This is a genomic window from Streptomyces sp. NPDC026659 (genome assembly GCF_040638245.1).
Classification (GTDB): Bacteria; Actinomycetota; Actinomycetes; order Streptomycetales; family Streptomycetaceae; genus Streptomyces.
Window position 1 is genome coordinate 23,308 of record NZ_JBEZXY010000003.1, and the last position, 57,671, is coordinate 80,978.

42 protein-coding genes, 9 tRNA genes and 1 other RNA gene (1 of these 52 running past the window's edge) are annotated in these 57,671 nt (G+C 70.1%); 28 read left to right on the forward strand and 24 right to left on the reverse strand.

Annotated elements, in window-relative coordinates; genetic code table 11:
• Positions 1-1,383 (forward strand): hypothetical protein (locus tag AB0E91_RS08960; protein ID WP_361777459.1); only part of this gene is annotated, 1,383 nt, incomplete at its 5' end.
• Between the two features lie 209 nt (positions 1,384-1,592).
• Here the strand turns inward: AB0E91_RS08960 and AB0E91_RS08965 are convergent.
• The 5 genes from AB0E91_RS08965 to AB0E91_RS08985 all read right to left on the reverse strand — a co-directional run bounded on the left by AB0E91_RS08965 (position 1,593) and on the right by AB0E91_RS08985 (position 8,144).
• The gene (locus tag AB0E91_RS08965; protein WP_361777462.1) at positions 1,593-2,009 is read right to left on the reverse strand and encodes a hypothetical protein; all 417 of its coding nucleotides are present in this window, start codon (positions 2,007-2,009) and stop codon (positions 1,593-1,595) included.
• Between the two features lie 1,399 nt (positions 2,010-3,408).
• Positions 3,409-3,481 (reverse strand) — tRNA-Lys (locus AB0E91_RS08970).
• Positions 3,482-3,557: 76 nt separating this feature from the next.
• Positions 3,558-5,072 (reverse strand): amino acid permease, encoded by a 1,515-nt coding sequence (locus AB0E91_RS08975; protein WP_361777465.1) that lies wholly within the window; start codon positions 5,070-5,072, stop codon positions 3,558-3,560.
• Between the two features lie 139 nt (positions 5,073-5,211).
• Positions 5,212-7,395: a DEAD/DEAH box helicase gene (locus AB0E91_RS08980; RefSeq protein WP_361777468.1), complete on the reverse strand. Its 2,184-nt coding sequence runs from the start codon at positions 7,393-7,395 to the stop codon at positions 5,212-5,214.
• A 239-nt stretch (positions 7,396-7,634) separates the two neighbouring features.
• A complete protein-coding gene (locus AB0E91_RS08985) occupies positions 7,635-8,144 on the reverse strand; it encodes a hypothetical protein (protein ID WP_361777471.1) in 510 nt (169 codons plus the stop codon).
• A 131-nt stretch (positions 8,145-8,275) separates the two neighbouring features.
• On the opposite strand from AB0E91_RS08985, the gene AB0E91_RS08990 reads away from it, so the two are divergent.
• The 8 genes from AB0E91_RS08990 (at position 8,276) to AB0E91_RS09025 (ending at position 15,873) form a co-directional block, all read left to right on the forward strand.
• Entirely contained in the window at positions 8,276-8,626 is a 351-nt protein-coding gene (locus tag AB0E91_RS08990; protein ID WP_361117197.1) for a metallopeptidase family protein, read from the forward strand.
• A 115-nt stretch (positions 8,627-8,741) separates the two neighbouring features.
• Entirely contained in the window at positions 8,742-10,223 is a 1,482-nt protein-coding gene (locus tag AB0E91_RS08995; protein ID WP_361777474.1) for a metallophosphoesterase, read from the forward strand.
• 111 nt (positions 10,224-10,334) lie between these two features.
• Positions 10,335-10,407 (forward strand) — tRNA-Glu (locus tag AB0E91_RS09000).
• Positions 10,408-10,641: 234 nt separating this feature from the next.
• Positions 10,642-10,716: transfer RNA gene (locus tag AB0E91_RS09005), tRNA-Asp, on the forward strand.
• 24 nt (positions 10,717-10,740) lie between these two features.
• Positions 10,741-10,814 (forward strand) — tRNA-Phe (locus AB0E91_RS09010).
• A gap of 623 nt (positions 10,815-11,437) precedes the next feature.
• Positions 11,438-15,382, forward strand: a complete 3,945-nt coding sequence (gene hrpA, locus AB0E91_RS09015; protein WP_361777477.1) for an ATP-dependent RNA helicase HrpA — start codon at positions 11,438-11,440, stop codon at positions 15,380-15,382.
• A 95-nt stretch (positions 15,383-15,477) separates the two neighbouring features.
• A tRNA-Asp gene (locus AB0E91_RS09020) sits at positions 15,478-15,552 on the forward strand.
• A gap of 123 nt (positions 15,553-15,675) precedes the next feature.
• Entirely contained in the window at positions 15,676-15,873 is a 198-nt protein-coding gene (locus AB0E91_RS09025) for a DUF6274 family protein (protein WP_361777480.1), read from the forward strand.
• A gap of 454 nt (positions 15,874-16,327) precedes the next feature.
• Here the strand turns inward: AB0E91_RS09025 and bldC are convergent, their stop codons facing one another.
• Together bldC and AB0E91_RS09035 are read right to left on the reverse strand one after the other, a co-directional pair.
• A complete protein-coding gene (gene bldC, locus AB0E91_RS09030; RefSeq protein WP_003949541.1) occupies positions 16,328-16,534 on the reverse strand; it encodes a developmental transcriptional regulator BldC in 207 nt (68 codons plus the stop codon).
• Between the two features lie 557 nt (positions 16,535-17,091).
• Positions 17,092-17,934: a hypothetical protein gene (locus AB0E91_RS09035; protein ID WP_361777483.1), complete on the reverse strand. Its 843-nt coding sequence runs from the start codon at positions 17,932-17,934 to the stop codon at positions 17,092-17,094.
• Between the two features lie 272 nt (positions 17,935-18,206).
• Between AB0E91_RS09035 and AB0E91_RS09040 the strand changes: the two genes are divergently transcribed.
• Both AB0E91_RS09040 and AB0E91_RS09045 read left to right on the forward strand, forming a co-directional pair.
• Complete coding sequence (locus tag AB0E91_RS09040; protein WP_361777486.1) at positions 18,207-19,304, forward strand: Glu/Leu/Phe/Val dehydrogenase dimerization domain-containing protein; 1,098 nt, start codon at positions 18,207-18,209, stop codon at positions 19,302-19,304.
• Between the two features lie 334 nt (positions 19,305-19,638).
• Positions 19,639-19,890, forward strand: coding sequence for a DUF3073 domain-containing protein (locus AB0E91_RS09045; RefSeq protein ID WP_161181528.1), 252 nt, complete (start codon positions 19,639-19,641; stop codon positions 19,888-19,890).
• Positions 19,891-20,021: 131 nt separating this feature from the next.
• On the opposite strand, the gene purM is transcribed toward AB0E91_RS09045, so the two are convergent.
• The 5 genes from purM to AB0E91_RS09070 all read right to left on the reverse strand — a co-directional run bounded on the left by purM (position 20,022) and on the right by AB0E91_RS09070 (position 24,811).
• The gene (purM, locus tag AB0E91_RS09050) at positions 20,022-21,092 is read right to left on the reverse strand and encodes a phosphoribosylformylglycinamidine cyclo-ligase (RefSeq protein WP_361777490.1); all 1,071 of its coding nucleotides are present in this window, start codon (positions 21,090-21,092) and stop codon (positions 20,022-20,024) included.
• Positions 21,093-21,134: 42 nt separating this feature from the next.
• Positions 21,135-22,664 (reverse strand): amidophosphoribosyltransferase, encoded by a 1,530-nt coding sequence (gene purF / locus AB0E91_RS09055; protein WP_361777493.1) that lies wholly within the window; start codon positions 22,662-22,664, stop codon positions 21,135-21,137.
• A 201-nt stretch (positions 22,665-22,865) separates the two neighbouring features.
• Positions 22,866-23,321, reverse strand: coding sequence for an META domain-containing protein (locus tag AB0E91_RS09060; protein ID WP_361777496.1), 456 nt, complete (start codon positions 23,319-23,321; stop codon positions 22,866-22,868).
• A 61-nt stretch (positions 23,322-23,382) separates the two neighbouring features.
• Positions 23,383-24,141: a sterol carrier family protein gene (locus AB0E91_RS09065; RefSeq protein ID WP_361777499.1), complete on the reverse strand. Its 759-nt coding sequence runs from the start codon at positions 24,139-24,141 to the stop codon at positions 23,383-23,385.
• A gap of 10 nt (positions 24,142-24,151) precedes the next feature.
• On the reverse strand, positions 24,152-24,811 hold the full coding sequence (locus AB0E91_RS09070) for a helix-turn-helix domain-containing protein (RefSeq protein WP_361777502.1): 660 nt from the start codon (positions 24,809-24,811) through the stop codon (positions 24,152-24,154).
• Positions 24,812-24,907: 96 nt separating this feature from the next.
• On the opposite strand from AB0E91_RS09070, the gene AB0E91_RS09075 reads away from it, so the two are divergent.
• On the forward strand, positions 24,908-26,380 hold the full coding sequence (locus AB0E91_RS09075; protein ID WP_361777505.1) for an MFS transporter: 1,473 nt from the start codon (positions 24,908-24,910) through the stop codon (positions 26,378-26,380).
• A gap of 60 nt (positions 26,381-26,440) precedes the next feature.
• Here the strand turns inward: AB0E91_RS09075 and purL are convergent, their stop codons facing one another.
• From purL to purS, 3 genes are read right to left on the reverse strand one after another with little or no spacing between them, the layout of a single operon-like run.
• Positions 26,441-28,699: a phosphoribosylformylglycinamidine synthase subunit PurL gene (gene purL, locus AB0E91_RS09080; RefSeq protein ID WP_361777508.1), complete on the reverse strand. Its 2,259-nt coding sequence runs from the start codon at positions 28,697-28,699 to the stop codon at positions 26,441-26,443.
• Positions 28,696-29,376, reverse strand: coding sequence for a phosphoribosylformylglycinamidine synthase subunit PurQ (gene purQ, locus AB0E91_RS09085; RefSeq protein WP_361777511.1), 681 nt, complete (start codon positions 29,374-29,376; stop codon positions 28,696-28,698). The genes purL and purQ overlap by 4 nt, the downstream gene beginning before the upstream one ends.
• Positions 29,373-29,636, reverse strand: coding sequence for a phosphoribosylformylglycinamidine synthase subunit PurS (purS, locus tag AB0E91_RS09090; RefSeq protein WP_361117157.1), 264 nt, complete (start codon positions 29,634-29,636; stop codon positions 29,373-29,375). Before purS ends, purQ begins: the two co-directional genes overlap by 4 nt.
• Before the next feature lie 309 nt (positions 29,637-29,945).
• On the opposite strand from purS, the gene AB0E91_RS09095 reads away from it, so the two are divergent.
• The 8 genes from AB0E91_RS09095 (at position 29,946) to AB0E91_RS09130 (ending at position 34,561) form a co-directional block, all read left to right on the forward strand.
• Positions 29,946-30,263: an Lsr2 family protein gene (locus AB0E91_RS09095; RefSeq protein WP_161181538.1), complete on the forward strand. Its 318-nt coding sequence runs from the start codon at positions 29,946-29,948 to the stop codon at positions 30,261-30,263.
• Between the two features lie 150 nt (positions 30,264-30,413).
• Positions 30,414-30,485: transfer RNA gene (locus tag AB0E91_RS09100), tRNA-Gly, on the forward strand.
• Between the two features lie 79 nt (positions 30,486-30,564).
• Positions 30,565-30,637, forward strand: a tRNA-Gly gene (locus AB0E91_RS09105).
• A gap of 127 nt (positions 30,638-30,764) precedes the next feature.
• Positions 30,765-31,703 (forward strand): ABC transporter ATP-binding protein, encoded by a 939-nt coding sequence (locus tag AB0E91_RS09110; protein WP_361777515.1) that lies wholly within the window; start codon positions 30,765-30,767, stop codon positions 31,701-31,703.
• Positions 31,700-32,512 carry an ABC transporter permease gene (locus AB0E91_RS09115; protein ID WP_361777518.1) on the forward strand — a complete coding sequence of 271 codons (813 nt, stop codon included), beginning with the start codon at positions 31,700-31,702 and terminating at the stop codon, positions 32,510-32,512. The genes AB0E91_RS09110 and AB0E91_RS09115 overlap by 4 nt, the downstream gene beginning before the upstream one ends.
• 61 nt (positions 32,513-32,573) lie before the next feature.
• Positions 32,574-33,851 carry a histidine kinase gene (locus AB0E91_RS09120; RefSeq protein WP_361777521.1) on the forward strand — a complete coding sequence of 426 codons (1,278 nt, stop codon included), beginning with the start codon at positions 32,574-32,576 and terminating at the stop codon, positions 33,849-33,851.
• Positions 33,848-34,462 carry a response regulator transcription factor gene (locus AB0E91_RS09125; protein ID WP_361777524.1) on the forward strand — a complete coding sequence of 205 codons (615 nt, stop codon included), beginning with the start codon at positions 33,848-33,850 and terminating at the stop codon, positions 34,460-34,462. Before AB0E91_RS09120 ends, AB0E91_RS09125 begins: the two co-directional genes overlap by 4 nt.
• Before the next feature lie 23 nt (positions 34,463-34,485).
• A tRNA-Gly gene (locus AB0E91_RS09130) sits at positions 34,486-34,561 on the forward strand.
• 37 nt (positions 34,562-34,598) lie between these two features.
• On the opposite strand, the gene AB0E91_RS09135 is transcribed toward AB0E91_RS09130, so the two are convergent.
• The 6 genes from AB0E91_RS09135 to ffs all read right to left on the reverse strand — a co-directional run bounded on the left by AB0E91_RS09135 (position 34,599) and on the right by ffs (position 43,091).
• Positions 34,599-35,495, reverse strand: coding sequence for a phosphoribosylaminoimidazolesuccinocarboxamide synthase (locus tag AB0E91_RS09135; protein ID WP_361777527.1), 897 nt, complete (start codon positions 35,493-35,495; stop codon positions 34,599-34,601).
• A gap of 72 nt (positions 35,496-35,567) precedes the next feature.
• Entirely contained in the window at positions 35,568-37,070 is a 1,503-nt protein-coding gene (locus AB0E91_RS09140; protein ID WP_361777530.1) for a N,N-dimethylformamidase beta subunit family domain-containing protein, read from the reverse strand.
• Positions 37,071-37,288: 218 nt separating this feature from the next.
• Positions 37,289-39,082: a hypothetical protein gene (locus tag AB0E91_RS09145; RefSeq protein ID WP_361777533.1), complete on the reverse strand. Its 1,794-nt coding sequence runs from the start codon at positions 39,080-39,082 to the stop codon at positions 37,289-37,291.
• A 266-nt stretch (positions 39,083-39,348) separates the two neighbouring features.
• A complete protein-coding gene (gene purD, locus AB0E91_RS09150) occupies positions 39,349-40,599 on the reverse strand; it encodes a phosphoribosylamine--glycine ligase (RefSeq protein WP_361777536.1) in 1,251 nt (416 codons plus the stop codon).
• A 78-nt stretch (positions 40,600-40,677) separates the two neighbouring features.
• Positions 40,678-42,891, reverse strand: a complete 2,214-nt coding sequence (locus AB0E91_RS09155) for a DNA polymerase III subunit gamma and tau (protein ID WP_361777539.1) — start codon at positions 42,889-42,891, stop codon at positions 40,678-40,680.
• Between the two features lie 103 nt (positions 42,892-42,994).
• Positions 42,995-43,091, reverse strand: an RNA gene (gene ffs, locus AB0E91_RS09160) — signal recognition particle sRNA small type.
• A 119-nt stretch (positions 43,092-43,210) separates the two neighbouring features.
• Between ffs and AB0E91_RS09165 the strand changes: the two genes are divergently transcribed.
• The 4 genes from AB0E91_RS09165 to AB0E91_RS09180 all read left to right on the forward strand — a co-directional run bounded on the left by AB0E91_RS09165 (position 43,211) and on the right by AB0E91_RS09180 (position 49,611).
• A tRNA-Ser gene (locus AB0E91_RS09165) sits at positions 43,211-43,298 on the forward strand.
• 378 nt (positions 43,299-43,676) lie between these two features.
• On the forward strand, positions 43,677-45,248 hold the full coding sequence (locus AB0E91_RS09170) for an N-6 DNA methylase (protein ID WP_361777542.1): 1,572 nt from the start codon (positions 43,677-43,679) through the stop codon (positions 45,246-45,248).
• Positions 45,241-46,530, forward strand: a complete 1,290-nt coding sequence (locus AB0E91_RS09175) for a restriction endonuclease subunit S (RefSeq protein WP_361777545.1) — start codon at positions 45,241-45,243, stop codon at positions 46,528-46,530. The genes AB0E91_RS09170 and AB0E91_RS09175 overlap by 8 nt, the downstream gene beginning before the upstream one ends.
• A gap of 3 nt (positions 46,531-46,533) precedes the next feature.
• Positions 46,534-49,611 carry an HsdR family type I site-specific deoxyribonuclease gene (locus AB0E91_RS09180; protein WP_361777548.1) on the forward strand — a complete coding sequence of 1,026 codons (3,078 nt, stop codon included), beginning with the start codon at positions 46,534-46,536 and terminating at the stop codon, positions 49,609-49,611.
• Positions 49,612-49,693: 82 nt separating this feature from the next.
• Here AB0E91_RS09180 and AB0E91_RS09185 read toward each other — a convergent pair whose 3' ends face one another.
• The 3 genes from AB0E91_RS09185 to AB0E91_RS09195 all read right to left on the reverse strand — a co-directional run bounded on the left by AB0E91_RS09185 (position 49,694) and on the right by AB0E91_RS09195 (position 52,455).
• Entirely contained in the window at positions 49,694-51,460 is a 1,767-nt protein-coding gene (locus AB0E91_RS09185; protein ID WP_361777551.1) for a tyrosine-type recombinase/integrase, read from the reverse strand.
• Positions 51,457-51,753 carry a helix-turn-helix domain-containing protein gene (locus tag AB0E91_RS09190; protein ID WP_361777554.1) on the reverse strand — a complete coding sequence of 99 codons (297 nt, stop codon included), beginning with the start codon at positions 51,751-51,753 and terminating at the stop codon, positions 51,457-51,459. Before AB0E91_RS09190 ends, AB0E91_RS09185 begins: the two co-directional genes overlap by 4 nt.
• Before the next feature lie 162 nt (positions 51,754-51,915).
• Complete coding sequence (locus AB0E91_RS09195) at positions 51,916-52,455, reverse strand: helix-turn-helix transcriptional regulator (RefSeq protein WP_361656897.1); 540 nt, start codon at positions 52,453-52,455, stop codon at positions 51,916-51,918.
• A 278-nt stretch (positions 52,456-52,733) separates the two neighbouring features.
• Between AB0E91_RS09195 and AB0E91_RS09200 the strand changes: the two genes are divergently transcribed.
• The 4 genes from AB0E91_RS09200 to AB0E91_RS09215 form a co-directional block, all read left to right on the forward strand.
• Positions 52,734-54,254 carry a DnaB-like helicase N-terminal domain-containing protein gene (locus tag AB0E91_RS09200; RefSeq protein WP_361777558.1) on the forward strand — a complete coding sequence of 507 codons (1,521 nt, stop codon included), beginning with the start codon at positions 52,734-52,736 and terminating at the stop codon, positions 54,252-54,254.
• 439 nt (positions 54,255-54,693) lie between these two features.
• On the forward strand, positions 54,694-55,824 hold the full coding sequence (locus AB0E91_RS09205; protein WP_361777561.1) for a hypothetical protein: 1,131 nt from the start codon (positions 54,694-54,696) through the stop codon (positions 55,822-55,824).
• 224 nt (positions 55,825-56,048) lie between these two features.
• Entirely contained in the window at positions 56,049-56,609 is a 561-nt protein-coding gene (locus AB0E91_RS09210) for a MobC family plasmid mobilization relaxosome protein (protein WP_361777564.1), read from the forward strand.
• On the forward strand, positions 56,606-57,671 hold the 5' portion of the coding sequence (locus tag AB0E91_RS09215) for a relaxase/mobilization nuclease domain-containing protein (protein ID WP_361777567.1). The gene runs 638 nt beyond the window's last position; 1,066 of the gene's 1,704 nt are visible here — the first part of the coding sequence; its start codon is at positions 56,606-56,608; its stop codon lies off the right edge, out of view. The genes AB0E91_RS09210 and AB0E91_RS09215 overlap by 4 nt, the downstream gene beginning before the upstream one ends.

A 57,671-nucleotide genomic window follows, 5' to 3' on the forward strand; every position in this document is an offset into this window, starting at 1 on the left:
GCCCTGGGTCCCGCCCTGGGTGTTGCCAGCACCGCCCTGGGTCCCGCCCTGGGTGTTGCCAGCACCGCCCTGGGTCCCGCCCTGGGTGTTGCCAGCACCGCCCTGGGTCCCGCCCTGGGTGTTGCCAGCGCCGCCCTGGGTTCCGCCCTGGGTGTTGCCAGCGCCGCCACCCTGAGTGCCGCCCTGGGTGTTGCCAGCGCCGCCACCCTGAGTGCCGCCCTGGGTGTTACCGGCACCGCCGCCCTGGGTTCCACCCTGAGTGTTGCCAGCGCCACCCTGGGTCCCGCCCTGGGTGTTGCCCCGGCCGCCACCCTGGGTTCCACCCTGGGTGTTGCCAGCGCCGCCACCCTGGGTCCCACCCTGGGTGTTACCGGCACCGCCCTGGGTGCCGCCCTGGGTGTTACCAGCGCCGCCACCCTGAGTGCCGCCCTGGGTGTTACCGGCACCGCCACCCTGCGTGCCGCCCTGAGTGTTGCCAGCACCGCCACCCTGGGTCCCGCCCTGAGTGTTGCCAGCACCGCCCTGGGTTCCACCCTGAGTGTTACCGGCACCGCCCTGGGTTCCACCCTGAGTGTTACCAGCGCCGCCACCCTGCGTGCCGCCCTGAGTGTTGCCAGCACCGCCACCCTGGGTCCCACCCTGAGTGTTGCCAGCACCGCCCTGGGTTCCACCCTGAGTGTTACCGGCACCGCCCTGGGTCCCGCCCTGAGTGTTACCAGCGCCACCCTGAGTTCCACCCTGAGTGTTACCCCGGCCACCGCCCTGGGTTCCACCCTGAGTGTTGCCAGCGCCGCCCTGGGTGCCGCCCTGGGTGTTACCAGCGCCACCCTGAGTTCCACCCTGGGTGTTACCGGCACCGCCCTGGGTTCCACCCTGGGTGTTACCAGCACCGCCACCCTGGGTCCCGCCCTGGGTGTTACCAGCACCGCCCTGGGTTCCACCCTGAGTGTTGCCAGCACCGCCACCCTGGGTCCCACCCTGAGTGTTCCCGGCACCGCCACCCTGAGTCCCGCCCTGGGTGTTCCCGGTGCCACCGCCCTGGGTTCCACCCTGGGTATTGCCAGCGCCGCCACCCTGCGTGCCGCCCTGAGTGTTACCGGTCCCGCCACCCTGGGTCCCGCCCTGAGTGTTACCGGTCCCGCCACCCTGGGTCCCGCCCTGAGTGTTACCGGTCCCGCCACCCTGAGTTCCACCCTGAGTGTTCCCAGTACCGCCACCCTGCGTGCCGCCCTGGGTGTTGCCCCGGCCGCCACCCTGGGTCCCGCCCTGGGTGTTGCCCCTGACCTTGCAGTTCTTGCGCTGCTTGCACGGCTTCGGCTTCTCTGGCGACAGGTGGTGCGCCTGCGTCGTCGTATCGGAAGGAGTCGATACCGGTGCCGCTGAGGCCGGGCCGCCGATGGTGATGATGCCTCCCACCATGGCCGCCGACGCTATCGCGGTCGCTATTTGCTGCCTCCGAGAGTGCCGCATAACTGTTTTCCTCTCTTCCCTGTCAGGTCGTACCGACTTCGGCGTCTGGTGATGTGTGACGCGCGGCGTTTCCCGTTCCACCGCGGATGTGCTTTGCCGTCAGGTGACAGGCGTCGTGGGGACTACCGGTGCCGTGGCACCACCCTGGGTTCCGCCCTGAGTACTGCCGGTGCCGCCACCCTGAGTCCCGCCCTGGGTGTTCCCAGCACCGCCACCCTGAGTTCCACCCTGGGTATTGCCGGTGCCGCCACCCTGAGTTCCACCCTGGGTATTGCCAGTTCCGCCACCCTGAGTCCCGCCCTGGGTGTTCCCGGTCCCGCCACCCTGGGTCCCACCCTGGGTATTGCCGGTCCCGCCACCCTGAGTTCCACCCTGGGTATTGCCAGTTCCGCCACCCTGAGTTCCACCCTGGGTATTGCCAGTTCCGCCACCCTGAGTTCCACCCTGGGTGTTCCCGGTCCCGCCACCCTGAGTTCCACCCTGGGTGTTCCCGGTCCCGCCACCCTGAGTTCCACCCTGGGTATTGCCAGTTCCGCCACCCTGGGTCCCACCCTGGGTGTTCCCGGTCCCGCCACCCTGAGTTCCACCCTGGGTGTTCCCGGTCCCGCCCTGGGTCCCGCCCTGAGTGTTGCCTGTCCCGCCCTGCGTGCCGCCCTGGGTGTTGCCCTGGCCGCCGATCTGGGTGCCTCCGATCGTGTTGCCGGTGCCGCCGCTGATCGTGTTGTTGACGATGTTGGTCGTGTTGTTGGTGACCTGGTTCACCACGGTGGGCGGCAACCCGAGCCGCTGCGCCTCCGCTTGGGCCGTCTGCCGCCCGATGGCGACCGCCTGGGCCTGAGATGCTCCGCTGCGTACCGCCTGCTGCGCCGCCGCCGTACCCTTCGCGGTCGCCGCGGCCGCCGCGGCGGACTGCGAGGCGTTCCCGCCGGCTTCCGATCCGGAGGACGAACACTGCGTGCCGCCTACGGCGACGGGACCGCCGCCGGTGACGCCGACCTGGACGTTGCCGTTCGCCCCCGCGGAGACGCGAGAAATAGTCTGTCCGCCACGCGTGACGTTGTACGACTGATCCGGGGTGAATCCGCTTCCCTGCACCGTTCCGTTCTGCAGGCTGCATGTTGCCGAGGGAGCCGCGGCAGCCGGATTTGCGGGAAAGGCGAAAACAGCCGCCCCTGCCGACAGCGTCGCGGTTATCGCGGCTGCCACAATTCCTTTTCTCATGGATTTCTCTTCTCCTGCGGGGGTGATTCCGATACTCACCGAACGCATCGGACAGTCGACCCGAACCAGGGAAATGGATGCCGCTCATCGGATTCAGGCACGCCGGACAAGCGGCTCGGTTCCCATGCTGGTCGCACCGGTAGGTCGCGTCAACTCAAGCCACAGGTCAGGAAATAACTGCCCTCGCCGCCGTCACCGGAAATAGCGACACGTCCGCCGAATGCCACCCCGAGGGCCGCACCACTTGACGCATAAAGTAGCGACACCCTTGTGGTCATAAATGGCCACGCCCGACCGGCAACAATTCTTCATCATGGTCGCCCGCGGCTACCAGAATGCCGGTGAAGCCGAAATACCTCGCAATTCGAGCTTCCGGAACACGGACAGGACGCCGGTACCGTCAGCCGTCACGGGCGCGCACTCGGTCACTGCCGCCGGATGAACGCCAACCAGGACGCCCCGCGGCCGCCCCACCCTCGCGACCACCCCGCACGCCCCCGGCAGGACAAACGCCCTCCGCGAGCGGTGCGGCATGAGCAGGGGTCAGCCCGCGGACCCGCCCGGCGTTCACCGCACACCCTCAAGACGATCGACCGCCCGGTCTCATGTCTGACAGACCCTTCGGGCCGGCGGCGGGCCGGCAGCAGATCAGGCATCATCCCGGACAAAAGGGAAAGGACCCCCGCTCAACTCTGCGTCGAGCGGGGGTCCTTCTCGTAGGCCCTGTGGGACTCGAACCCACAACCAATGGATTAAAAGTCCACTGCTCTGCCAATTGAGCTAAGGGCCCAGGCGTTGTTGCCTGTCCGAGCATAGCGGGAGGTGGCCGTGTCTCCGATCGGGTATCGGGGACACGGCCGCGTCGGTCACTCGGGGGACGGGGCCCGGCGGGCGGATCGGTCGGGGTTGAGGAACCAGTGGCGGGCCGAGGCGAGCCACCAGGTCGTCGCGAAGCCGAGGACCACCAGGACGGCGATCGGGGCGTAGTTGAAGGTCTTCCAGGTGACGGGGGAGACCTGGGGGAGCATGAAGAGGACCGTGATCAGGACGACCCAGACGACCGAGACGATGCCGATCGGAACCGACCAACGGCCCAGGTGCCAGGGGCCGCGGGTGAAGGCGTCGCCCTTGCGGACGCGCAGCAGCGTCGGGATGACGTACGCGATGTAGAGGCCGATGACCGCGATGGACGTCACGGCCGCGTACGCCGTCGAGTTGATGAGGTACGGGAGACCCAGGGCGAGGGCGCCGAGGGCCGCCAGCCAGACCGCCGCGACCGGGGTGCGGGTGCGGGGGCTGACCGTGTGCCAGATGTGGGAGAAGGGCAGCGCGCCGTCACGGGAGAAGGCGTAGATCATGCGGCTGTTGGCCGTCACGGAGGCCATGCCGCAGAAGAGCTGGGCGCCGATGACGACCAGGAGGAGGAGCTTGCCGGTCGTGGCGCCGAGGGCGTCGAGGAGGATCTGGGCCGGGGGCGCGCCGGTCGGGGACGCCAGCGCCTTGTCGTACGACTGGATCGCGAAGGTGAAGCCGAGGAGCAGGACGAAGCCCGCGATCCAGGAGGTCCAGATGGAGCGGACGATGCCCTTGGGGCCCGCCGTCGCCGCGTCGTGGGTCTCCTCGGTCATGTGGGCGGAGGCGTCGTAGCCGGTGAAGGTGTACTGCGCCATCAGCAGGCCGAGCAGGACGACGTAGAAGGAGCTGCCCCAGCCGGTCTCGTTGACGAACTTCGTGAAGACGAAGGACGCCGACTGGTGGTGGTCCGGCAGGATCGCCAGCGCGCCGACGATGACGGCCACGCCCACCACGTGCCACCACACGCTGACGCTGTTGAGCAGCGCGACGATGCGGACGCCGAAGGTGTTCAGCAGACCGTGCAGCAGCAGGATCGCGGCGAAGAGCAGGACCGTGCGGCCGGGGGTCACCTCGAAGCCGAACTGGAGGTTCAGCCAGGCGCCGAGGAAGGACGCCGCTCCGAAGTCGATGCCGGCGGTCACCGCGACCTGCCCCAGCACGTTGAACCAGCCCGTGAACCACGCCCACGCGGCCGCCGACCGCTCCGGGGCGAGCCGGTGCGCCCAGAAGTACAGCCCCGCCGAGGTGGGATACGCGGAGCAGATCTCGGCCATCGACAGCCCGACGAACAGGGTCATCAGGCCGACCACCACCCAGCCCCAGGTGATCACCGCCGGGCCGCCGGTCACCATGCCGAAGAGGTACAGCGTGAGACACCCGGACAGTACCGAGATGATCGTGAAGGACACGGCGTAGTTCGAGAACGCCGACATGCGGCGCGCCAGCACCTGTGTGTAGCCGAGCTGGGCGAGCCGCTCCTCGTCGGAGAGGACCGGCTCGCCGCCGATTTTCGTATCGTCTGTCATGCCCCCAGCAATTCCCTGGGGACCGACGTGACATGCGTCACTCGATGGCCGGAAACCGCCGGAAACCATCGGGTAACACGAAGGGCCCGTACGGAGGCGAATCCGTACGGGCCCTTCGTCAGAACGGGCTCACGAGCCGTCAGCCGTTGTGCTTCCAGCGGGGCTTGTCGTCGCGACGGCCGAAGGAGGAGGAGCCGCCACCGCTGTTGCCGCGGTGGTCGTCACGGCGGCCCTGCGGGCGGTCGTGGCCGCCGGAGCGGAAGCCCGGGCGGTCGTCGCGGCGCTCGCGGTTGAACGGGCGGTCGCTGCCCCGGTGGCCGGTGCGCTCGTCGCGGCGGAAGCCGCCACGGTCGTCACGACGCTCGAAGGTGCGGCCACCGCGGTCGTCACGACGCTCGAAGCCACCACGGTCACCACGGTCACCACGGTCGTTGCGGTCGCGGTCGAAGCCACGGCCACCCCGGTCGTCACGACGCTCAAAGCCACGGCCACCACGGTCGTCGCGACGCTCGAACCCACGACCGCCACGGTCGTCACGACGCTCGAAAGTACGGCCACCGCGGTCGTCACGGCGCTCGAAGCCACCACGGTCACCACGGTCGTTGCGGTCGCGGTCGAAGCCACGGCCACCACGGTCGTCACGACGCTCGAACCCACGGCCACCACGGTCGTCACGACGCTCGAACCCACGACCGCCACGGTCGTCACGACGCTCGAAAGTACGGCCACCGCGGTCATCGCGACGGTCACGGTCGAAGGGACGGCGCTCGGTCTCGCGCGCGGCCGGACGCTCTGCCTCGGCGGACGCCTCGGCAACGGCCTGCTCGGCGGACGCCTGGGCCTCGGCGACGGCGGCCTCGGGGTCCTCGCCACGGTCACGGGCGACCCGGGCCACGAGACGGTCGGCCTCTTCGCGCAGCTCGGCGGCGCGGCGCTGGGCGCGCTCCAGCTCCTTGCTGAGCTGGGCGACCTCGCGCTCGGCCTGCTGCGCGGCGTTGCCCGCCGACTCGGCCTGGACCTCGGTCATGGAGCGGGCGCCGGTGATCTCGGCGACCTCCGCGTCGAAGGCGTCGCCGCCCTGGATGATGTGACGCCCGGCGTCGACACCGGCGTCCTCCATCAGGCGGAAGATCTGACGGCGCTGGTGCGGCAGCGACAGGGAGACGACCGTGCCGGTACGGCCCGCGCGGGCGGTACGCCCTGCACGGTGCAGGTAGTCCTTGTGGTCGCCCGCCGGGTCGACGTTCAGGACGAGGTCGATGCCGTCGACGTGGATACCGCGCGCGGCGACGTCGGTGGCGACCAGGACGTTGACGTAACCGTCCTTGAAGTCGGCCAGGGTGCGGGTGCGGGCGCCCTGGGTCATGCCGCCGTGCAGCGCGTCGGCCTTCACGCCGGACTCGCGCAGCTGCTCGGCGACGCGGTCGGCGCCCAGCTGGGTACGGACGAAGATGATCGTGCGGCCCTTGCGGGAGGCGATCGCGGCGGTGACCGGCGCCTTGTCCTTGGGCTTCACGATGAGGATGTGGTGCGACATGGTCGTCACCGCGCCCTGGGCCGCGTCGACCTCGTGCGAGACCGGGTCGACCAGGTAGCGCTTGACCAGCGTGGAGATCTCGTTCTCCATGGTGGCCGAGAAGAGCATGCGCTGGCCGCCAGCCGGGACCTGGTCGAGCAGCTCGGTGACCTCGGGCAGGAAGCCCAGGTCGGACATCTGGTCGGCCTCGTCGAGGACCGCGACCTGCACGTCCTCCAGCGAGCAGGCGCCGCGGTTGATGATGTCGCGCAGACGGCCCGGGGTGGCGACGAGGATGTCGACGCCGCGCTCCAGGGCGTAGATCTGGTTGCCCATCGAGGTACCGCCGCAGACGACCTTCATCTTCAGGCCGAGGACGTCGCCGTAGGGCTGGAGGGCGTCGGCGACCTGCATCGCCAGCTCGCGGGTCGGCGTCATGATGACGGCGCGCGGGCGCTTCTTCTCGGTGCGGCCGCCGGCCAGCGTGGCCAGGGTCGGCAGACCGAAGGAGAGGGTCTTGCCGGAGCCGGTGCGGCCACGGCCGAGGATGTCCTTGCCGGCCAGGGCGTCCGGGATGGTCGCGGCCTGGATCGGGAACGGGGTGGTGACGCCGTTCTGCGCGAGCTTGCGCACGATGCCCTCGGGGAGACCGAGGTCGGCGAAGGTGATCTCGGGGGTGGTGTCGGTGGTGTCGTCGGCCTCGACGGCTTCGACGACAGCGATGACCTCGTTCGTCTCGTCGACGGGGGCGTCCCCGTTCTCGGCGTTCTCGGGCACGACGAACTGATCAGTACTGGACACGGACATGCGAATGCGAAACCTTCCGGAGTGTCTTCGGCACGCGCCCGTCAACTCCGTGTTTCGCTCTACGACCGCCTAGATGCGGTCCGCCACGGCAAAGGAGAGTACGCGCCACACGGCGCGCTCTGCGGTGGCGCCGGGCAAATGGGATCAAACGATCTACCACCATACGCACCCCCCACCCTCGAAGGCAAACCCGCCGGTGGGGGCCGTACGCGGCCCTGGTAAGCCGCGCATGGACGTCCTTACGCCGCCACCGCCACCGCCGGAAGCGGCACCCGTCCGGCCAGTTGCGGCGCCGGGTCCTCGTGCGCCGAGGAGGACGGCTCGGCCGACGGAGGCGTGGTGTCCGGCGGCGGGGGGCTGGAGGCGGGCGGCTCCGGCGGGGCCGAGCTGGCGGGCGGGGTCGGCGGCAGGTTGGTCGGGGCGGGCTCGCCCGGGTGCACGGTCCGGTCCGGCTGCGACGGCGCCGCCGAGCGGTCGTGCTTGCCGGAGGCGCTGGCGGACGCGGAGGCCGGCTCGCCCGGCTTCTTCTTCCCGCCGTGCCCGTGCTTGTCGTCGGCCGCCGCCTCCTCGTGCTCCTGGCCGCCGCCGCCCGCGACCGGGGCGCCGCCCGGCACACCGCCGTGGCGCTGCCCCGCCGAGTGCTGGGGCCGGGCCGGGCCCGCGTCCTCCCCTACGCGCACGCAGCCTGTGGCAGCGGCGGCGGCCAGCACCGTGACGACCAGACGGACGGGTACGTACTTGGGGCGCACGGCGGCCACCTCCGGGACAAGGGACGGAGTCGACCTAACCAACTCCCGCCGCCCGCAAGAGGACACGCCCGTTGTTCGAGCCCGCTCACCCTCACCCCCCGTACGGGCCGTCCGTCCCCGACAATGGCGGTGTGCTGGAGATGACACGCGACAGGTTCGAAGAGCTGGTGAGCGAGGCCCTGGACCGGATCCCGCCGGAACTGACGCGGGTCATGGACAACGTGGCCGTCTTCGTGGAGGACGAGCCGCCCGCCCACGACCCGGAACTGCTCGGCCTCTACGAGGGCACCCCCCTCACCGAGCGCGGGGAGTGGTACGCCGGGGTTCTCCCCGACCGCATCTCGATCTACATGGGCCCGATCCTGCGGTACTGCGCCACGCAGGAGGACGTGGTGGACGAGGTGGCCGTCACGGTCGTCCACGAGGTCGCCCACCACTTCGGCATCGAGGACGCCCGACTGCACGAACTGGGCTGGGGCTGAGCCGGACGCCGGGCCGGAGCCGAGCCGGAGCCGGAGCCGGGCCGAGGCTGAGCCGGTCCGGGGCCCCGCCGGGCACCCCCGCATATCCCGTGGCGCCGCTGGGCATACGGCCCCAATGCCCCGCGTCCCCGCCGCCCTGTCCCGCCGCCGGAACCGGAACCCAGACCGCCGCCCGCCCCTCCCCTTCCTCGGTCTCGTCGCCCGGCCCCGCCCCTGGCTGCGGGCACTCGGCCTCGTCACGGTCGTGCTCACCGGTGCCTGGCTGGGGCTGCTGGCGGTCGGCAACGTCCACGCGCCGGTCGGTCCGATGGACACCACCATGGCGCTACGGCCCTCCCTCAGCGGCGGCACGAAGATCAACGTCTCGCCGCTGGGCGCGCTCACCCTGGACAGCCATGTCGCCCCGCTCCGCCTGGACGTCGACGTGGACCAGCTGGACCCGGTGCGGGCACAGGCCCTGGTGGACCACCCGGAGCGGCTGTCGGGGCTCCAGCAGGAGGTCACCGACGACATCGGGCACGGCACGCTCGACCTCGCGGTGCGCTCCTCGGTCGCCGTCGTCACCGGCGCCACGGTCCTCGGCCTCGCCGTCTACCGCAGGCCCCGCCGCGCACTGGCGGCCGGCGGACTGGCCCTCGCCCTGCTCGCGGCCTCGGGCATCTCCGCCTACGCCACCTGGAACCCCCGCTCGGTGCTGGAGCCCCGCTTCTCCGGGCTGCTGTCCTCGGCGCCGTCCGTGGTCGGCAACGCGCGCAGCATCGTCACCGAGTTCGACGTCTACCAGAAGGAGCTGGCCCGCCTGGTGACGAACGTGACGAAGCTGTACGACGTCGCGTCCACGCTGCCCGCCTACCAGCCCGACCCCTCCACGATCCGCGTGCTGCACGTGTCGGACATCCACCTCAACCCGGCGAGCTGGAAGATCATCGAGTCGCTGGTGACCCAGTACAAGGTGAACGTGATCGTGGACTCCGGCGACACCATGGACCACGGCACGGCGGCGGAGAACGGCTTCCTGGACCCGATCGAGGATCTGGGCGTGCCCTATGTGTGGGTCAGGGGCAACCATGACTCCCTGGCCACCCAGCGCCATCTGGAGCGCATGAAGAACGTGCACGTCCTGGACGAGGGCCGGGCCGAGACGGTCGCCGGGGTGCGGTTCGCGGGCATCGGCGATCCGCAGTTCACGCCCGACCGCTCCCGGCCGACCGGCGGTGACGCGGCCGAGCGCCTTGCGGGGGCACGGCTGGCGTCGGCGCTGCGGGACCAGCGGGCCAAGGGCACACCGGTGGACATCGCGGTCGCCCACGAGCCGTTGGCGGCACAGGAGACGGACGGCACGGTGCCGCTCGTGCTCTGCGGGCATCTGCACACCGAGGGGACGAAGATCCTGCCGCTGGGCACCCGGCTGCGCCGCGAGGGCTCGACCGGTGGCAGCGGGCTGCGGGCGGTCGAGGGGACGTACCCGGCACCGATCGAGGCGTCGATCCTCTACCTGGACCGCGACACCCGCAGGCTCCAGGCGTGGGACGAGATCGGGCTGGGCGGCCTGGGGCGTACGACGGCCGAGGTCAGCCGTCATCTGGTGAAGAAGTGAGAGGCCGGGCCAGCCTCCGACTCCTTGTAAAGCGTTTTGCCGATACCACTGGACATCCCCTATGCTGCTCACGTCCCCGACGCGCTGCGAAGCGCCCACGGCGGGCCGATAGCCCTCATCGTCTAGCGGCCTAGGACGCCGCCCTTTCAAGGCGGTAGCACGGGTTCGAATCCCGTTGGGGGCACAGCAGACTTGTCACGAAACCCGCTCTGATCCAGAGCGGGTTTTCGCGTTCCCGGGCTGCGAACCGGGCCGCTCCCCTCCCCGATGCGGTGCGGGAATCTCGTTTTCAAACCACCCCCGTTGCTCTGATACGCTTCTCCAGCGACGTCAGCCCAGCAGATGCGCACCTCACAGCAGGTGGGAATCACGTTGGGGAGACCCGCAACCGTGTGCGACACTGTCGTACACAGCGCCTGGTCCTGTGGAGCAGTTTGGAGTGCTCGCCACCCTGTCAAGGTGGAGGCCGCGGGTTCAAATCCCGTCAGGACCGCTGAGGTTTCACGTGAAACCTCGTGGCTGGGTAGCTCAGTTGGTACGAGCGATCGCCTGAAAAGCGATAGGTCGCCGGTTCGACCCCGGCCCCAGCCACAACCGCCCTCACCAGGGCCGACACCCCCTCCGGAGTCTCCGGCGGGGGTGTTTTCGTATGCCATGGAGCTGCCGTGGCACGCGGTTGCGGGCTTCCGGCGCGGGGGCCACAGTGAAATACGGCCATTCGTCGGAAATCACCCCGAGGGAGCGCCCATGCCCGTCACGAAAAGACAGCGGACGGCTGTGTTCAGCTCGATGTTCGTAGCCGCAGCCGTCGTTCTCGCTCCAGTGTCCTTCCAGCAGGTCGCCTCGGCGGCCCCCGCCACCGCGCAGACCGGGACGGTGACAAGACTTCCGGTTTCACCCTGGGGCTACCAGGAGGGATTCCGGGACGGATTCAGGTCCGGGTTCCGGGACGGTCAGCGCACATGCCATCGCTGGAACGACGGCCACCGTCAGTTCCCGGTCCGGTCGCTGCTGGACCCGCGCTGGGACTACCAGAACGGCTTCAAGGACGGGTACCGGTCCGGCTTCAGATCCGGACAGCGAAGCTGCTGAGCCAGGACGGTGAAGCCGCCGAGCCAAGGGGACGGGCCTGTGCGCGGGCCCGTCCTCCGCTCGGCGCCGGGGCGGCAAATCATTCGCGCACTGTTTCCCCGAGGTGAGATCCTGGATCGCGTATGTCTACGCATCCCGCCCCCGCCCCGAGCGCCCTCGCCTCCCGACTGACCGAGCTGTCGCTGCGCGACGCGCACCGGCTCGGACGCAGGCTCGAGGGCGCGCGCAAGATCCGTAAGCCGGAGGCCCGCGCCGCCGTCCTCGCCGAGATCGAGGGCGACATCGGCCAGGCCGCCTCCCGCATGGAGGCGCGGCGCTCCCGAGTGCCCGCCGTCACCTATCCCGAGCAGCTGCCGGTCAGCCAGAAGAAGGACGAGATCGCGGCCGCCATCCGCGATCACCAGGTGGTCATCGTGGCCGGCGAGACCGGCTCCGGAAAGACCACGCAGATCCCCAAGATCTGCATGGAGCTGGGCCGTGGTGTGCGCGGCATGATCGGGCACACCCAGCCCCGCCGTATCGCCGCCCGGACCGTGGCCGAGCGCGTCGCCGACGAGCTGAAGACCCCGCTCGGCGAGGCCGTCGGCTGGAAGGTCCGCTTCACCGACCAGGTGAACCCGGACGCCACCTTCGTGAAGCTGATGACGGACGGCATCCTCCTCGCGGAGATCCAGACCGACCGCGAGTTGCGCGCCTACGACACGATCATCATCGACGAGGCCCACGAGCGGTCCCTCAACATCGACTTCCTGCTCGGCTATCTGGCCCAGCTGCTGCCGAGGCGCCCGGACCTCAAGGTCGTCATCACCTCGGCCACCATCGACCCCGAGCGCTTCTCCCGCCACTTCGGCGACGCCCCGATCGTCGAGGTGAGCGGACGGACGTACCCGGTGGAGGTGCGCTACCGGCCGCTGCTGGAGGAGGAATCCTCCGATGCCGACCGCGACCAGATCACCGCGATCACCGACGCCGTCGACGAGCTGATGGCCGAGGGGCAGGGCGACATCCTCGTCTTCCTCTCCGGCGAGCGCGAGATCCGGGACACGGCCGACGCGCTGGAGAAGAAGAAGTACAGATTCACCGAGGTCCTGCCGCTGTACGCGCGCCTCTCGCACGCCGAGCAGCACCGCGTCTTCCAGCCGCACACCGGCCGGCGGATCGTGCTGGCGACCAACGTCGCCGAGACCTCGCTGACCGTCCCGGGCATCAAGTACGTGATCGACCCCGGTTTCGCCCGGATCAGCCGCTACAGCCACCGCACCAAGGTCCAGCGGCTGCCCATCGAGCCGGTCTCGCAGGCCAGCGCCAACCAGCGCAAGGGCCGCTGCGGCCGTACCAGCGACGGCATCTGCATCCGCCTGTACTCCGAGGACGACTTCCTCGCCCGCCCGGAGTTCACGGACGCCGAGATCCTGCGCACCAACCTCGCCTCCGTCATCCTCCAGATGACCGCGGCCGGCCTCGGTGAGATCGAGAAGTTCCCCTTCATCGACCCGCCGGACCACCGCAACATCCGCGACGGCGTCCAGCTCCTCCAGGAACTCGGCGCCCTCGACCCCGCGCAGAAGGACCCGCGCAAGCGGCTCACCGACATGGGCCGCAAGCTCGCCCAGCTGCCCGTCGACCCGCGTCTCGCCCGCATGGTCCTGGAGGCCGCGAAGAACGGCTGTGTCCGCGAGGTCATGGTCATCGCCGCCGCGCTGTCCATCCAGGACCCGCGCGAGCGCCCCGCCGACAAGCAGACCCAGGCCGACCAGCAGCACGCCCGCTTCAAGGACGAGACCAGCGACTTCCTCGCCTACCTCAACATGTGGCGGTACATCCGCGAGCAGCAGAAGGAGCGCGGCTCGTCGGCCTTCCGCCGGATGTGCAAGCAGGAGTACCTGAACTTCCTGCGCATCCGCGAATGGCAGGACATCTACTCGCAGCTGCGCACGGTCGCCAAGCAGATGGACATCCGCATAGGCGAGGAGGACGCCCCCGCCGACCTCATCCATGTCTCCCTGCTCGCGGGCCTCCTCTCCCACGTCGGCATGAAGGACGTGAAGGACGGCAACAAGAACGAGTACCTGGGCGCCCGCAACGCCAAGTTCGCGGTGTTCCCCGGCTCCTCGCTCTTCAAGAAGCAGCCGAAGTTCCTGATGTCGGCCGAACTCGTGGAGACCTCCCGCCTCTGGGCCCGCGTCAACGCGAAGATCGAGCCCGAGTGGGTCGAGCCGCTCGCCGGCCACCTCCTGAAGCGGACGTACAGCGAACCGCACTGGGAGAAGGACCAGGCGGCCGTGATGGCGTACGAGAAGGTGACGCTGTACGGCGTCCCGATCGTCGCCCAGCGCAAGGTGAACTACGGCCGCGTCGACCCCGAGGTGTCCCGCGAGCTCTTCCTCCGCAACGCCCTGGTCGAGGGCGACTGGCGCACCCACCACAAGTTCTTCGCCGACAACCGCAAGCTCCTCGGCGAGGTCGAGGAGCTGGAACACCGCGCCCGGCGCCGGGACATCGTCGTGGACGACGAGACGCTGTTCGACTTCTACGACCAGCGGGTGCCCGAACACGTCGTCTCCGGCGCCCACTTCGACTCCTGGTGGAAGCACAAGCGGCACGAGCAGCCCGACTTCCTGGACTTCGAGCGGGAGATGCTCATCCGGGAGTCGGCGGAGGCGGTCACCAAGGCCGACTACCCCGACACCTGGCACCAGGGGAACCTCAAGTTCCGGGTGACGTACCAGTTCGAGCCGGGTGCGGACGCCGACGGTGTGACCGTGCACATCCCGCTCCAGGTGCTCAACCAGGTCACCGACGAGGGCTTCGACTGGCAGATCCCGGGCCTGCGCGAGGAGGTCGTCACCGAGCTCATCCGCACGCTGCCCAAGCCGATCCGCCGCAACTACGTCCCCGCGCCCAACTACGCCAAGAGGTTCCTGGACCGGGCGGTTCCCCTCCAGGAGCCGCTGACGACCACCATGGCGCGCGAGCTGAAGCGCATGGTCGGCGTGCCCTTCGAGGCCGCGGACTTCGACTGGTCCAAGGTGCCCGACCATCTGAAGGTCACCTTCAGGATCGTGGACGAACGGCGCCGCAGCCTGGCCGAGGGCAAGGACCTGGAGGCGCTGAAGCTCCAGCTGCGCCCGAAGGCCCGCAAGGCCCTCTCGCAGGCCGCCGCGGCCACCGCCTCACGGCAGGGCGGCGAGTCCCTTGAGCGCTCGGGCCTGACCGACTGGACGATCGGCACGCTCACCCGCGTCTTCGAGACCCGGCGGGCCGGACAGCCCGTCAGGGCCTACCCGGCCCTGGTGGACGACGGCGACACGGTCTCCGTACGCCTCTTCGACACCGAGGAGGAGCAGGCCGAGGCCATGTGGAAGGGCACGCGTCGGCTCATCCTGCGCAACATCCCGGTGAACCCGGCCAAGTTCGCCGCCGACAAGCTGACGAACGCCCAGAAGCTGGCGCTCTCGGCCAACCCGCACGGCTCGGTGCAGGCCCTCTTCGACGACTGCGCGATGGCCGCGGCCGACAAGCTGATCGCGGACTTCGGCGGCCCGGTGTGGGACGAGGAGTCGTACCGGAAGCTCTACGACAAGGTGCGCGCGGAGATCGTGGACACCACGGTCCGCGCCGTCGCCCAGACGCAGCAGGTGCTCGCGGCCTGGCAGGCGGCCGAGCGGCGGCTGAAGTCGGTGCGGAGCCCGGTGCTGCTCGCCAATCTGACGGACGTGCGGCAGCAGCTGGACGCCCTGGTGAAGCCCGGCTTCGTGACCTGGGCGGGACTGAAGCGGCTGCCGGACCTGATGCGCTACCTGGTGGCCGCCGACCGGCGGCTGCAGCAGATGCCGACGAACGTCCAGCGGGACACCGCCCGCATGGAGAAGGTCCAGGAGATGCGCGACGAGTACGCGTGGCTCCTGGAGCAGCTGCCGCAGGGGCGCCCGGTGCCCCGGCAGGTGCTCGACATCCGCTGGATGATCGAGGAGCTGCGGGTCAGCTACTTCGCCCACGCGCTGGGCACCGCCCATCCCGTCTCCGACAAGCGGATCGTGAAGGCGATCGACGCCCTGGCACCGTAGCGGATCGTGCGCGGAGGGTGAGTTCGACCGGGACATCCACCCTCGTGTACAGTCCTTCTCGCAGCACAACGCAGCAGCCGAGTGCAGCGAGAGATGGTCCTGTGGAGCAGTTTGGAGTGCTCGCCACCCTGTCAAGGTGGAGGCCGCGGGTTCAAATCCCGTCAGGACCGCAGAAAAGGAAGGGCCCCCGCGAGGGGGCCCTTTCGTCGTTCCCGGCACTCTTGACGGCGCCGGCCGGGCTCGGTACCCAGAAGGCAGGCCGTCTCCCCCCGTGCGGCCCCCGGAGGTGACGGATGGCGGCATCGGCCAGGCATGCGACGCGAGCGCTCCTGAGGGCGCACCTGTCGGCCGCGTCCGCCTATCGGCACGCCACCCGCCACTGTCCCGTCTGCCACCGCCTCCAGCGGCTCGCCATGGACACCGACGCGCACGCCGAGGAACCGGACGAGGAGCCGGACGAGAAGCCCAACACCCGTTCCCACAAGGGCTGATGAGGCGCACGACTCCAATAGCGCACAGGTGTGCCCCGCGACAAGGAGCAGGCCGTGTGGCGGGAGTCACGGCATGATTTTTTGAAAGTGGGGTTCTTACCACTGTCATACAACAGGTCAATTTAATATGTGCAATTGCACCTGCCTCACGGGTCACGCACAGCGCTTCCCACACTCCTCCCCAGACTCCGACACAACCCCGACAAGGCCGCTCACGGAGGATCAGGAAGGGCCACCGGGCAGCGGTCCGACGCCTGTTCGGGGGCACAAAAAAGATCGCGCTGGACCCGGCGGAGTCCAGCGCGATCTACGACGCACCCTGTGCCACTTACTCAAGCAATGGAATCGGCTGGGGCGGGGGGCCTGTTGGGGCAGGTCCCGCGTCGTTCAGAGCCAGGGTTCCGGGCGCCCCGACCAGTTGGGGTTCGGTCGTTCTGCCCGGTTATGGAGTTGTTCAGGCCTCGCTGCGCTGCTGCGGGATGCCCGCGAGCAGGGCGCGGACCTCCGCCTCGCGGTAGCGGCGGTGCCCGCCGAGCGTGCGGATCGACGTGAGCTTGCCGGCCTTCGCCCACCGCGTGACCGTCTTGGGGTCGACACGGAACATGGTGGCGACCTCAGCCGGGGTCAGCAGCGGCTCGGCATCAGGGGTGCGAGCGGTCATGAGCGGCCTCCTCGGGAGAACCGACGTTCTCGGTTCTTTCCTCTAAATTCTGCACCTTGACCCGCGTTGCCCGAAATGGCGGACGCGAGTCGAGTCGGTTATAGGACGAACGGCTTGTCCTCGGCACTACAACTACACCATCTGTCCAGCCGCGTCGGCCAAACCGATGGAATTGCCCTCCCAGGTGTTCATCAGCGACGGAAGCCGATGGACCATGCCATAGCGGACAGTCACGCCGATGTGACGATCAGTCACTTCGGCGATCAGGAGGCACCAGACCCCCCAAAGACGGAGCCCTCCCCGGGCTCCTTGTCCTATTTTGGCACGAGGGGCGGCAAGAGACGCAAGAGCCGCGTAAGTGCCGTCCATCACCCTTGATGGGAAAAGCCCGGATCGGGACCAACATCCCGTCAGATGAGTCAAGTCCCCAGACCGTACGCTGTTCGAGGCTATTTCGACCGTGACCTGCGTCACTTCTCATCTGTTCGGGATGCGCCGTCATCAAGGAGTACGTACGGATTCGGCGATCAGTTCGCCCGTTGTCGCGGATACGGCGATCAGTTCGCCGAACGAAGGTCCCGTACCGCGCGCCAGCGCTGCACGAGCCTGCCGTAGGCCCGCCCCGCGGCCGGGCCGTCGCCCCGGCGCAGCGCGTCGATGCCCGCGGCCACGTCCGCCGCGGAGTGGTCGTCCTCCAGCGCTCCCGCTGGCACCGCGTGCACCAGACCGCCGTAGTCCAGCTCCACCAGTGAGCGGGGGTGGAACTCCTCCAGCCAGCGGCCGACGTCCACCAGGCCGTCGATCAGCGGGCCCTCCTCGACGGCGTCCTTCAGGGTGCGCAGCGCCCGCGCCACGCGCCGCCTGGCCTGCACCATCGGCGTGCGGTAGCGCAGCATCGGGGGCACCTCGCCGGTGCCCTTCCCGAACCGCCGCTCCTCGTCGCCGACGAGCACGAACCAGTTGAGCGGCACCTGCCAGGTCGCGGTGCGGATCCAGGGGCGGGCGTCGGGGTTGCGGGCGAGCCAGCGCTCGTAGTCCAGGGCCGCCTGGCGGCGCACCAGCGGCGGCAGGACGGCGTCCCGCACCGTCGGGGGCAGTTCCTCGTCCAGGGCGGTCAGCGCCTGCCAGCCGCGCAGCCGAGTGCGCCAGGGGCAGACGCAGAGCACGCCGTCCACCTCGGTCACGAAGGCGTCCGCGCTCTCGTGCACCGGCACCGCGACCGGCGGCGTGGGCAGCAGGTCCGCCAGCGAGCGGCGCAGCTCGTCCTGGTACGAGGGACGGTCGCGCCTGCGGGCGTACCGCGCCCAGTGGGTGCGCTCCGGCTCCGGGAAGGCGGCCAGCGGCTCGTACACGCGCAGGTACGCGGCATAGGGGACGACCACGGAGGACACCTTGGGCACGCTCCCTCCCTCCCCCTCGCGCCCGGCTCGAAACCCCCGCCGGGTCCGGCTCGGAACCACTGCGCATCGTGCCACGGCCAGGGGCCCTCGGGGCGCGGAAGAGTGATCCTCCGCGTACCCCGGATACGGGCCGCGAGCAGGCTCTACGCTCAGCCTTGCGGCCCAACGGCCGCGTGGCAGCACCCCGCCACCCGTCCCCACGGCCAAAAGTGTGGGGAAACCCCAGGGGCCGCCCGGCCCCGTCCGCCGCTACACGCACAGGAGTCACCACCGTGACCTACGCAACCGGCGCATCCGCTGACGTCCTGCGGACCCTCTTCCATTCGGACCAGGGCGGCCATGAGCAGGTCGTCCTCTGCCAGGACCGCGCCACCGGCCTGAAGGCCGTCATCGCCCTCCACTCCACCGCCCTCGGCCCGGCCCTGGGCGGCACCCGCTTCCACCCGTACGCCACCGAGGCCGACGCCGTCGCCGACGCCCTCAACCTCGCGCGCGGGATGTCGTACAAAAACGCGATGGCCGGTCTGGACCACGGCGGCGGCAAGGCCGTGATCATCGGCGACCCGGAGCGGGACAAGACCGAGGAGCTGCTGCTCGCCTACGGCCGCATGGTCGCCTCGCTCGGCGGGCGCTACGTGACCGCGTGCGACGTCGGCACCTATGTCGCGGACATGGACGTGGTGGCCCGCACCTGCCGCTGGACCACCGGCCGCTCCCCGGAGAACGGCGGCGCGGGCGACTCCTCCGTGCTCACCGCCTTCGGCGTCTACCAGGGCATGCGCGCCTCCGCCCAGCACGTGTGGGGCGACCCCTCGCTGCGCGGCCGCCGGGTCGGCATCGCGGGCGTCGGCAAGGTGGGCCGCCATCTGGTGGGGCACCTGCGCGCCGAGGGCGCCGAGGTCGTGCTCACGGACGTACGTCCGGACGCGGTGCGCCAGGTCATGGCGGAGCACCCCGAGGGGGTGACGGCGGTGGCGAGCACGGACGAGCTGATCCGCGTCGAGGGCCTCGACATCTACGCCCCCTGCGCGCTGGGCGGCGCCCTGGACGACCGCACGGTGCCCGTGCTGACCGCCAAGGTGGTCTGCGGCGCGGCCAACAACCAGCTCGCGCACCCGGGCGTGGAGAAGGACATCGCCGACCGGGGCATCCTCTACGCGCCGGACTACGTGGTGAACGCGGGCGGGGTGATCCAGGTGGCGGACGAGCTGCACGGGTTCGACTTCGAGCGGTGCCGGGCGAAGGCCGCGAAGATCTTCGACACCACACTGGAAATCTTCGCGACCGCAAAGGCGGACGGCATCCCGCCGGCCGCCGCGGCCGACCGGATCGCCGAGCGGCGCATGGCGGACGCCCGCACGGCACGCTGACCCGGACCGGCCGGTTCACGCCCGTGCGGCCCCCGGGGCGGGTGCCTCTCCGCACGGGCGGGCGGTACCCGCCGGAGGCAACTTGGAGAGAACTCTCACTTCCACCGGCGGGTCGTACCCCGATAAGTGGTTAAAATCGCCGTTGACCAGCGAGGACAGGGCTCCTCGAGGGTCCTGTGCACACGCGCGTGCTGCGGGCGACGTACCGTATGGGCGCGGGCTCAGGTACCGTGGAAGCCCTACGGACCGGCATCTCTGCGGAGAGTCCGTTCCAGATCATGAACGCGTGTCAGACTCTGGGGCCGTTGAGCCCCGTCACCGAGGGGGTCGAGCCATGGGGCGCGGCCGGGCCAAGGCCAAGCAGACAAAGGTCGCCCGCCAGCTGAAGTACAACAGCGGTGGGACTGACCTGTCACGTCTGGCCAGTGAACTGGGCGCATCGACTTCGAGCCAGCCGCCGAACGGCGAGCCGTTCGAGGACGATGAAGATGACGAGGACGACCTCTACTCCCGTTACGCCGACCTCTATGAGGACGACGACGAGGACGAGGACGACGGTCCCTCACAGCACCGTCGCGGCGCTTGACCTTGCACTGAGCATCAAGCCGGTCGGTGGCACTGCCACCGACCGGCTTCTGTGCTGCGTGTGAAACGGTCGCGGCGGGTCTGGGGACCACAGAGGGCGGGCGCCCTGCGGGAGCCCGCCCTACAGGTGTTCTAGCGCGCGTAGTCCCCGGTCAGCTCGGCGCCCGAGGTGCGGCCGTCCCGGTCGGTGATCTCGCCGGCCACCCAGGCGTCCACGCCGCGGTCGGCCAGGGTGGTCAGGGCCGCCTCGACGGACTCGGCGGGCACGACGGCCATCATGCCGACGCCCATGTTCAGGGTCTTCTCCAGCTCCAGGCGCTCGACGTCGCCCGTACGGCCGACCAAGTCGAAGATCGCGCCCGGGGTCCAGCTGGAGCGGTCCACGGTGGCGTGCAGGCCGTCCGGGATCACGCGGGCCAGGTTGGCCGCCAGGCCGCCGCCGGTGATGTGCGAGAAGGCGTGCACCTCGGTCGTGCGGGTGAGCGCGAGGCAGTCCAGCGAGTAGATCTTGGTGGGCACCAGCAGCTCCTCGCCGAGCGTGCGGCCCAGTTCCGCGACCTCCGCCTCCAGGGCGAGCCCGGCCCGCTCCAGCAGGACGTGGCGGACCAGGGAGTACCCGTTGGAGTGAAGACCGGAGGACGCCATGGCGATCACGGCGTCACCCTTGCGGATGCGATCCGGGCCGAGCAGCCGGTCGGCCTCCACCACGCCCGTACCGGCGCCCGCGACGTCGAAGTCGTCCGCACCGAGCAGGCCCGGGTGCTCGGCCGTCTCGCCGCCCACCAGGGCGCACCCGGCGAGCACACAGCCCTCCGCGATGCCCTTGACGATCGCGGCGACCCGCTCGGGGTGGACCTTGCCGACGCAGATGTAGTCGGTCATGAAGAGCGGCTCGGCGCCGCACACGACGATGTCGTCCATGACCATGGCGACCAGGTCGTGGCCGATGGTGTCGTACACGCCGAGGCGCCGGGCGATGTCGACCTTGGTGCCGACACCGTCGGTCGCGGAGGCGAGCAGCGGTCGCTCGTAGCGCTTGAGGGCGGAGGCGTCGAAGAGCCCGGCGAAGCCACCGAGGCCGCCGAGGACCTCGGGACGGCGGGTCTTCCTCACCCATTCCTTCATGAGCTCGACCGCGCGGTCGCCCGCCTCGATGTCGACGCCCGCGCTCGCGTAGCTGGCACCCGTGGTCTCAGAGGACATGACTGTGAGAACTTTCCTGTCGTACGGCTCTGACGGCGCAGCTCAGGGACGCCGGATGGCGTCGGCCGCGGCGGTGGCGGCGGTTCCTGCCGCCAGCTCGGTCTCCAGCAGCTGCTTGCCGAGCAGCTCCGGGTCGGGCAGCTCCATCGGGTACTCGCCGTCGAAGCAGGCGCGGCACAGGTTCGGCTTGGCGATGGTGGTCGCGTCGATCATGCCGTCGATGGAGATGTACGCGAGCGAGTCGGCGCCCAGGCTGGTGCCGATCTCCTCGATGGTCATGCCGTTGGCGATCAGCTCGGCGCGGGTGGCGAAGTCGATGCCGAAGAAGCAGGGCCACTTCACGGGCGGCGAGGAGATCCGGATGTGGACCTCGGCGGCGCCGGCCTCGCGCAGCATCCGCACCAGGGCCCGCTGGGTGTTGCCGCGCACGATCGAGTCGTCCACGACGATCAGGCGCTTGCCCTTGATGACTTCCTTGAGCGGGTTCAGCTTCAGCCGGATGCCCAGCTGGCGGATGGTCTGCGAGGGCTGGATGAAGGTGCGGCCCACATAGGCGTTCTTCACCAGGCCGTTGCCGAAGGGGATGCCGGAGGCCTCCGCGTACCCGATGGCGGCCGGGGTGCCGGACTCCGGGGTGGCTATGACCAGGTCGGCCTCGACCGGCGCCTCCTTGGCCAGGCGGCGGCCCATCTCCACACGGGAGAGGTAGACGTTCCGCCCCGCGATGTCGGTGTCCGGGCGCGCCAGGTAGACGTACTCGAAGACACAGCCCTTGGGCTTCGCTTCCGCGAAGCGCGAGGTGCGCAGGCCGTTCTCGTCGATGGCGATGAACTCGCCCGGCTCGATCTCGCGGACGTAGGAGGCGCCGCAGATGTCGAGGGCGGCGGACTCCGAGGCGACGACCCAGCCGCGCTCCAGGCGGCCGAGGACCAGCGGGCGGATGCCCTGCGGGTCGCGGGCGGCGTACAGCGTGTGCTCGTCCATGAAGACGAGGCTGAAGGCGCCCTTCACCTGCGGGAGGATGCGGTGGGCCGCCTCCTCGATGGTGAGCGGCTTGCCGTCCTCGTCGACCTGGGCGGCGAGGAGCGCCGTCAGCAGGTCGGTGTCGTTGGTGGCCGCGACGCGGGTGGAGCGGCCGTTGGTGTCCTTGGGCAGTTCGGCGACCATCTCCGCGAGCTGCGCGGTGTTGACCAGGTTGCCGTTGTGGCCGAGCGCGATCGAACCGTGCGCGGTGGCGCGGAACGTCGGCTGGGCGTTCTCCCACACGGAGGCGCCGGTGGTCGAGTAGCGGGCGTGTCCGACCGCGATATGACCCTGGAGCGAACCGAGCGAGGTTTCGTCGAAGACCTGGGAGACCAGGCCCATGTCCTTGAAGACGAGGATCTGGGAGCCGTTGCTGACCGCGATTCCCGCGGATTCCTGGCCCCGGTGCTGGAGGGCGTAGAGCCCGAAGTACGTGAGCTTTGCGACCTCTTCGCCAGGCGCCCAGACACCGAAGACGCCGCAAGCGTCCTGGGGGCCTTTTTCGCCGGGAAGCAGATCGTGATTGAGTCGACCGTCACCACGTGGCACGGCTCCGAGTGTAGGCGAGGCAGACGGCTACTCCGAATTGGGGATACGTAGCGGCTGCCGAACCCGGGCTTGCGATCACCTTGGGTCTTTTTGCGTTTCGCCTGGTCACAGCGGTGCGTATCGGACGACTCCCGGCGCGGTCCAGCGCCCGGAGGCGTCTTCGGCCGCTCCCCGGGGGCGTCCCGAGTGAGGTGTCGCACATCAATCTGGCGCGATCCGGGTGAGGTTCACGCGCTCGCCGTGACCGCTTGTGAGCGTGAGTCTCCCGTCCTCGGTGCGGGCGGTGAGGGTCTGCCGGTCGAGGGCTGCGGCGAGGGCACGCTCGAAGGTCATCCGGGCGGGGTCACAGGCGATCTTGGTGGTGCGCAGGGCGCCGAAGGAGATCCGGTCGTCGTGCACGGCGGCCCGGGTGCCGAAGGTGTTGCAGCCGAGGTCGCCGCCCGCGCTGCCGTCCTCGTCCACGCGCAGCCGGGCGCCGGAGGGGGCGCGGAGGGTCGTGTTCCCGGTGGTGAGACTGTCGACCCGCCACTCCACACCGGTCACCGGCTGCCGGGGCCCCACCGAGCCACTGGCCGCCCCCTCGCTTCCACAGGCCACCATGACCGGGACGAGCACGGCGGCCGCCGTCAGGGTCCTGCACTGCTTGTACCGGTACATACCGGTTCGACGTGCTGGAGGTGCCCGGGGTTCCGCCGTGGCCTTCCGCCCCGGTCTTCCGCTACGGCAGCAGCGGGAGCAGTCCCGACAGGTCCGCGCGCTCGCCGCTCGCGCTCACCTCGGCCCGCGCGAGGGCGTCCGGCCAGGTCAGGCGGCCGGTGGCGAGTCGCAGCCAGGTCAGCGGGGCGGTCTCCACGACGTTGGGCGGGGTGCCGCGCGTGTGCCGGGGGCCTTCCACGCACTGGACCACGGCGTACGGCGGCACGCGGACCTCGGTGGAGCCGCCGGGCGCCTTCAGGGCGAGGGCGTCGGCGAGCACGCGGGTGGCGGCGGCGAGGGCCTGCCGGTCGAGCGGTACATCGAGGCCGGGGACGCTCGTGTTGAGGTCGTCGGCGCACAGCACCAGATCGACGAGCCGGGTGACCAGGAAGTCGTCGAGGGTCATGACCCCGGAGCCGGTCTCCACGAGCCGTTCGGCGGGGTGGGCGTCGAGGAGGCCGCGGAGACTCCGCTCGACGTCGGCGAGCGGAGCGGCTGGTGCGTCCGGTGCGCTCGGTGCGTCCGGTGCGTCCGGTGCGCTCGGCCTGGTCCCCGGCGCCAGGAACCACCCGGCCGGGGTGAGCGTCGCCCTCGGCCCGGCGGGGCGCTCGACCGCGTGCCCGACCTCGGCGAGCGACGCGGCGACCGCCGCCGTCAGCCGGAGCACCGGCCCGGAGTCGAGGTCCCGTACGGCCTCCCGTACCTGACCGAGCTGGGCGAGAACCGCCGCGCGGATCTTGGCGGGGTCGTACCGACGGGGGCGTTTCTTGGCCGGGGGCATGCCGGTGACCCTATGCGTCCCGGGCGCCGCCGGACTCCCGGACGGCGTAACCGCGCAGGCCGTTGTCGATCAGGTCGAAGGCGGCCCGGGCGCGCGCGGGCGCCTCGGCGGCGATCAGGTCCATGCTCTCGCCCTCGGCCACGCGGCGGTGGTGCTCCTCGATCAGGGCGTTGCGGGCGGCGCTGAGGGTCGCGGCGACGACGGTGGCCCGCATCAGGTCCCCGGTCTCGGCGGCCAGCAGCGCGGCCAGTTCGCGGGCGCCGCGCTGGGCGGCGAGGAAGGCGCGCTCGGTCAGTACCGGGGTGGAGAGCACCAGTTGGCGGATCCGGTGGGCGAACGGATCGGGGTTGAGGCCGATCGCGGGGTCGCGGTTCTCGATCATCTCCAGGAACTGCCGGCGTACGGCGTCCACGGCGGACTCGCCGGGTTCGCGGTCGCGCACGGCGCGGGCGGCGTCCGCGAAGTGCTCCTCCATCGGCTTGAAGACCAGGTCTTCCTTGGTGTGGAAGTAGTTGAAGACCGTCATCTTCGAGACCTCGGCGGCGTCCGCGATCTCCTGCACGGAGACGTCGTCGAAGCCCCGCTCGACGAACAGGTCGATCGCGACCCGGTAGATCCGCTGCCCCGTCTGCCGCTTCTTGCGCTCGCGCAGCCCCATCGCCTCAGCCATGCCCACACCTTACCGCGATGAATTTTAGGCCAGGATGAAGCTTGAGCCTGGATGAAATATTGACTGAGTACATCAACAGGGGGCATGGTGAGGCCCATGACTGCGACTCAGCGCCGCCTCGGCATGCTCGTCTGCCTGGTCACGATCGTCCTGGCCGTCCTGGACATGCAGATCGTGTCCGCCGCGACCGTCCCGATCGTCCGGGATCTCGACCCGGCCCACGGCATCTCGAAGATCCCCTGGCTGGTCAGCGCGTTCTCACTGGCCTCCGCCGCGATGCTGCCGCTCTACGGCAAGCTCTGCGACACGCTCGGCGCCAAGCCCGTCTTCCTCGGCGCGCTCGGTGCCTTCCTGACCGGCTCGGCGCTGTGCGGCGCGGCTCCCTCGCTGGGCTGGCTGATCGCGTCCCGCGCGGTGCAGGGCGTCGGCGCGGGCGGCCTGATGAGCGTCACGATCGTGGTGATCGCCCAGCTCAAGGGCCCCGGCGAGAAGCGGAACCGGAGCGCGGGCGCGGGCGGGGTCGTCGCGGGCGGCGGCATGGCGGTCGGACCCTGGCTCGGCGGCTTCCTCGCCCAGCACGCGAGCTGGCGCTGGGCCTTCTTCATCAACCTGCCCCTCGGCATCGCCGCGCTCGCCACCGCCGTGGTCGTCCTGAAACTCCCGCGCGCCACCCGCTCCCACGCCATCGACTTCCCCGGCGCCGCCCTCGCCGCGGCCTTCGCGACCACGCTGCTGCTGGTCACCGAGTGGGGCGGCAAGCGGTACGCCTGGTCCTCGCCGGAGATCGTCGGCCTGGCCCTGGGGTGCGTCGTCGCACTCGCCCTGCTGCTCGTCCGCCAGGCCACCGCGGCCGAGCCGATCCTGCCGCTGCCGATGTTCCGCGTCCCCGAACTCCGCCTCGGCTTCGCCCTCCAGGGACTCATCGGGCTCGCCATGACCGGCGCGACCTACTACGTGCTGGTCTACCTCCAGCTCGTCCGCGCCGTCCCCAGCTCCTCCGCCGGGCTCTTCCTGCTGCCGATGGCGGTGGGCATCATGGCCGTCGGCCTGGTCACCGGCCGGCTCACCGCACGCGGCTGGTCCGAGCGGACCTTCGTGATCAGCGGCACGATCGTCACCCTGGCCGCGTTCCTGCTGCTGGCCGGCACCGGCACCACCACCTCGCTCTGGCAGGTGCGCGGCGCGCTGCTGCTGCTCGGCGCCGGGTTCGGCCAGCTCCTCGGCCAGCTGATCCAGCTGGCGCAGGACGCCGCGCCCGCGCACCAGCTCGGCGTGGCCACCACCGCCGCCCGCTTCTTCCAGACCCTCGGCACCTCACTGGGCGCCACGCTCTTCGGCACCCTGCTGAGCCGCCTCTACGACGGCCCGGGCGACGTCGGCTCCCTGGCCGCGCTGCGCGGCGCGGACCGGGTGCGGGGCATGGCCGCGTACGTCTCCGCGACGGACACGGTGTTCCTGTGCGGGGCCGGAATCATGCTGCTGTGCCTGCTGCTGGCGCTGCGGCTGCCGAGGCGGCGGCCCGTTCCGGGCGGGCCGGGTGAGCCGGTGCGGGAGCCGCTCCCCGCCTGAACACGTGAGGAGGCCCCCCGAGGTACGGGGAGCCTCCTCACTCACGTCTGATGCCTACGCCTATGCCAGCAGCGCCGGAATCGTGTTCTCGTGCGCCTCGCGCAGCTCCGCCAGGGACAGGCCGAACTCGCCCTGGATCTCGACCGAGTCCCCGTCCACGACACCGATCCGGGTGGCCGGAAGGCCCCGCGCACCGCACATGTCGGTGAAGCGCAGCTCCTCCGAGCGCGGCACGGCGACGACCGCGCGGCCCGCCGACTCCGAGAGCAGGAAGGTGAACGCGTCCAGACCGTCCGGGACGATCAGCCGCGCGCCCTTCTCCCCGAGCAGCGCCGACTCGACCACGGCCTGGATCAGACCGCCGTCGGACAGGTCGTGCGCGGAGTCGATCATGCCGTCGCGGGAGGCGGCGATCAGGATCTCGGCGAGCAGCCGCTCACGCTCCAGGTCGACCTTCGGGGGCAGCCCGCCGAGGTGGTCGTGGATCACCTGGGACCAGGCCGAGCCGCCGAACTCCTCGGAGGTGTCGCCCAGCAGGTAGAGGAGCTGGCCCTCCTCCTGGAAGGCGACCGGGGTGCGCCGGGCCACGTCGTCGATGACGCCGAGGACCGCGACCACCGGGGTCGGGTGGATGGCGGCCTCGCCGGTCTGGTTGTAGAGGGAGACGTTGCCGCCGGTCACCGGGGTGCCGAGCTGGAGGCAGCCGTCCGCCAGACCGCGCACGGCCTCCGCGAACTGCCACATCACGGCCGGGTCCTCGGGCGAGCCGAAGTTCAGGCAGTCGGAGACCGCAAGGGGCTTGGCGCCGGTCGTCGCCACGTTCCGGTACGCCTCCGCCAGCGCCAGCTGCGCGCCCGTGTACGGGTCGAGCTTGGCGTAGCGGCCGTTGCCGTCGGTGGCGATGGCGACACCGAGGCCGGTCTCCTCGTCCACGCGGATCATGCCGGAGTCCTCCGGCTGGGCCAGGACGGTGTTGCCCTGCACGAAGTGGTCGTACTGCGAGGTGATCCACTTCTTCGACGCCTGGTTGGGCGACGCGACCAGCTTCAGGACCTGCGCGCGCAGTTCCTCGGCGGTGGCCGGGCGGGGCAGCTTGTTCGCGTCGTCGGCCTGGAGGGCGTCCTGCCAGTCGGGACGGGCGTAGGGGCGCTCGTAGACCGGGCCGTCGTGGGCGACGGTGCGCGGGTCGACGTCCACGATCTTGCCGCCGTGCCAGAAGATCTCCAGGCGGTCGCCGTCGGTGACCTCACCGATGACGGTGGCGATGACGTCCCACTTCTCGCAGATCTCCAGGAAGCGGTCGACCTTCTCGGGCTCGACCACCGCGCACATGCGTTCCTGCGACTCGCTCATGAGGATCTCCTCGGGCGAGAGCGTGGAGTCGCGCAGCGGGACGTCGTCCAGGGTGACGCGCATGCCGCCGGAGCCGTTGGAGGCCAGCTCGCTGGTGGCGCAGGACAGCCCGGCCGCGCCGAGGTCCTGGATGCCGACGACGAGCTTCTCCTGGAACGCCTCCAGGGTGCACTCGATGAGGAGCTTCTCCTGGAAGGGGTCGCCGACCTGCACCGCGGGGCGCTTCGAGGGCTTCGCGTCGTCGAAGGTCTCACTCGCCAGGATCGAGGCGCCGCCGATGCCGTCGCCGCCGGTCCGGGCGCCGTAGAGGATGACCTTGTTGCCCGCGCCGGACGCCTTGGCGAGGTGGATGTCCTCGTGCCGCATGACACCGATGGCACCGGCGTTGACCAGCGGGTTTCCCTGATAGCAGGCGTCGAAGACGACCTCGCCGCCGATGTTGGGCAGGCCCAGGCAGTTGCCGTAGCCGCCGATGCCCGCGACGACGCCGGGCAGCACCCGCTTGGTGTCGGGGTGGTCGGCCGCGCCGAAGCGCAGCGGGTCCACGACCGCGACCGGGCGGGCGCCCATGGCGATGATGTCGCGCACGATGCCGCCGACGCCGGTCGCGGCGCCCTGGTACGGCTCCACGTACGACGGGTGGTTGTGCGACTCGACCTTGAAGGTGACCGCGTAGCCCTGGCCGACGTCCACCACGCCCGCGTTCTCGCCGATGCCGACGAGCAGGGCGTCCGACTGGGGCGCCTTCTCGCCGAACTGGCGCAGGTGGACCTTGGAGGACTTGTACGAGCAGTGCTCGGACCACATGACCGAGTACATGGCCAGCTCGGCACCGGTCGGGCGGCGGCCGAGGATCTCGACCACGCGGTCGTACTCGTCCTTCTTCAGACCGAGTTCGGCCCAGGGCAGCTCGACGTCAGGGGTGGCGGCCGCGTTGTCGACCGTGTCCAGAGGCGTCCGGCTCATGCGTTGACCAGCTTCTTGAGGATCGAGGTGAAGAACGGGAGGCCGTCGGTGCGGCCCGTGCCGATCAGCGGCTCGACGGCGTGCTCGGGGTGCGGCATCAGGCCGACGACGTTCCCGGCCTCGTTGGTGATGCCGGCGATGTCGTTGAGCGAGCCGTTGGGGTTCATGTCCAGGTAGCGGAAGACGACCCGGCCCTCCGCCTCCAGCTTGTCGAGCGTGTACGCGTCGGCGACGTACCGGCCGTCCATGTTCTTCAGCGGGATGTGGATCTCCTGGCCCTGGCGGTAGTCGCCGGTCCAGGCCGTCTCCGCGTTCTCCACCCGCAGCTTCTGGTCGCGGCAGATGAAGTGGAGGTGGTCGTTGCCGAGCATCCCGCCGGGCAGCAGATGCGCCTCGGTGAGGATCTGGAAGCCGTTGCAGATGCCGAGGACCGGAAGTCCGGCCCTGGCCTGCTCGATGACGGACTCCATCACCGGCGAGAAGCGGGAGATCGCCCCGGCGCGCAGATAGTCGCCGTAGGAGAAACCGCCGGGGAGCACTACGGCGTCGACCTGCTTGAGGTCCTTGTCCTTGTGCCAGAGGGCGACCGGTTCGGCGCCCGCGAGTGTGATCGCGCGCCGGGTGTCACGGTCGTCGAGACTCCCGGGAAATGTGACGACACCAATACGAGCGGTCACTCCGCCGCCCCCGCGACTTCTTCCACCTTGACGATGAAGTCCTCGATCACGGTGTTGGCGAGGAAGGATTCCGCAAGATCGTGGATGCGGGCGAGCGCGGCCTCGTCGACCGGCCCCTCGACTTCCAGCTCGAATCGCTTTCCCTGACGGACGTCCGAGATCCCTTCGAAACCCAGACGCGGCAGCGCACGCTGGACCGCCTGGCCCTGGGGGTCGAGGATCTCCGGCTTGAGCATGACGTCGACTACGACGCGTGCCACTGGCACTCCCGGTGTGTGGTGCTGAGCAGGTTCCTTCAGACTACCCGTACAAAATTTCTACGCGAGTAGAGTTGGAGGAAAGTACGTGACCCGCATCACGATCGGGTGTCGAAGACGTGCGCCCGCGAAAATTTCTGGGAAAGTTCTCCAGTCCGTGCGCGAGATCTATTGATGCCGGACACGCGGGCGGTTTTAGTGGGTCTTCCTCTTTCATTGCCGAGCGCTGTACAAATGAATTGGCAATAGCGGATACTCGGCATGTCGTAGCCGTGAGCCGTATCAACGTGCCGCACGAAGGGACCGATATTCGTGGCGCAAAAAGTCGTGGTCACTCTGTTTGACGACATCGACGGCTCGGAAGCGGCGGAGACGATCGCCTTCGGGCTCGACGGCAGGTCGTACGAGATCGACCTGAACGAAACCAATGCCAGGAAACTGCGCAAGGCGCTCGCCCCCTTCGTGGAGGCCGGCCGCAAGCGCGCCCGGTCCGGCAAGGCGTACAAGCAGACCGAGGTCGCCCCCGACCCGTCGGCCGTCCGCGCCTGGGCGCAGGCGAACAAGATGGACGTCCCCGCGCGCGGACGCATCCCCAAGAAGGTCTACGAGGCGTTCAGCGCGGCCCAGTGAGCCGGAGCGGTTCCTCAGGGTCCGGCGGCGGACCCTGAGAGTCGCTCACCTGTCCGCAGGGGGAACCGACTTGCGCTACCCCCCTGCCGATCGGCTAATGTCTGGAGCACGCCGAGGGGCGAGGCCGAAAGGCCGAATCCCGAAGGTCGTGCGGGTGTAGTTCAGTAGTAGAACATCCCCCTTCCAGGGGGAAGGCGCAGTGTGCGATTCCTGTCACCCGCTCTGGCACCGGTCACAAGCATCCTTTTGGATCAGGTAGGCTGGTGCTCGCACCGATCGGTGGGAGCCGGTCGGGAGCAGTGCGGACGTAGCTCAGTTGGTAGAGCGCAACCTTGCCAAGGTTGAGGTCGCGAGTTCGAGCCTCGTCGTCCGCTCGGGAAAAAGACCCCGGTCCATTGGGCCGGGGTCTTTTCGTATGCGCTCCGCCCTTCTGACATTTGTCATGCCCGGCGATGACAGCGCGCACTGCCGACTCCCGTCCGCCGCCGGGACGCTGAAGTCATGGACAGCGACGAGCAAGAGCACGTGATCGAGGTCACCGACCTGCGGCGCGTCTACGGCACCGGCTTCGAGGCCGTGCGGGGCATCACCTTCTCCGTGGCCCGCGGGGAGATCTTCGCCCTGCTCGGTACCAACGGCGCGGGCAAGACGTCGACCGTCGAGCTGCTGGAGGGGCTGGCCCGGCCGGACGGCGGCCGGGTCCGGGTGTTCGGCCACGATCCCCACCGCGACCGCGCCGCCGTACGCCCCCGTACCGGGGTCATGCTCCAGGAGGGCGGCTTCCCGGCCGATCTCACCGTCGCCGAGACGGCCAGGATGTGGGCGGCCTGCACCAGCGGGGCCCGGCCCGAGGCGGAGGCGCTGGAGCGGGTCGGCCTCGCCGGGAAGAGCGGCGTACGGGTCAAGCAGCTCTCCGGCGGCGAGCGGCGGCGCCTCGACCTCGCGCTCGCCCTGCTCGGCGACCCCGAGGTCCTGTTCCTGGACGAGCCGACGACCGGTCTGGACGCCGAAGGCCGCCGGGACACCTGGGAGTTGGTGCGCGCCCTGCGCGACGCGGGGACGACCGTGCTGCTCACCACGCACTATCTGCACGAGGCCGAGGACCTGGCCGACCGCCTCGCGATCCTGCACGAGGGCCGCATCGCCGCCTCCGGCACCCCGGCCGAGGTCACCGCGGACCGGCCCGCGCGCATCTCCTTCCGGCTGCCCGAGGGCTGGTTCCCCGGCGATCTGCCGCCGCTGGCCGAACTCGGCGTGTGCGGACACGAGGTCAGCGGACGGACCGTCCGGCTGAGCACCCGTGAACTCCAGCGCTCCGCCACCGGAGTGCTGACCTGGGCCGAACGGAACAAGGTCGACCTGCACGGACTGGACGTGCGGCCGGCCTCACTGGAAGAGGCGTTCCTCGGGATCGCCGGAGAGCGGGAGGCCGCGGCATGAGCGGGACTGTCAGCACGGCGACGGCAACGGAGTCCGGGAGCCGGGGGCCCACGGCCCTTCAGCGGCTCACCGCGCTCGCCCGGGCCGAACTCGCCCTCCTCGGACGCAATCGGGGTGTCGTGCTCACCGCGCTGCTGGTGCCGCTCACCGTGCCGTTCAGCCTTCGGGGCGCGGTGGACAAGATGAACCTGAAGGAGGCGGGGCTCACCCTCGGCGCGGTCATGCTGACCGCCGCCCTCGGCTTCACCTTCCTGTTCGCCGTCTACGCCTCCCTCGTCAACGCCTATGTCGCCCGCCGCGAGGAACTCGTCCTCAAGCGGCTGCGCACCGGCGAGCTGTCCGACGCCGAGATCCTCACCGGCACCGCCCTGCCCGCCCTGGGCCTCGGTCTCGCCCAGGCCCTGCTGCTGTGGGCGGGCTGCGCGGTGCTGCTGCACACCGGCCCGCCGAAGGCGCCGTATCTGACGGTGCTGGGGATCGTGACGGGTCTTGTGCTGAGCGCCGCGCTCGCCGCGCTCACCGCCTCCTTCACCCGGAGCGTGGAGAGTGCCCAGGTCACCGCCCTGCCGCTGGTGTTCGTCTCGATGCTCGGCTCCGGCATCATGTTCCCGGCCGGCCTGATGCCCGACGGACTCGCCCGGATCTGCGCGTTCCTCCCGCTCTCCCCGGCGATCCGTCTGGTGAGCGGCGGCCTGACCGGTGGGATGAGCGCCTACGAGACGCTGGGCGCCGTCGCGGGCGCGCTGGCCTGGGTGATCGTGGCCGTGTTTGCTGTACGGCGGTGGTTCCGGTGGGAATCACGGCGCTGAACGGCGCCGGACCAGACGGGACCGACGGCGCCGAACCGGCGCCGGACGAAGGGGGCGGAACATGCGCGGGCCGGTCGGCTGGTGGCGTGGAAAGAGCACTCCGGCCAAGGTCGAGACGTACACACGGTGGTCGTTCCACGTCTTCGCCGTGATCGAAGTCGTCTCGGTCGGGCTTCCCGCCCTCCCGCACCTGCCGGGCCGGCCGGGAGTGTGGCTGGTCCTGCTCGTGTGCCTGCACGCCGCCGTCTGCGCGGTGACCGCGGCCCGGTCGCTGGACTGGACGCGCGGCCTGCGCCCCCAGCCCGTACGGCTGCTGTGGACGCTGGCCGCCGTCACCGCCGCCGTCGCGGTGACCAGCCTCGCCATCGCCCAGCGCGGCCCGCAGGGCCACGGCCTGCCGGAGGTGACGGGAACGCTCTTCGCGGGCTCGCTCAGTTTCGGCGGTGGCACCATCGCGCTCGGCGTGCGCGACCGGCGCCGGGTGCTCGCGATCGTGGTGGGCTTCGCGGCCGGCGCCGGCCTGTACACCTTCCCGCTCCACATCCCCGGGCTCTCCGGGCTCGGCACGATGCTGGCGGTGCTGGTCGGCGCCGGGTTCCTCGCCTTCACCTCCCTCTTCTCCGTCTGGCTGCTGAACGCCGTCTACGCGCTCGACGAGGCCCGCGAGACACGCGCCCGGCTCGCCGTCGCCGAGGAGCGGCTGCGGTTCGGGCGGGATCTGCATGACGTGCTGGGCCGGAACCTCTCGGTGATCTCCCTGAAGAGCGAGCTGGCCGTCCAGCTCGCCCGGCGCGGACGGCCGGAGGCCGTGGAGCAGATGATCGAGGTGCAGCGGATCGCGCAGGAGTCGCAGCGCGAGGTCCGCGAGGTCGTACGCGGCTACCGCGAGGCCGACCTCGGCATCGAACTCGCGGGTGCGCAGGGTGTGTTGACGGCCGCCGGGATCGTCTGCGAGATACGGGACGAGACGGCGGAGCTGCCCGCGCCCGTGCAGTCCGCGCTCGGCTGGGTGGTGCGCGAGGCGGCCACCAATGTGCTGCGGCACGGGGACGCGCAGCGGTGTTCCGTGGCGGTGCGGGTGCGCGAGGGGCACGCGGTGCTGACGGTGGAGAACGACGGCGCGGGCGCCCTCCCGGGCGGGACCGGCGGGTCCGGGCCGGCCGAGGGCGGCGGGTCCGGGCTGGCCGGGCTGCGGGAGCGGCTGGCCGCCGTGGACGGCGCGCTGGAAGCGGGGCCGGTGACCGGGAACCGGTTCCGGCTGGTCGCCGAGGTGCCGCTGCGCCGGCCGGTCCCGTCGGCGGACGAGCGAAGAGTGAAAGTGAAGGAAGTCGCCCCATGAACGGTCCGGTACGGCTGCTGCTCGCCGACGACGAGCATCTGATCCGGGGCGCGCTGGCCGCCCTGCTCTCCCTGGAGGACGACCTGCTTGTCGTCGCCGAGGCGGCGAGCGGGCCCGAGGCGCTGGCCATGGCGCGGGCCCACCGGCCCGACGTGGCGGTGCTGGATCTCCAGATGCCGGGCGCCGACGGTGTGAGGGTCGCCACATCCCTGCGGTCCGAACTGCCGGGCTGCCGGGTGCTGATCGTCACCGGGCACGGGCGCCCCGGACACCTGAAGCGGGCGCTCGCGGCCGGTGTGCGCGGGTTCGCCCCGAAGACGATGAGCGCCCAGCGGCTCGCCGAGATCATCCGTACCGTGCACGCCGGACAGCGGTACGTCGACCCGGAGTTGGCCGCCGACGCGATCTCCGCCGGGGACTCCCCGCTGACCGCGCGGGAGGCCGAGGTGCTGGAGCTGGCGGCCGACGGCGCGCCGGTCGCGGAGATCGCGGAGCGGGCCGCGCTGTCCCCGGGGACCGTGCGGAACTACCTCTCCTCCGCTGTCACCAAGCTCGGCGCGGAGAACCGGCACGCGGCGGTGCGTCTCGCACGGCAGCGGGGTTGGGTATAGTTGGCTCCGCGCCACGGCGCACTGCGGACGTAGCTCAGTTGGTAGAGCGCAACCTTGCCAAGGTTGAGGTCGCGAGTTCGAGCCTCGTCGTCCGCTCCATGAAGAAGCCCCCGGTTCTCACCGGGGGCTTCTCGCGTTACCAGCGGGTGCCGGTCAGATGCTCGTACGCCTCGATGTACTTGGCGCGGGTCGCCGCCACGACCTCCTCGGGGAGCGCGGGCGGGGGCTGCTCGCTCTTGCGGTCCCAGCCGGAGTCGGGCCCGGTCAGCCAGTCGCGCACGAACTGCTTGTCGTACGACGGCTGGGCGCGGCCCGGCTGCCACTGGTCGGCCGGCCAGAAGCGGGAGGAGTCCGGGGTCAGCACCTCGTCCGCGAGCACGAGGGTGTCTCCGTCGAATCCGAACTCGAACTTGGTGTCCGCGAGGACGATGCCCCGGTCGCGGGCGATGTCGCGGGCGCGGGAGTACACCGCGAGGGTGGCCTGGCGCAGCTGGGCGGCGGTCTCGGCGCCGACCTGACGGGCCACCTCCTCGTAGGAGACGTTCTCGTCGTGCTCGCCGACCTCGGCCTTGGTGGCCGGGGTGAAGATCGGTCCGGGCAGCTCCGAGCCGTCCTCCAGGCCCTCGGGGAGGGCGAGGCCGCACACCGTGCGGGACTCCCGGTACTCCGCGAGGCCCGAGCCGGTGAGGTAACCCCGGGCCACGCACTCCACGGGGACCATGCGCAGCGACTTGCAGACCAGGGTGCGGCCCGCCCAGTCGGCGGGGGCGCCCTCGGGCAGCTCGGTGCCGATGACGTGGTTGGGCGCCAGGTCGCGCAACTGGTCGAACCACCACAGGGAGAGCCGGGTCAGCACCCGGCCCTTGTCGGGGATCTCGCTGGGCAGCACCCAGTCGTAGGCGGAGATGCGGTCACTGGCGACCATCACGAGGTCGCCCGCCTCGTTCCGGTACAGGTCCCGCACCTTGCCGGTGTGCAGGTGCACCAGGCCCGGAACCTCGATCGGCTCGGGCTTTTCTACGAATCCGGACACGGTTCCTCCCCGTGGTTCTGTCCAACTGCCTCGATTCTCCCGTATACGGCGACGAGGGTGTCGTCCGGGTGGTCAGTCGCGCTTGCAGATGCGGTCCAGGAGGTTGGCCGTGGCTCGCTGGATACGGGGGTCCACATGGCCGGGGCGGTCCAGCGCCGGGGACCAGGCGAAGGTGCCGGAGGCGAACACCCAGGCGCCGGAGGGGGCGCGGTAGAGGGAGGTCTCCTGGTGGCGCCGTACGCCGTCGCCGTCGAGGTAGGGGGAGTGGGCGAGGAGGATGCGCTCCTCGTGCTCGGGGAGCGCGGTGCGCGGGAAGTAGCGGTCGGCCTCGCCCGCGACCAGGCCCTCGATGCCGTCGCCCTCGCGGGCGCCGGTCGCCTCCCACAGCCAGTGGTCGGCGTTGCGCACGATCAGGGGGCTGGGTTCGGGGACGCGGCCCGCGTACTGGATGCCGATCAGCTGCTGTTCGGGCCGGTCGATCTCGCGCCAGAGCACGGGTTTGCCGGGGCCCTTGCGCTTGCGGCAGGTCAGCAGCCGGTCCGGGACGCCGGAGGCCGAGGGCGCCAACTCCACCTGCCAGTACATGGTGTTGGCGGAGAGGAAGACCAGCGAGGTGCCGTGGTCGCGGGCGTTCTCCACGGCCCGGCGCATCGGGACCGACCAGTACTCGTCGTGGCCCGGGAAGACCAGGCCCCGGTAGCGGGTGGGGTCGACGCGGCCCGCGTGCAGATCGCGGGCGTCGGCGTAGGCGAGGTCGTAGCCGTACCGTTCCGCCCAGCGGATGAAGTCGTAGGCGTGGCCGACGTGCAGGGGCAGGCCCGCGCCCGCGTACGGCCGGTCGAAGGAGACCGTGACGGCCGCGTCGGCCTCGCCGAGCAGCCGGCCCCTCTCGTCCCAGGCGTGGTAGAGGCTGGCGCCGGTGTGGCCGTCCTCCGGGTAGAGGTTGTACGCCTGCCAGGTCACGTCGGGCAGCAGCAGGAGCAGGTCGGCGGGCTGGTCGTCGCGGACCGTGAAGGGGATGTGGGAGCGGTAGCCGTCGCTGGTGGTGAGGACGGCCACGTAGGCGCCGACCTGCCACTCCTCGGGGACCTGGAGGCGCCAGGACAGCCACCAGTGGTGGCAGGAGACCGTGCGGTCGGCGGCCAGCGGCTCGGGCTGGACGATGCCGGAGAGCCGGGGGCTGTTGGTGATCTTCGCGGCACCGTGCCCTGCGTAGTGGCCGATGCGGTAGATGTCGACGCTGAACTCCTGGGGCGGGTCGACCGTGATGTGGAAGTCGATCGCCTTGCCGGGCTCGACCGCGCCGGTGGAGGCGAAGCCCTTGATCTGGCGGTGCACGTCGTCGGCCGAGCGGGGGCCGGGGCCCGCCGAACGGGGAGCGGGTACGCGGGTGCCGCTCGCGCTCGTGGTGGTGTGCGGCTGGGTGGTGTCCACGTACCAGGGCACCACGTGACCGGTGTCGTCGAAGTAGGTCTCACTGCCGCGCAGCCAGGGCACCGGGCCCAGGCCGAAAGGGTCGGTGACGGCGTGCGCGAGTGCTCCGGACTCCCAGCGGCGGATGTGGTCCGAGGCCATGGGCGCTCCCCTCCCTCATGCCCCCGTTGCCGTTGTCGTGGTGCGGGTGGTGCGTGGTGCGGGTGATTCGTGGTGCTCGGTGCGGTTCTGCTCGGTGCCTGTCTTATGCCGATGCCATGTGCGTGTCGGTCTCAGCACATCACATAACGCACGGCTCCGGTCACTATTCGTTGTGAATTGGCCTGAAGTGGAAGTCGGTGCTCCGTTATCGGCCGGAGTCAGCCCAGCCGGACCGGCTTCTCCGGGCGTATCCCGGCGGCGGCGAGCCAGTCCCGCAACGGCCCCGGGTTCCCCTCCTCGATCAGGCTGAGCACCCTCGGCCCGAGATCGGTGGCCCGCTTGCCGTCCAGCAGCAGGGTCGGCCCGTCGAGCCAGTCGAGGCCCGGGGCGGCCCCCGCGGAGTCGACGGCCGCGCAGCACACCATCGCCGTGACATGCGCGACCAGCAGCTCCCGGCCGGTCCGGGGCGGCTGCAACGGGAACAGCGGCAACGCCCCCTCGTCCCACAGCTCGGGGTCCCGCCCGAGCCCGGACGCGGTGGCCCCGCGCGGCACGGTGCTCTCCTCCCGGGCCAGCTCGGCGCTGAGGCCCGCGGCGAGGGCGGAGCCGCGTTCGGTGGTGGGGTCGGGATCGTCGGGGTCGGTGTGCGCGGAGGCGGGATCGTCGGGGTCGGTGTGCGCGGAGGCGGGCAGGGCCGGTGCGTCGTCCTCCGGCATCCTCCGCCCGGGCACCTCGGCCGGAGCCGCCAGGTGGTCCAGGACCCGGGCCAGGGTGGCGCCGCCCGAGGCCGGGGGGCGGTCGGGGAGCCCGTCCAGCACCCGGTGCAGACGGGCCGCCTCCGCGCGCCAGGTGCGGTCGACGACCTCCTCCGGGTAGGCGTGCCAGTCGACCGGGGACCACTGGGGGCCCGGGCCGGTGGGGGCGCCGTGGAAGAGGCGCGCGGCGAGCAGGGAGACCGCTTCGTCCGCCACCCCGGGCTCCTCCAGGAGATCGCAGGCCGGACGCTCGCCGAGGCGGGAGGTGAAGCCGTCGGCCAGCCGGTCGCGCCGGGACAGCTCGGTCAGCGCGGCGACCACGCCCGCGTCCAGGCGGGAGGGCCAGCGGCCCATCCGCCAGGCGGGCAGCGCCACCCTGGTCAGCAGCCGGTCCCAGCCCGCGTAGGCGAGCCCGACCTGCTCCTGGGCGACGATCCGGGGGCCGTAGTCCACCGACTGGGCGCGCTCGGCCGCCGCCGCGGCGACCCCGCGCTCCATCAGCACCGCGTGCTCCCGGCAGGCGCGCAGCAGCAGCCTGGCCACCCAGCCGAGCGCCCCGCACACGCCCCGGGTCAGCGGACCGCGGCCGCTCGTCGCGGAGACGGCCACCGCCGCGTCGAGACCCCGTACGAAGCGCCGGGCGGCGGCTATGTCCGGCTGCGCGGAGGGGCCCGTACCGGCGACGACCGGGGCGAGCACCGCGCGCAGCTCGGCCACCCGCATCCACCACAGGAACGGGGAGCCGATGACGAGGACGGGCGCGGGCGCGGCACCGCCGGGGGCGTCACCGGGGGCGAGGCCCGGCACGGTGGGGGTGGCTGCCGTCTCGCGCGGCGGCGGCCCGTGCGCGGGATGCGTACGGTCCTCCAGCCAGCTGTCGCAGTCCGGCGTGAGCGCTATCGCGGAGGGCGCGGGCACATCAAGGCGCTCGGCCAGGTCCCGCACCAGCCGGTACAGATCCGGCGCGGCCCGCTCCGACACCGGCACCGTCGGCGTCTCGGCCGGGCGCGCGCGGGCCACGACCAGGGCGACACCGGCGGCCGCCAGCAGCACCACCAGCGCGAAGCCGCCCACGATCCAGCGGGCCAGATCCCAGCCGGGCCCGGCGAACTGGCCGGTGGCACCGCCCGTCAGCAGGATCACCTCGGCCGCCGCGGGCAGCAGTGCCACGCCCAGCGCGCGACCCCGGACCCGCAGCACGGCCAGGGCCCGCGAACGCGCGGCCCGCGCGCCCGCCTCCCCACCGATTCCGGTCATGAGCGGAGCTCACCCCCTCCGTGCCGCTCCCGTGCTCTCCTGGCGTTGCCCACTCCCCCACTGTGGCACCCACCACTGACATCGCAATGCCGGTGGGCCAAGTGCCGGAATGCTTGCGCCGCACCATAGTTGGGGCCCCGGCCCCCGTCAGCCGGATAGCTGATTGCTCACTCGATGGAATGGCTTTGGTCAGAGGTGAGTGACAGAAAGCAAAGATCAGGCCCCGGATTCACGCATGTCCGGGGCCTGATCGGGAACAACAGGATCTACGCGTCGGCAGCCCGCGCCGCGATGTCCGTCCGGTGCTGCGAACCGTCGAGCCCGATCCGGGTCAGCGCGCGGTACGCCCGCTCGCGCGCCTTCGCCAGGTCCTCGCCGACCGCCGTGACGGACAGCACCCGGCCGCCCGCGCTGACGGTCTCCCCGCCCTCGCGCCGGGTCCCGGCGTGCAGGACGTAGGCGTGCGGGGCGTCCTGCTCCGCCACGTCGTCCAGGCCGGTGATCGGGTCGCCGGTGCGCGGGGTGCCGGGGTAGTTGTGCGAGGCGACGACCACGGTGACGGCCGCGTCGTCGCTCCAGCGCAGCGGCTCCAGGTCGCCGAGGGTGCCGTTCGCGGCGGCGAGCAGGACTCCGGCCAGCGGGGTCTTCAGACGGGCCAGCACGACCTGGGTCTCGGGGTCGCCGAAGCGCGCGTTGAACTCGATGACCCGCACACCGCGCGAGGTGATGGCGAGCCCGGCGTACAGCAGCCCGGAGAAGGGCGTGCCGCGCCTGCGCATCTCGTCCACGGTCGGCTGGAGCACGGTGCGCAGCACGTCCTCCACCAGCTTCGGGTCGGCCCACGGCAGCGGGGAGTACGCGCCCATGCCGCCGGTGTTCGGGCCCTCGTCGCCGTCGAGCGCGCGCTTGAAGTCCTGCGCGGGCTGGAGCGGTACGACGCTCACGCCGTCGGTGATCGCGAAGAGCGAGACCTCGGGGCCGTCGAGGAACTCCTCGATCACCACGCGCTCGCACGCGGCCGCGTGGGCGGTCGCCGCCTCCGCGTCCTCCGTGACGACGACGCCCTTGCCCGCGGCCAGCCCGTCGTCCTTGACGACGTAGGGGGCGCCGAAGGCGTCGAGGGCCACGGCGACCTCTTCGGGCGTCGTGCAGACGTAGGAGCGGGCGGTCGGCACCCCGGCCGCCGCCATGACGTCCTTGGCGAACGCCTTGGACCCCTCCAGGAGCGCGGCCTCGCGCGAGGGGCCGAACACGGGGATGCCCGCGTCGCGCACGGCGTCGGCGACGCCGGCGACCAGGGGCGCCTCCGGGCCGACCACGACGAGGTCGGCCTCCAGCTCACCGGCCAGCGCGGCGACGGCCTTGCCGTCGAGCGCGTCGACCTGGTGCAGCTCGGCGACCTCGGCGATGCCGGCGTTGCCGGGTGCGCAGTACAGCGCGGTGACGTCGGGGTCGAGGGACAGGGAGCGGCACAGGGCGTGTTCGCGGGCGCCGCTGCCGATGACGAGGACCTTCACGGGGGTCAGCCTATCGGCTGGGCCGACGAAGTCCGGAGGGCGGTGGACTCGTACGATCCCACAAGCGACTGGGAACGCTCACTGGTCGTTGGAGATCTCCTCCACGACCGTGGCCCCCAGTTCCCGCACGATGAGGTCGCGGCCGGAGAGGGCCGACTCGTCCAGGTCGGGGTCGTCGTCCTCGGGGGTGTCGTCCTCGGGGGCGATGTGGTGCCGGGGCTCGGGGGCGGGCGCGGGGGCCACCGGGGCCGGGGGCCGGGCATCGGGAGCGGCGGAGTGCTGCTGCGGGGCGGGTTGGGGTGCGACGGCGGGGGCCGGGGCGGCCGCCGGGGCGCCGTAGCCTCCGGCGGGGGCGGAGCCGTAGCCCTGCGGGGAGCCGGACGGGGGCGCGGAGCCGACCGAGGGGTCCACGATCGCGTCGATCTTCCACTGCACGTTGAACTGCTCGGCCAGCGCCTGACGCAGTACGTCCTCGCTGCCGGTGCCGGCGAAGTTCGCGAGCGCGCCCTGATTGATGAAGGCGATCTGCAGGGTCGTGCCGTCGAAGCCCGCGACCTGGGCGTTCTGGCTGAGCAGGATCCAGGTGAAGCGGCGGCGGTTCTTGACGGCCTCCAGGATGTTCGGCCAGAGGACGCGGGGGTCGAGGCCGCCGGTGGGGGCGGGGGCGGGTGGCTGGACCTGGGGTGCGGCGGCGGGGGCCTGCGGCTGCGACTGCTGCTGCGGTCGGCTTGGCGGCTGCGACTGCTGCGTGCCGCCACTACCGGCCGGGGCGGCCGTGGGCCAGCCACCGGGGCGGCGACCGCTGCCCGCGGGGGCGGCGGTGGGCCAGGCACCGGGGGCGGAAGCGGCGGGCGCGGCCGGGGGCTGGGCGGCGGGCGCGGGAGCCGTAGGTGCCACAGGGGCCGCAGGGGCCGGGGCGGGAGGCGCGACGGGGGCCGGGGCGACCGGCGGTACGACGTTGGCGGGACCGCCCGCACCCTGCCCCCGTACGGCCGCGCGGGCGGCGGCGGGGCCACCGCCGACCGACACCGAAGGCTCCGCCATCCCCATGCCGGGGTGGGCGTCGGGAGCGGGGACGTAGCCCATGGCCGGGGCGACGGGGGCGGCACCGGCACCGGCACCACCCGAGAGGCTGACGCCGCGCTCCAGGCGGTCCAGGCGGGCCATGACGGAGCGCTCGTCGCCGTAGGCGGCGGGGAGCATGACGCGGGCGCAGATGAGTTCGAGCTGGAGGCGGGGCGAGGTGGCGCCGCGCATCTCGGTCAGGCCCTCGTTGACGAGGTCGGCGGCGCGGCTCAGCTCGGCGGCGCCGAAGGTCTCGGCCTGGGCCTGCATCCGCTCCAGGACGTCGACGGGGGCGTCGATGAGCCCCTTCTCGACGGCGTCGGGCACGGCGGCGAGGATCACCAGATCGCGCAGCCGCTCCAGCAGGTCGGCGACGAAGCGGCGGGGGTCGTTGCCGCCCTCGATGATGCGGTCGACCACCTCGAAGGCGGCGGCGCCGTCACCGGTGGCGAAGGCCTCGACCACGGAGTCCAGGAGGGAGCCGTCGGTGTAGCCGAGGAGGGAGGTCGCCATCGGGTACGTCACACCGTCCTCGCCGGCACCGGCGAGGAGCTGGTCCATGACGGACATCGAGTCACGCACGGAACCCTGACCGGCGCGCACGACGAGGGGCAGTACGCCCTCCGCGACCGGGATCTCCTCCTTCTGGCAGACCTCGCCGAGGTACTCGCGCAGGGTGCCGGGCGGGACGAGCCGGAAGGGGTAGTGATGCGTACGCGACCGGATGGTCCCGATGACCTTCTCGGGCTCGGTGGTCGCGAAGATGAACTTGAGGTGCTCCGGCGGCTCCTCGACGACCTTGAGCAGGGCGTTGAAGCCGGCCGACGTGACCATGTGGGCCTCGTCGATGATGTAGATCTTGTACCGGCTGGAGGCGGGGCCGAAGAAGGCCTTCTCGCGCAGCTCACGGGCGTCGTCCACACCACCGTGGGACGCGGCGTCGATCTCGATGACGTCGATCGAACCCGGGCCGTTGCGCGCGAGGTCCTGGCACGACTGGCACTCCCCGCAGGGGGTGGGCGTGGGACCTTGCTCACAGTTCAGACAGCGGGCCAGGATGCGCGCGCTGGTCGTCTTGCCACATCCGCGCGGCCCGCTGAACAGGTACGCGTGATTGACCCGGTTGTTCCGCAGCGCCTGCTGCAGCGGGTCGGTGACATGCTCCTGCCCGATGACCTCGACAAAGGTCTCGGGGCGGTAGCGGCGGTACAGCGCGAGAGACGACACGCATACGAGGTTATAGGGGAGCACCGACAACCGGCCGCGCACCGGAACCGGCCCCGCTCCCACCGCAGGTCACAGCCTGGGCCCCGCCCCGCACCCCTGAAAAAACAAGGGCCCCCCACGCACCTGCCAGAGCCGACCTACCCTTGCTGCCTTCCGGCCCTGGGGGAGTTCAGTCAGATAGCACCGCGTGGGGGGCTGCCGAAAGAGTACCCGATCCGGACCTCCGCGAGGTACCTCGACCGACCCCGCGCCGAGCACCGCTCCCCACCTCGGGATCGAGGTTCGCGAGCACCCTCCGCGGTCATGTAATGTTTGCGGCGGAGGATTCGCCTAGAGGCCTAGGGCGCACGCTTGGAAAGCGTGTTGGGGGCAACCCCTCACGAGTTCGAATCTCGTATCCTCCGCCAAGTGCCTCACCGGGCACGATGTCGAAGGGCCCCACTGCTTGCAGCGGGGCCCTTCGACGTGCGTGGTCTCAGTTTTGGTCTCAGTTGCGCGGGGCGAACAGCCCTGGACCTCCGCGGACAGGTTTCAGCTGCTCTCTGCCAACGGTCAGGGCAACTGGGGCCGTGATCGTCGACCGCATCGAGACCAAGATCTTCCTGAGCGACCCGCATGGGGCTCCGCGGCAACGTGCATGGCTGCAGCAGCCCAGTCAGCCCCTTGGGCCAGCCGCAGAAGAGGTTGACCTCAGCCTCACTGTCAGAGGGCCAAAATAGGATGCCCAGCGGAAGCTCCACGGCCCCGAGATCGCCACCCGGACACGAGCAAGGACACCCCCACTGATGGCAGTGACCCAGCAGGAGATCGAGAACCGGTTGTGGGACGCCGCCGACGAGCTGCGCGTGGCGATGCCCGAAGCGCAGTACTCCTCGGTCGTCTTCCCTCTGATGTTCTGGAAGTACCTGTCGGATACCTGGGAGCACACCCACCAGATCTTCCTCAAGGAGAACGGGGACCTCGACCTCTCAGCCGAGGAAGCCGACGAGGTCGAGTACAGCAACTACCAGACGTTCAAGATCCCCTTCATCTTCCCTGGCACGGTCGCCGAGCGCCGCGCCTCTTGGTCATCCATCCTCGCCACCGTCGCCCAGCACGGCCTCGGCCAGCGGGTTCGCGCTTCCCTCCAGGCCATCGAGTCGGCCAACCCTGACAAGTTCTCCCGCATCTTCGGGTCCATGACCTGGACCTCGGAAGCGGTGCTGCCTGGGGAGGTGCTTGCGTCGGTCATGCGGGCGATGGACCGCGTGCCCAAGATGCACGAGGGCACCATGTCCCACGATGTGCTCGGTGGAGCCTACGAGTACCTGCTCAAGCGCTTCTCTGACGGGTCAGGCACCCGCGCCGGCCAGTTCTTCACCCCGCGCGAGGTCGTCGAGCTGATCATCGAGCTGCTGGACCCCAAGAACCACGACTCGGTGTACGACCCGACCTGCGGGTCTGGTGGCATGCTCATTGCCGCCGCGAGCCTTCTGAAGGCCCGCGGCGGACGGGGGTACACACTCAGCCTGAACGGGCAGGAGGCGGTAACAGACACTGCAGGTGTGGCCCGCATGAACCTGTTCATGCACAACCTGACCGAGTTCAAGGTCGAGGTCGGCGACACCTTGAGGGACCCGCGCTTCAAGAAGCCGGACGGGTCTGTGAAGCAATTCGACGTGATTGTCGCCAATCCGCCCTACAGCCTGAAGTGGAAGCCCTGGACCAACGACCCGCGCGCCATCGGAGGGGTCGCCCCACAGTCGTCGGCAGACTGGGCATTCGTGCAGCACATGATCGCCAGCATGGATCCGAAGAAGGGCCGTGCCGGCGTCGTCCTGCCACACGGCGTCCTCTTCCGAGGCGGTCAGGAGGCAGCCATCCGCAAGCGCGTCCTCAAGGATGACCTGCTCGAAGCGGTCATTGGCCTGCCCGCGAACCTCTTCTACTCGACTTCCATCCCCACTGCGATCTTGGTGTTCCGCGCGCCCGGCACCAAGGTCCCGCAGCGGCAGGGCGGCGTGGTTTTCATCGATGCCTCCAAGCGGTTCGCCAAGGCTAAGAACCGCAACATCCTCACCACCGCTGACATCGCCGACACAGTGACCGCTTACCACTCGGACTTCGACGCCGACGGCAACCTCGTGGATGCTGGCAAAGTGGGCGGTCTCTCTGCCCGGTTTGTTCCTGCTACGGAGATCGCGGCGAACGGGTACGACCTCAACATCGGCCGCTACCTCAAGCAGGCCACTGCCGAGCAGGAAAGCCTCGGCGCCCTCGTCACCGCCTACAACATCGCCCGAGCCGAGCGCCAGAAGGCCGAGCAGCACATGCTCACCGTCCTTGCTGATGCCGGAATCGAGGGATTCGATGAGTGACTGGCAGCAGATCCCCTTCGGTGACCTTGAGACTGCTATGCGCCGCAAGGGGGCCATTCCACCGCAAGAATCCAGGGTTTCGAGGGGCAATGTCTGGCCACGCGTGGCGCTGAGCGAACTGGTCGTCCAGCGTCGGGATGCTGTGAAGATCGAGAGCGGAGCTGAGTATCGGCTTCTGGGAGTGCGCTGGTACGGCGAGGGGGCATTCCACCGAGAGACTGTCACGCGCGAGACGTCCAAGGCCACGACCGTCTACAAGGTCACGCCTGGCCAGTTCATCTACAACCGACTCTTCGCAGGCAAGGGGTCCTTCGGGCTGGTGCTTCCTGAGCTCGCCGGCGCCTTCGTCTCGAACGAATTCCCGCTGTTCGACACAGATCCCGAACGGCTTTCGGTCGAGTACCTGAACCTCTATTTCCAGCAGAGGCGGGTCTGGGACTATGTGGAGACCGTCTCGACCGGCACGACAGCCAGCCGGAACCGGTGGAAGGAAAGTCAGTTCCTCGCGTACCGCATCCCACTGCCGTCGCTGCCGGTGCAGCAGCGGATCGTCGAGATCATCAGCGCGGTCGACGACCAGATCACTGCACTCGACGAAGAAGCCGAGGCGCTGGACCGGGTGTCGATGGCTGTTGCTGGAGACCTGCTCGCCAACGAACCCGTCGTGGCACTGGGAACGATGCTCAATGACATTCGCGGAGGCAGGAGCCCCCAGGCAGACAAGAGACCGCCAGGAGCCGACGAACTTGGCGTGTTGAAGGTAAGCGCTGTGGCGCCCTTCCGGTTCGTCCCAGAAGAGTCCAAGACCCTTCTACCTGGCACATCCATGCCTGAGTCCGCGCTCGTTCGGCCCGGCGATGTGCTCATCACGCGAGCCAACACGCCCTTGAAAGTTGGGGCCGTCGCGCGAGTCCCTGTCGATGTGCGGCAGGGGCTCTACCTCGCCGACAAGACTCTGCGACTCGTGCCATCGTCAAAGCTGGACCCGGACTTCCTCGTGGTGGCGATGGCTCTGAAGTCGGCTCGGAGCCACCTTACGAGTTCGGCTACGGGCACGAGCGCCTCGATGTTCAACGTCAGCCAGGATCGTATTCGCGAGACACCGATCCCTCTTCCTGATCTGGATCGGCAGCGGGAGGTCTCTTCCGCCGTGATGTCCGTTCGTGCGAACGCCGATGCGACGCGTGCTGAGGCCGCCCGTCTTCGAGGCGCACGCTCCGGCCTACTCGCGAGCTTGCTGGACCGCACAACCAAGATTGAGTCTGCCGAACTGGGGGTCTGAGGCGTGGCGAAGGGCATTCGGGAGCGCGAGTTCCAGAACTTGATGATCCAATGGTCCTTGCCAATGGGCTGGAATTTCACAGCCGGCAGGTCGCTGCCGCGTGAGACGACACAGACGGTGATCGTCAGCCACCTGCGGGACGCCATCGTCCGACTTAACCCTGAGGTGATCGACGGGTTCGACGTGGACGCCGTGGTCGAGGAGATCGTCGCCACGGTCAACGCCGTCGAGGGCGGGCTGGTGCGGGCCAATGAGCAGGTGCTGAAACTGCTGCGCGGGCAAAAGGAGTTCCGGCACGCCGACGGCGTGTGGCACGCCCTGAAGCTCGTCGACTTCGAGCATCCAATCGCCAACACGCTGGTCGTGTCGGACGAGGTGACCATAACCATCCCTGGCAAGACCCCCCGACGGTTCGACCTCGTCTACTGGGTCAACGGCCTGCCCCTAGTTGTCGTAGAGGTGAAGTCACCGACCGCGAAGTCCGGGTGGGCCGGCGCCGCCCGCGAGATCAACGAGGTGTACGCCACCGAGTACCCGTGGTTCTTCACCCCCAACGTCTTCGCCATCGCCTCCGACGGACTGAAGCTGCGATTCGGTGCCGCCGGTGCGCCCCTGAATTTGTGGCAGCCGTTCCGGTCCACTGCTGACGATGAGGCCCTTTCCGGGCAGGCCGACGTGCAACGCTCTGTCGAGCTGCTGCTCACCCCGGCCACGGTCCTGGATATGCTCGCCAACTTCACCCTCTTCAGCACCTCCGGGGGCGGCGCGGACAAGAAGTACCTGCCCCGCTATCCGCAGATGGAGGCCGCGCATCTGATCCACGAGCGGGTCCTGGCCGACGGCCGGAAGGGTCTGATCTGGCACCACCAAGGCAGTGGAAAGACACTGCTGATGGTGTTCACCGCCTCCCTGTTGTTGGCCGACACTCGCACCGATTCGCCAACGATCATCCTGCTCTCGGACCGCACCGACCTCGTCCGGCAGACCTCTGGGGTATTCACCTCCGCGATGGGGGACGCCTACTTCCACCAGCCCGCCACCAGCAAGAAGCTGCGTTCTCTGCTGGCCGACGACGTACGCGGCGTTATCTCCACCACCGTCCACAAGTTCGCCGATGCCGGCAAGAACCTGTCGACCCGCTGCAACATCATCGTGCTGGTCGACGAGGCACACCGCACCCAGTCCTCCAAGGAGGATTCTCTGGCCGGGCAGATGCGTGCAGCGTTGCCGAATGCGAAGTTCTTCGGCATGACCGGCACCCCGATCAGGAACCTCGCCACCGATACCTTCGCCCTCTTCGGCGAGGAGACCGACCCGGGCAGGGTGCTGCACCGATACTCGGTGTCCCGATCCCTGCATGACGAGGCCACCGTCCCGGTCATGCTGGACCCGCACCCGGTCACCTTCGAGATGAACGACCGGGAGCTGCAAGCGGAGTTCGACCAGTTCGCCGACGAATTCGACCTCGACGACCCCGACCGTGAAACCCTGTCCCGCAAGTTCGGACGCCTCACCTCGGTGTTCGCCAACCGCGGACGCATACACACGGTCTGCCAGGACATCGTGGACCACTACCTGGCCGGCGCCTACCGCAACGGCCTCAAGGCCCAGGTCGTCGCCTACAACCGTGAGCTGGCCGTGGCCTACACCGACAAGATCAACGAGCTGTTGGCCGGCTTCGAGGCGTCACAGGTGCTCGCCGAGGTCGGCAAGCATGGCCGGATCACCGCCGAGGTCAACATCCACGTCAAGGACTCCAAGGACGAGGACGCCGCCATGCGGCCCTACCGGCTCTCGGAGGTCGAGGAGGAGGAGCAGAAGCGGCGCTTCCTCGCCCCGGACGATCCGTTGTGCTTCCTGGTGGTGACCGCGAAGCTGATGACGGGGTTCGACGCCCCCAACGAGGGCGTCCTCTACCTGGACAAGCCGCTGAAGGCCCACAACCTATTCCAGACGATCACCCGGCCGAATCGCACCTGGGTCTCCCCGACCGGGTTCGTGAAGACCTCTGGTGTGGTCGTGGACTACATCAGCCTGGCTGAGGAGGTCCAGCGGGCCGTCGTCGACCCCACCGCCGAGGGGACCTCTGGCAAGGGTGGGGGGTTCGTCACCGACGTGACCGACCTGGTCGCCGAGTTCCGCACCACTTTCGCCCGTATCGAAGACCTATTTGCGAACGTGGACGGCCTGGACCTGACGGTCCACGGGTACGAGTCGGTACGAGCCATTAACGTCTTCCTGGACGCCGACCCTGTCGCCGCCGAGATGTTCTCCAAGGACTACCGGCTCTTGGCCCGCCTGTACCCGCTCATCAACACCGACAAGCGGATCGCCAAGTATCGGGACGGTTTCGGGCTGTTCGGATCCGTGTACACCACCCTGTTCAAGAAGTCCTCCGACGAGGAGAGGAAGGAACGCCTGGGCGAGCTGGGACCGCTGGTCCTGGAGATAATCAACGCTCACGTCCACTCCTTCTCTGTGGTCGCTTCTCAGGAGGAACCCCTCGTCCTCGACGCTCAGGGCATCGCCATCCTCAAGGAGCTGCTGGCCCTTGTCCGCCCCAAGTCCGGCGAGGACGACAGCGAGGACAAGAGGCCGCCGTCTGCGGCGGAGATCCTGGACCAGATCAAGGCCGCCCTCGAGAAGGGCGTCGAACCGGGGTCCGCGAAGTACACCGCCTTGGCAGAGCGGATCAGGCAGCTGCGGGACCGAATCATCCAGAGCGCCCAGGATGCCCTGGAGTTCCTGGCCGAAGCACTTCGGGTCGCCCGTGCCATCGTGAACGCCGAGAAGCACCCCGACGAAGCCGTCGTGCTGGATGACGACCATGTCGGTGTCCTGTCGCGGATCATTCACGACCACGCACCGTCCGGCCTCACCGTCACGGAGCGGAACCTGGCCGAGGAGATCGATCAGGTGGTCAAGCGCACGCTTGCCCAGTCATGGGACAACGCCGAGGCTCGTAACCGCGGCGTCCGCCGTGCAACCGCCGCGGTCTTCCGCCGGTACGTGTTGAAGCCTGTAGGGGAACCGTACGGGTCTACCGTCGCCTACATCGAAGCCCATTACCTCGTCGACTGACGGGCACGCTAAGGCCCGGCAACCCATGGCGGTCGCCGGGCCTCGTTGTGCGGTGCCCGGCCTCTGATGACATTCCGGGGCATTACCACTCGTCGGTGTCGCCGTATTTCCCGGGGTTCTGAGCTCGGTCCACAGCTTGTGCACACGCTTCAGCAAATGCCGCCTTGACGGCCGCCTTGTCCGTGCCTCGGACCTGTGCCTCGACCTCCTGGCCCGCGCCAGGGCGGCGGGCAGTGCGCCAGGCCGAGGCACGGTTGGTGTAGCAGTCGGTCTCGAAGTCCCATGCTGGCACCGACCACTGCTCGGGCAGTCCGGTCGCAATGCGTTCGCCGCCGGGGAGAAACAGGGCACGGGCGTGGAAGACCATGGCCCGCTCCGGCATGCAGTTGCGGAGGTCGCTCGCGCCGCCAGGGCCCTGGTGTTCCCAGCGCCAGCGGTCCCATGCCTCGACCTCGGCGGGGTGGTCGGGCCAGTCGTCGCTCCACCGTGCGACGACCTCGTCTGCGTGCTCGCGATGAATGAAGGGCACGCGCCGCTCGCCGAGGCGGGCAACGTAAAGCACCAGCTCGGCGGGGACGGGGCTCTGGCCATTCTCCGGCGCGGCACTTCCCGCCACCTGCTCCGTGCCCCACAGGAGGCCACCGACCTTGGCAGCGGTGTCCTTGAGGACGCGGCTGGTCAGGTGCTGGTAGCGCCGGCGCATTCGGGCGGACTTACCGGGTTCCCAGCCCATGATGGAGTCGACGACCGCATCGGAAACGCCCAGAATCAACAGGACCGTCGCCGCGGTGTGGCGAGCGTCGTGAAGACGGGCGTCGCGGACGCCCGCGGCCTTCAGCAGCTCCTTCCACCTGTGGTAGTCCGTGTTCGGGTTCAGGGGCTCGCCAGTCGGTGAGGTGAACACGTACCCCTTCTCCGTCCACAGGTCGCGGGCCCGTGCTCGCTCGCGGGCCTGCACCTCGCGGTGCTGCCGAAGAAGCTGGACCAGCTCGTCGGGGACGCCAATGGGGCGCTGGCCGGCGCGGGACTTGGCGTTCTTCGTCTCGCGGCGGGTGTTGATCTTCTGAGGACAGAAGCCGGGCTTGCGTCCGCAGCGGTCTCCGCAGCCGTGCTTGTAGCGGGGCCGCAGCCGACCACGGCGTACGCGGATGACACCGAGCTCGAAGTCGACGTCGTCCCACTGCATGCCGAGAACCTCGCCCTGACGCAGGCCCAGGGCGAGCGCGATGACCCAACGAGCGGTGTTGCGGTGCTTGGCGGCTTCGGCGAGCAGGTGCTGGACCTCCTCGACCGTGTACGGCTCGACCTCCTCCTCTTCGACCTTGGGAGCCTTGGCGATGGAGGCCGGGTTCGAAGTGAGGTGCTGGCGGCGCACGGCCTCGTTCAGCGCCGTGCGGATGGTGCGGTGGGCCTGGTGGGCGGTGCCGGCAGCGCTGCCGTTGTCCTGCATCTTCTTGTAGAAGCGCTCCAGGTGTTCGGGTTCGAGCTTCTCCAGGCGGTGGGCGCCGATGCCGGGGATGAGGTGGTGGTAGACCGCCACCCGGTAGCCGTCGATCGTGTTCTCCGAGACGTGCACGGCGGCGATGTTCTCGACCCAGTGGGTGAGCCACGTCTTCACGGTCCACGACTCGCCGACCTTGCGGATCGCGCCCTTGTCGCGCTGGCGCTCCAGCTCACGGACGACCTTGGTGACTTCGGGGCGCGTCTTGCGGCTGACGTGGCGGCGGTCCGGGGTGCCATCGTCCTTGATGCCGACGGTAACGCGGCCGTGCCAGCGGCCATCCTTACCGAGGTAGATGGACGAGGCGCCATTGGGCTGGCGGGACTTCGGTGCGGAGGCTCGAGTCACGCGGCGGCCCCGAAGTCGGTCGCCGACAGGCGGCGGACCAGGAAGTCGTTCACCGCCTCGGCTGGGATGCGACGCAAGCTGCCGATCTTGACCGAGGCGATCTCGCCGGAAGAGACGTACTCGTACAGCTTGGTCCGGCCGATGCCGATCCGGCGGGCGGCCTCGGAGACCGTGAGGGCGACCAGGGTCGCGTCGCCAGCGGATCGCCGCTCGGCCATCAGGGTGCGCAGGGCATCTTCAGGGACGTCCAGGAACTGGGCTATCTGGGAAATGGGCAGCGCGGGCTGCGGCATGGGGATACTCCTCCCGCCGGCATCGCGGCGTCGCGGAGCGGCAACTCCCGTCGGCCTGGCCGGTGGTGTCGTTCAGGGATGGATGGGTGATCGTCGGCGGTGGAGGCCGCCGTGCGTGAGGTTTCTCGGCGTTCGTAGCGCCGTGGACGAGGCAGCAGCTGGCTATTCGCCAGCGGGGGGCTGCCCCTGGTTTCGCAGGTGCGCCCGGGACGGGTGCAGGTTTCTCTGCAGGGCACGTTCTTCGAGCCGGAGGAGCTCGTCAACCTGCCCTCTCTGCTCGGGCCCCTTGTCCCCGTAGGCGTCGAGTTCCCTCTGGAGCTCGCCCAGTTGCATCTGGTTCTGGTCGATCGCGGCTCGCAGTTGGCGGTACTCCCGCGTCATCTGGACGTACTCGCGGGCGAGCTGGCGGATACGGGGTGTGGCCAGCTCACCTGGCGGTCCGGTCAGGTCCTGCATGGTGATGTCGAAGACCTTGCAGAAGCCAAGCGCCTCGTCGAGGTTGACCCTGCGACGGGGTTTGCCGCTCTCGATGCGCCAGATCGCTGACTGGTTGATCGGATGGCCGGCAGCGGCCATCTCTTCGGCAAGCTTCACGGTGCTCCAACCGCGGACCTCGCGCTCCAGCTTGATGCGTGCGGCGACGTGGTCCTCCGGCACCGGCCGACCAGGGCCGGAGCGCTCCGCGCCTTCCTCACCGCTCATGCGCACCTCCCTTCACACGACAACCGGGTCCATTGGGTCCAGCGTCCACAACTAAACCTCGTTGCGGAATGAAATGCAAGGCGTTGCGTTACCGAAATTCTCGGCTATGGTCGTAGTCCGCCGTACAGCGGTGGACGGATCCGCACACGCAAGCGGCCCCGGTGCTACGAACACCGGGGCCGAAGTAGAGGCTCCACCGCACAACCATCCATCCCTGAACGATCGAAACCGGAGGCCGGGGTTGCCGCCCCGTAATGGCCTGCCGGGTGAGGAGCTCTATGCCTCAGGGTACGACCCTGCCGACCCAGACGCCATCCCGCTTCGACGATGACCCCACGTCGATGGAGCCGCCCTACAGCGTGGAAGCCGAGTGCGCGGTGCTCGGCGCCTGCATGCTCTACAGCGACGTAATCGACACCGTCCGACCAGTCCTGGGCGATGACGTCTTCTACCGGCCCGCGCACGAAACGATCTGGCGTGCGCTGCTCGCCCTGCACCGAGAGGGCAGGCCGACCGACCCGATCGTCCTGACCGAACTGCTCACGAGCCAGGGTGACCTGAAACGTGTCGGCGGCGCCGTCTACCTGCACGAGCTCGCTCGCCTGCTCTACGACGCCGGCAGCGCGGAGTACCACGCGGAGATCGTCCGCAAGAAGGCCGACCTACGCCGTCTGCTCGCCTCCGCCGTACGCGCCGTACAACGGGCCCAGGAGCCGGGAGCCGACCCCGAGGCGATACGCAGCGAGATCGAAGCGGAAGTACGCGCCGAACGCGAGCGCGCGCTCGCCTCGGGACAGGGGCGGTTGTCCCGCTTCGCCACTGACGGGTGGTCGTTCGTCAAAGAGAGCGGCGCGGACACCGAGCCCCTGTGGGGCACCCGCGAGAAGACGGTCTGGGCCCCCGGCGAGAGCCTAATGATCGTCGGCGCTCCTGGCGTCGGCAAGACCACCCTGGCCCATCAGGTGATCTTCGCCCGCCTCGGCTTGCAGGAGACCGTCCTGGAAATGCCCGTCGCCCCCAGCAGGCGCGTGCTCTACCTCGCCATGGACCGCCCCAAGCAGATCGCCAAGGCCATGGCCCGCCGCGTCTTCCCCACCGACGAAAAGATCCTGCGCGAGCGGCTCGTGGTCTGGGAAGGCCCGCTGCCCGCCACGCTCGACAAGGAACCCGACCTCCTCGCCGACCTCGCCGCCGCCCACCAGGCCGACACCATCGTGATCGACAGCCTCAAGGACGCGGTCAGCACGATGGTCGACGACAGCCTCGCGGTCGCCTTCCACAACGCTCGCATGCGCGCCCTGCGCAACGGTGTGGAGATCCTGGAGCTGCACCACCAGCGCAAGGCCACCGCCAACGCGCCGCGCGGGCAGCGTCCCAGCCTGGACCAGGTCTACGGCTCCACCTGGATCACCGCTGGCGCGGGCAGCGTCCTGTTCGTCACCGGCCGGGCAGGCGACCCCGCGGTCACCCTGCACCACCTCAAGACCCCCACCGGTGAAGTCGGCCCTCTGGACGTCACGCACGACCATGTGCGCGGCACCACGACCGTCGACCCCACCAAGGACCCCGCTGTCCTGCTGCGCAACGCCCCCAACGGGCTGACCGCACGCGACCTGGCGACCGTCCTCATCGGCGGGGGCGACCCCGAACGTGCCGACATCGAGAAGGCGCGACGCCACCTCGGCCGCCTCGTCGACAGCGGTCTGGCCACCAAGGCCGACGGCATCGCAGGAGGGGCCGGAGGCGGCCAGCAGGCCCGCTACTACGCCTCCGCCCGCCACCTCACCGCCGTCGGCTGAACCCTCAACCAGCCCCCGGCAGAGCGTTCACGCGACCGTACACGCGGACCCTGCGCCCGCACACAGCCGTGAACCGCTCACAGCGCACACGCTCACCGGAAAACCGCAGGTAGAGCGATCACACGAGCGTCCACGCCGTACACGCACCCAAGCGATCACGCGCGGGGCCCCCTTTTAGAAGGGGGCCCCGCGTGTACGCCCCCTCCGTGAACGCCGTGATCGCCTCCCCACCCTCCCTCGGAGTAGCCCCGTACATGCCGCCCGCGATAACCGGCACGCTCGCCACCGCTTGGCTCCCCTACCTCAACAGTCCGCTACTGCCCGTGGCCGTCTTGGCCATCGCCACCGCGGGCTGCTTGCGGGCCTGATCGCCCGACGTAGGCAGCACCGCCCCCACGATCGAAAGCCCCGCATCTCGGCCGCAGTCGTCACCGCTGCCGTGGCAGCGCTCGTGTGCACCGCCTACAGCGCGGACACCAGCTGGCGGTTCGCCGCCCACTACCTCGACATGCGCAACACCGCCGAACGCACCGCGATGTTCGCCGCCGCCGAACTCGCCCTGTTCTCGATGGCACTGATGGCCCGCCAAAATCTGCACGGGCCGAAGCAAGAGGCCGGCCTGCCCGGAGTCCTGGTCTGGGTGCTCACCGCCATGCAGACCATCCCCGCCTACGCCGAGTCCGGCCCGGTCGGCGGCACCATGCGCGCCTTCACCGGCCCGGTGATGGCGGCCGTGCTGTGGCATCTGGCCATGGGCATCGAACTGCGCCAGCGCACCCCCGAAGCCGCATCCCGCGGACTCGCCGCCGTCCTCACACGGCAGGCCCGCGAACGGCTGCTCGCCCGTCTGGGAATCGTCGAGCAGGACCGGGAAGCCGCCCAGATCATCCACGACCGGGCCATGCACCGGGCCGTCGCCCTGGCCGCCCGCCTCGCCGAGATGACACCCGAGCAGCGCACCGGGCGGGCAGGCAGGCGCACTGTGCGCCGCCTGTCCAAGGCCCTCGCTCGCTCGGGCATCGACGCCGACCCGCGCCGCAACGAGCAGCTGCTACGTCAGCTCGCCACCCGCCGGCAAGCAGCCGCACTGGCCACGGTCGACATGCCCGGGCGCTGGACGACACCCGCCGAGCAGCCCGCCAGCCCGCCCGCAGCACCGTGCGACCACTCCCGGGCGGACGCCGACGAGCGGGCGGAAGGCGACGGGCGGGCGGCAGACCGACCCCGCCCGCACCCATCGGATCCGGGCGACGAGGAACCCCTTCCGGGCGCCCGTTCTCGCCCGGAAACAACAGCCAGCCCGCAGGAGGCAGCTCCGCCGCCCACGGGCAGCGGCTCACCTACCCCACCGGCCAAGAGCTCTACGCCGAATCCGAAGCGCTCGGGCCGCAAGCCCCGCGCCTCCGACGAAATCCTTCGCGACTACGCCCACCGTCTCCATGACGAGCACGGCCGCCTGTCCCGTGACTTCCTGGAACAGGCCGTACGCGACGACGGATACAGCGTCGCCAGCGACCACGCCGGCGAGATCGTCCGCGCAGTCAAGGCCGAACTGAGCGCCGTCCGCTAACGCTGACGACCACCTCGCCCATCCTCCCGCCCCTCACGGAGAACCCGATCGTGATGCACGACCCCCACCACACCGATCACGACCCCGGCGCACTGCTGCCTCAGGCGAAGTCGTCTACGCTGCTGGGACGTATGCGGCGTGCGTTCGGATGGACGGCCCCTGGCGGAGCCAGTAGTACCCCGAGTCCGACTCAAGGCCGGTCCTCGGGGATCTCCGCCCCAGGGGTGGCGGAGACGGCCCAGCGCCAGGGGGCGCAGGACCAGGAGGCCGCGACCGAGGGCGGACCCGACTTGGGCGAACTTCACGCCGTACAGCAGCAGATCCTCCACCCCGCACCCGCCGTCGAGCCGACGGCCGGCGAGCGAGCGGTGCAGAGCTTCCAGCCGACGATCCGCCGTTTCACCGGCACCAAGCGGACCGTACGCGTCGGCCCGCTGCGCTTCACCGGCGCCGAGCACGCCGACCTCCACGAGGCTGCCGCCGAGCACGGCTACAAGGGCGAATCCGGCTTCGCCGCGGACATCGTCCTCGCCTTCGTATCCGGCCGGTTCACCGCGAACCTGCCGCTGTCCGAGGACCGCCGCCGCACCCACATGTTCCGCGCCCAGGTGCTGCGCGAGCTCAACCGCATCGGCGTCAACGTCAACCAGATCGCCCGCGCCCTCAACAGCGACCTCACCCCGCCCGGCATCCGCCACCGACTCGACGAGCTCCACCGCCTGCTGGAGCTGATCGCCGAGGCCCTGCGCGAACCGGCAGACTCCAGGAAGGACCAGGCCGCGTGATCGCCGCCATCAAACCGGCCGGGTCCAACACCCGTGGCCTGCTCGCCTACCTCTACGGCCCCGGCCGGCACGACGAGCACTCTGACCCGCACATCGTCGCCAGCTTCGCCATGCTCGGAATGCCCGACCCCGGCCGCGACCAGGGCGCCACCCTTACCCAGCTAGCCCGCCACCTCGACGCGCCCGTTCACCTTCGGAACAGCGAGTTCGGAAGGAAGGTCACCGACCACGTCTGGCACTGCCCCGTCCGCACCGCACCCGAGGACCGTCACCTCTCCGACGCCGAATGGGCCGACATCGCCCAACGCATCGTCGAAGCCGCCGGCATCGCCCCGCCCGAAGACGACCTGGCCTGCCGCTGGATCGCCGTACGCCACGCAGACGACCACATCCACATCCTCGCCACCACCGTCCGCGAAGACGGCCGCCGCCCCAAACTCCACGACAGCGGCATCCGCGTCGGCGACGCCTGCCGCCAGATCGAGAAGGACTACGGCCTGCGCCAACTGAAGAAGGGCGACCGCACCGCCGAACGCCGACCCACCCAGGCCGAGATGCACAAGGCCGCACGCCTCGGCTGGGAGCAGACCAGCCGCGCATGGCTCCAGGACCGCATCCGCGCGGCCATCCCCCACGCCAGCAGCGCCGAGGAACTCCTCGCATACCTCCAGGCCGACGGGATCGCGGTCAAACCCCGTCGCGGACCGTCGGGAGACCTCCTCGGCTACGCCGTCGGCCGCCCCGGCGACCTCAACAAGGACAGCGAACAGATCTTCCATCCCGGCGGAAAGATCGCTCCCGACCTCACCCTCCCCAAACTGAAGGCTCGCCTCGAAACCACCGCGCCAGAGGAACACCCCAGCGCCCGCCGCAACCGCCCCACCACCCCCTGGCACCAAGCCACCGACGCCCTCGACACCCTTCACACCGGCATGACCGACGACACCCACGCCCAGGCCCACATCACCGCACTCGGCGAACTCATCGAAGCCACCGCCCAGAAAGCCCCCGCCCACCTCCAGCCAGAACTACGAGCGGCCTCAAAGGCATTCGCCCGCGCCC

Excerpts from the sequence above, each read along its gene's own strand:
- AB0E91_RS08975 (WP_361777465.1), bottom strand. The coding sequence starts at position 5,072 with ATGACAGACGATACGAAAATCGGCGGCGAGCCGGTCCTCTCCGACGAG.
- AB0E91_RS08980 (WP_361777468.1), bottom strand. The coding sequence starts at position 7,395 with ATGTCCGTGTCCAGTACTGATCAGTTCGTCGTGCCCGAGAACGCCGAG.
- AB0E91_RS08995 (WP_361777474.1), top strand. The coding sequence starts at position 8,742 with ATGCCCCGCGTCCCCGCCGCCCTGTCCCGCCGCCGGAACCGGAACCCA.
- hrpA (WP_361777477.1), top strand. The coding sequence starts at position 11,438 with ATGTCTACGCATCCCGCCCCCGCCCCGAGCGCCCTCGCCTCCCGACTG.
- AB0E91_RS09025 (WP_361777480.1), top strand. The coding sequence starts at position 15,676 with ATGGCGGCATCGGCCAGGCATGCGACGCGAGCGCTCCTGAGGGCGCAC.
- bldC (WP_003949541.1), bottom strand. The coding sequence starts at position 16,534 with ATGACCGCTCGCACCCCTGATGCCGAGCCGCTGCTGACCCCGGCTGAG.
- AB0E91_RS09045 (WP_161181528.1), top strand. The coding sequence starts at position 19,639 with ATGGGGCGCGGCCGGGCCAAGGCCAAGCAGACAAAGGTCGCCCGCCAG.
- purM (WP_361777490.1), bottom strand. The coding sequence starts at position 21,092 with ATGTCCTCTGAGACCACGGGTGCCAGCTACGCGAGCGCGGGCGTCGAC.
- AB0E91_RS09060 (WP_361777496.1), bottom strand. The coding sequence starts at position 23,321 with ATGTACCGGTACAAGCAGTGCAGGACCCTGACGGCGGCCGCCGTGCTC.
- AB0E91_RS09065 (WP_361777499.1), bottom strand. The coding sequence starts at position 24,141 with ATGCCCCCGGCCAAGAAACGCCCCCGTCGGTACGACCCCGCCAAGATC.
- AB0E91_RS09070 (WP_361777502.1), bottom strand. The coding sequence starts at position 24,811 with ATGGCTGAGGCGATGGGGCTGCGCGAGCGCAAGAAGCGGCAGACGGGG.
- AB0E91_RS09075 (WP_361777505.1), top strand. The coding sequence starts at position 24,908 with ATGACTGCGACTCAGCGCCGCCTCGGCATGCTCGTCTGCCTGGTCACG.
- purL (WP_361777508.1), bottom strand. The coding sequence starts at position 28,699 with ATGAGCCGGACGCCTCTGGACACGGTCGACAACGCGGCCGCCACCCCT.
- AB0E91_RS09110 (WP_361777515.1), top strand. The coding sequence starts at position 30,765 with ATGGACAGCGACGAGCAAGAGCACGTGATCGAGGTCACCGACCTGCGG.
- AB0E91_RS09115 (WP_361777518.1), top strand. The coding sequence starts at position 31,700 with ATGAGCGGGACTGTCAGCACGGCGACGGCAACGGAGTCCGGGAGCCGG.
- AB0E91_RS09120 (WP_361777521.1), top strand. The coding sequence starts at position 32,574 with ATGCGCGGGCCGGTCGGCTGGTGGCGTGGAAAGAGCACTCCGGCCAAG.
- AB0E91_RS09125 (WP_361777524.1), top strand. The coding sequence starts at position 33,848 with ATGAACGGTCCGGTACGGCTGCTGCTCGCCGACGACGAGCATCTGATC.
- AB0E91_RS09140 (WP_361777530.1), bottom strand. The coding sequence starts at position 37,070 with ATGGCCTCGGACCACATCCGCCGCTGGGAGTCCGGAGCACTCGCGCAC.
- AB0E91_RS09145 (WP_361777533.1), bottom strand. The coding sequence starts at position 39,082 with ATGACCGGAATCGGTGGGGAGGCGGGCGCGCGGGCCGCGCGTTCGCGG.
- AB0E91_RS09170 (WP_361777542.1), top strand. The coding sequence starts at position 43,677 with ATGGCAGTGACCCAGCAGGAGATCGAGAACCGGTTGTGGGACGCCGCC.
- AB0E91_RS09175 (WP_361777545.1), top strand. The coding sequence starts at position 45,241 with ATGAGTGACTGGCAGCAGATCCCCTTCGGTGACCTTGAGACTGCTATG.
- AB0E91_RS09190 (WP_361777554.1), bottom strand. The coding sequence starts at position 51,753 with ATGCCGCAGCCCGCGCTGCCCATTTCCCAGATAGCCCAGTTCCTGGAC.
- AB0E91_RS09195 (WP_361656897.1), bottom strand. The coding sequence starts at position 52,455 with ATGAGCGGTGAGGAAGGCGCGGAGCGCTCCGGCCCTGGTCGGCCGGTG.
- AB0E91_RS09200 (WP_361777558.1), top strand. The coding sequence starts at position 52,734 with ATGCCTCAGGGTACGACCCTGCCGACCCAGACGCCATCCCGCTTCGAC.